At 70.5% G+C, this 42,068-nt stretch carries 59 protein-coding genes; 4 read left to right on the forward strand and 55 right to left on the reverse strand.

Annotation, left to right across the window (positions count from 1 at the left end; genetic code table 11):
* Positions 1–591: 591 nt before the first annotated feature.
* A complete protein-coding gene (locus AB0D99_RS31840; protein ID WP_362370224.1) occupies positions 592–822 on the forward strand; it encodes a helix-turn-helix transcriptional regulator in 231 nt (76 codons plus the stop codon).
* Positions 823–1,098: 276 nt separating this feature from the next.
* On the opposite strand, the gene AB0D99_RS31845 is transcribed toward AB0D99_RS31840, so the two are convergent.
* The 34 genes from AB0D99_RS31845 to AB0D99_RS32010 all read right to left on the reverse strand — a co-directional run bounded on the left by AB0D99_RS31845 (position 1,099) and on the right by AB0D99_RS32010 (position 27,453).
* Positions 1,099–1,647: a hypothetical protein gene (locus AB0D99_RS31845; protein WP_362370227.1), complete on the reverse strand. Its 549-nt coding sequence runs from the start codon at positions 1,645–1,647 to the stop codon at positions 1,099–1,101.
* A gap of 134 nt (positions 1,648–1,781) precedes the next feature.
* Complete coding sequence (locus AB0D99_RS31850; RefSeq protein WP_362370230.1) at positions 1,782–2,231, reverse strand: hypothetical protein; 450 nt, start codon at positions 2,229–2,231, stop codon at positions 1,782–1,784.
* Positions 2,232–2,320: 89 nt separating this feature from the next.
* Positions 2,321–3,574, reverse strand: coding sequence for a helix-turn-helix transcriptional regulator (locus tag AB0D99_RS31855; RefSeq protein WP_362370233.1), 1,254 nt, complete (start codon positions 3,572–3,574; stop codon positions 2,321–2,323).
* 131 nt (positions 3,575–3,705) lie between these two features.
* Positions 3,706–4,698, reverse strand: a complete 993-nt coding sequence (locus AB0D99_RS31860) for a hypothetical protein (protein ID WP_362370236.1) — start codon at positions 4,696–4,698, stop codon at positions 3,706–3,708.
* Between the two features lie 10 nt (positions 4,699–4,708).
* Positions 4,709–5,398, reverse strand: a complete 690-nt coding sequence (locus tag AB0D99_RS31865) for a collagen-like protein (RefSeq protein ID WP_362370239.1) — start codon at positions 5,396–5,398, stop codon at positions 4,709–4,711.
* Positions 5,395–5,748 carry a hypothetical protein gene (locus AB0D99_RS31870; protein ID WP_362370242.1) on the reverse strand — a complete coding sequence of 118 codons (354 nt, stop codon included), beginning with the start codon at positions 5,746–5,748 and terminating at the stop codon, positions 5,395–5,397. The genes AB0D99_RS31865 and AB0D99_RS31870 overlap by 4 nt, the downstream gene beginning before the upstream one ends.
* Positions 5,749–5,787: 39 nt before the next feature.
* Positions 5,788–6,135, reverse strand: a complete 348-nt coding sequence (locus tag AB0D99_RS31875) for a hypothetical protein (protein ID WP_362370245.1) — start codon at positions 6,133–6,135, stop codon at positions 5,788–5,790.
* A gap of 11 nt (positions 6,136–6,146) precedes the next feature.
* The gene (locus AB0D99_RS31880; RefSeq protein ID WP_362370248.1) at positions 6,147–7,097 is read right to left on the reverse strand and encodes an N-acetylmuramoyl-L-alanine amidase; all 951 of its coding nucleotides are present in this window, start codon (positions 7,095–7,097) and stop codon (positions 6,147–6,149) included.
* A gap of 68 nt (positions 7,098–7,165) precedes the next feature.
* Entirely contained in the window at positions 7,166–7,402 is a 237-nt protein-coding gene (locus AB0D99_RS31885; RefSeq protein ID WP_362370251.1) for a hypothetical protein, read from the reverse strand.
* A 9-nt stretch (positions 7,403–7,411) separates the two neighbouring features.
* On the reverse strand, positions 7,412–7,891 hold the full coding sequence (locus AB0D99_RS31890; protein WP_362370253.1) for a hypothetical protein: 480 nt from the start codon (positions 7,889–7,891) through the stop codon (positions 7,412–7,414).
* A 10-nt stretch (positions 7,892–7,901) separates the two neighbouring features.
* Positions 7,902–11,210, reverse strand: coding sequence for a hypothetical protein (locus tag AB0D99_RS31895; RefSeq protein ID WP_362370256.1), 3,309 nt, complete (start codon positions 11,208–11,210; stop codon positions 7,902–7,904).
* A 10-nt stretch (positions 11,211–11,220) separates the two neighbouring features.
* Complete coding sequence (locus tag AB0D99_RS31900; protein WP_362370259.1) at positions 11,221–13,719, reverse strand: hypothetical protein; 2,499 nt, start codon at positions 13,717–13,719, stop codon at positions 11,221–11,223.
* A gap of 149 nt (positions 13,720–13,868) precedes the next feature.
* Positions 13,869–14,333, reverse strand: coding sequence for a hypothetical protein (locus AB0D99_RS31905; RefSeq protein ID WP_362370262.1), 465 nt, complete (start codon positions 14,331–14,333; stop codon positions 13,869–13,871).
* The gene (locus AB0D99_RS31910; protein WP_362370265.1) at positions 14,333–14,809 is read right to left on the reverse strand and encodes a hypothetical protein; all 477 of its coding nucleotides are present in this window, start codon (positions 14,807–14,809) and stop codon (positions 14,333–14,335) included. Before AB0D99_RS31910 ends, AB0D99_RS31905 begins: the two co-directional genes overlap by 1 nt.
* A 66-nt stretch (positions 14,810–14,875) precedes the next feature.
* Complete coding sequence (locus AB0D99_RS31915) at positions 14,876–15,310, reverse strand: minor capsid protein (protein ID WP_362370268.1); 435 nt, start codon at positions 15,308–15,310, stop codon at positions 14,876–14,878.
* Positions 15,300–15,656: a minor capsid protein gene (locus AB0D99_RS31920; protein WP_362370271.1), complete on the reverse strand. Its 357-nt coding sequence runs from the start codon at positions 15,654–15,656 to the stop codon at positions 15,300–15,302. The genes AB0D99_RS31915 and AB0D99_RS31920 overlap by 11 nt, the downstream gene beginning before the upstream one ends.
* Positions 15,653–15,973: a hypothetical protein gene (locus AB0D99_RS31925; RefSeq protein WP_362370274.1), complete on the reverse strand. Its 321-nt coding sequence runs from the start codon at positions 15,971–15,973 to the stop codon at positions 15,653–15,655. Before AB0D99_RS31925 ends, AB0D99_RS31920 begins: the two co-directional genes overlap by 4 nt.
* Positions 15,967–16,389 (reverse strand): hypothetical protein, encoded by a 423-nt coding sequence (locus AB0D99_RS31930; protein ID WP_362370277.1) that lies wholly within the window; start codon positions 16,387–16,389, stop codon positions 15,967–15,969. The genes AB0D99_RS31925 and AB0D99_RS31930 overlap by 7 nt, the downstream gene beginning before the upstream one ends.
* Positions 16,390–16,403: 14 nt before the next feature.
* Entirely contained in the window at positions 16,404–16,907 is a 504-nt protein-coding gene (locus AB0D99_RS31935; RefSeq protein ID WP_362370280.1) for a hypothetical protein, read from the reverse strand.
* Between the two features lie 5 nt (positions 16,908–16,912).
* Positions 16,913–17,212, reverse strand: a complete 300-nt coding sequence (locus AB0D99_RS31940; protein ID WP_362370283.1) for a hypothetical protein — start codon at positions 17,210–17,212, stop codon at positions 16,913–16,915.
* A 1-nt stretch (position 17,213) separates the two neighbouring features.
* A complete protein-coding gene (locus AB0D99_RS31945) occupies positions 17,214–17,585 on the reverse strand; it encodes a hypothetical protein (RefSeq protein ID WP_362370285.1) in 372 nt (123 codons plus the stop codon).
* Positions 17,586–17,598: 13 nt separating this feature from the next.
* Entirely contained in the window at positions 17,599–18,441 is an 843-nt protein-coding gene (locus tag AB0D99_RS31950) for a P22 coat protein - protein 5 domain protein (protein WP_362370288.1), read from the reverse strand.
* Positions 18,442–18,459: 18 nt separating this feature from the next.
* On the reverse strand, positions 18,460–19,197 hold the full coding sequence (locus AB0D99_RS31955; RefSeq protein WP_362370291.1) for a hypothetical protein: 738 nt from the start codon (positions 19,195–19,197) through the stop codon (positions 18,460–18,462).
* 49 nt (positions 19,198–19,246) lie between these two features.
* Positions 19,247–20,371 (reverse strand): phage minor capsid protein, encoded by a 1,125-nt coding sequence (locus tag AB0D99_RS31960; protein ID WP_362370294.1) that lies wholly within the window; start codon positions 20,369–20,371, stop codon positions 19,247–19,249.
* Positions 20,331–21,911: a phage portal protein gene (locus tag AB0D99_RS31965; protein ID WP_362370297.1), complete on the reverse strand. Its 1,581-nt coding sequence runs from the start codon at positions 21,909–21,911 to the stop codon at positions 20,331–20,333. The genes AB0D99_RS31960 and AB0D99_RS31965 overlap by 41 nt, the downstream gene beginning before the upstream one ends.
* On the reverse strand, positions 21,911–22,060 hold the full coding sequence (locus AB0D99_RS31970; protein WP_362370300.1) for a hypothetical protein: 150 nt from the start codon (positions 22,058–22,060) through the stop codon (positions 21,911–21,913). The genes AB0D99_RS31965 and AB0D99_RS31970 overlap by 1 nt, the downstream gene beginning before the upstream one ends.
* The gene (locus tag AB0D99_RS31975; protein WP_362370394.1) at positions 22,057–23,331 is read right to left on the reverse strand and encodes a PBSX family phage terminase large subunit; all 1,275 of its coding nucleotides are present in this window, start codon (positions 23,329–23,331) and stop codon (positions 22,057–22,059) included. Before AB0D99_RS31975 ends, AB0D99_RS31970 begins: the two co-directional genes overlap by 4 nt.
* Positions 23,331–23,849 carry a helix-turn-helix domain-containing protein gene (locus AB0D99_RS31980; protein ID WP_362370303.1) on the reverse strand — a complete coding sequence of 173 codons (519 nt, stop codon included), beginning with the start codon at positions 23,847–23,849 and terminating at the stop codon, positions 23,331–23,333. Before AB0D99_RS31980 ends, AB0D99_RS31975 begins: the two co-directional genes overlap by 1 nt.
* Before the next feature lie 78 nt (positions 23,850–23,927).
* Positions 23,928–24,317 (reverse strand): SHOCT domain-containing protein, encoded by a 390-nt coding sequence (locus AB0D99_RS31985; RefSeq protein ID WP_362370306.1) that lies wholly within the window; start codon positions 24,315–24,317, stop codon positions 23,928–23,930.
* A 636-nt stretch (positions 24,318–24,953) separates the two neighbouring features.
* Entirely contained in the window at positions 24,954–25,577 is a 624-nt protein-coding gene (locus AB0D99_RS31990; protein ID WP_362370309.1) for a hypothetical protein, read from the reverse strand.
* Positions 25,577–26,083, reverse strand: a complete 507-nt coding sequence (locus AB0D99_RS31995; protein WP_362370312.1) for a hypothetical protein — start codon at positions 26,081–26,083, stop codon at positions 25,577–25,579. Before AB0D99_RS31995 ends, AB0D99_RS31990 begins: the two co-directional genes overlap by 1 nt.
* Positions 26,083–26,913 carry a hypothetical protein gene (locus AB0D99_RS32000; RefSeq protein ID WP_362370315.1) on the reverse strand — a complete coding sequence of 277 codons (831 nt, stop codon included), beginning with the start codon at positions 26,911–26,913 and terminating at the stop codon, positions 26,083–26,085. The genes AB0D99_RS31995 and AB0D99_RS32000 overlap by 1 nt, the downstream gene beginning before the upstream one ends.
* Entirely contained in the window at positions 26,913–27,167 is a 255-nt protein-coding gene (locus AB0D99_RS32005; protein WP_362370318.1) for a hypothetical protein, read from the reverse strand. The genes AB0D99_RS32000 and AB0D99_RS32005 overlap by 1 nt, the downstream gene beginning before the upstream one ends.
* Positions 27,160–27,453 carry a hypothetical protein gene (locus AB0D99_RS32010; protein WP_362370321.1) on the reverse strand — a complete coding sequence of 98 codons (294 nt, stop codon included), beginning with the start codon at positions 27,451–27,453 and terminating at the stop codon, positions 27,160–27,162. The genes AB0D99_RS32005 and AB0D99_RS32010 overlap by 8 nt, the downstream gene beginning before the upstream one ends.
* Positions 27,454–27,639: 186 nt before the next feature.
* On the opposite strand from AB0D99_RS32010, the gene AB0D99_RS32015 reads away from it, so the two are divergent.
* Positions 27,640–27,903, forward strand: a complete 264-nt coding sequence (locus tag AB0D99_RS32015) for a sigma factor-like helix-turn-helix DNA-binding protein (protein WP_362370324.1) — start codon at positions 27,640–27,642, stop codon at positions 27,901–27,903.
* 61 nt (positions 27,904–27,964) lie between these two features.
* Here AB0D99_RS32015 and AB0D99_RS32020 read toward each other — a convergent pair whose 3' ends face one another.
* The 21 genes from AB0D99_RS32020 to AB0D99_RS32120 form a co-directional block, all read right to left on the reverse strand.
* A complete protein-coding gene (locus AB0D99_RS32020; protein WP_362370327.1) occupies positions 27,965–28,690 on the reverse strand; it encodes a hypothetical protein in 726 nt (241 codons plus the stop codon).
* Positions 28,691–28,787: 97 nt separating this feature from the next.
* Entirely contained in the window at positions 28,788–28,916 is a 129-nt protein-coding gene (locus AB0D99_RS32025) for a hypothetical protein (RefSeq protein WP_362370330.1), read from the reverse strand.
* The gene (locus AB0D99_RS32030) at positions 28,913–29,521 is read right to left on the reverse strand and encodes a hypothetical protein (RefSeq protein WP_362370333.1); all 609 of its coding nucleotides are present in this window, start codon (positions 29,519–29,521) and stop codon (positions 28,913–28,915) included. The genes AB0D99_RS32025 and AB0D99_RS32030 overlap by 4 nt, the downstream gene beginning before the upstream one ends.
* 85 nt (positions 29,522–29,606) lie before the next feature.
* Positions 29,607–29,783 (reverse strand): hypothetical protein, encoded by a 177-nt coding sequence (locus tag AB0D99_RS32035; protein ID WP_362370336.1) that lies wholly within the window; start codon positions 29,781–29,783, stop codon positions 29,607–29,609.
* On the reverse strand, positions 29,780–29,902 hold the full coding sequence (locus AB0D99_RS32040; protein ID WP_362370339.1) for a hypothetical protein: 123 nt from the start codon (positions 29,900–29,902) through the stop codon (positions 29,780–29,782). The genes AB0D99_RS32035 and AB0D99_RS32040 overlap by 4 nt, the downstream gene beginning before the upstream one ends.
* Entirely contained in the window at positions 29,899–30,525 is a 627-nt protein-coding gene (locus tag AB0D99_RS32045) for a hypothetical protein (RefSeq protein ID WP_362370342.1), read from the reverse strand. The genes AB0D99_RS32040 and AB0D99_RS32045 overlap by 4 nt, the downstream gene beginning before the upstream one ends.
* An 81-nt stretch (positions 30,526–30,606) precedes the next feature.
* Positions 30,607–31,017 (reverse strand): hypothetical protein, encoded by a 411-nt coding sequence (locus AB0D99_RS32050; RefSeq protein WP_362370345.1) that lies wholly within the window; start codon positions 31,015–31,017, stop codon positions 30,607–30,609.
* A 44-nt stretch (positions 31,018–31,061) separates the two neighbouring features.
* Positions 31,062–31,340: a hypothetical protein gene (locus tag AB0D99_RS32055; RefSeq protein ID WP_362370348.1), complete on the reverse strand. Its 279-nt coding sequence runs from the start codon at positions 31,338–31,340 to the stop codon at positions 31,062–31,064.
* A gap of 14 nt (positions 31,341–31,354) precedes the next feature.
* Positions 31,355–33,097: an AAA family ATPase gene (locus AB0D99_RS32060; RefSeq protein ID WP_362370351.1), complete on the reverse strand. Its 1,743-nt coding sequence runs from the start codon at positions 33,095–33,097 to the stop codon at positions 31,355–31,357.
* Between the two features lie 9 nt (positions 33,098–33,106).
* Entirely contained in the window at positions 33,107–33,406 is a 300-nt protein-coding gene (locus tag AB0D99_RS32065; RefSeq protein WP_362370354.1) for a hypothetical protein, read from the reverse strand.
* Entirely contained in the window at positions 33,406–33,726 is a 321-nt protein-coding gene (locus AB0D99_RS32070) for a hypothetical protein (protein ID WP_362370357.1), read from the reverse strand. Before AB0D99_RS32070 ends, AB0D99_RS32065 begins: the two co-directional genes overlap by 1 nt.
* Entirely contained in the window at positions 33,723–33,974 is a 252-nt protein-coding gene (locus tag AB0D99_RS32075; RefSeq protein ID WP_362370360.1) for a hypothetical protein, read from the reverse strand. The genes AB0D99_RS32070 and AB0D99_RS32075 overlap by 4 nt, the downstream gene beginning before the upstream one ends.
* Positions 33,971–34,435 carry a WhiB family transcriptional regulator gene (locus tag AB0D99_RS32080; protein ID WP_362370362.1) on the reverse strand — a complete coding sequence of 155 codons (465 nt, stop codon included), beginning with the start codon at positions 34,433–34,435 and terminating at the stop codon, positions 33,971–33,973. Before AB0D99_RS32080 ends, AB0D99_RS32075 begins: the two co-directional genes overlap by 4 nt.
* Positions 34,432–35,013 (reverse strand): hypothetical protein, encoded by a 582-nt coding sequence (locus tag AB0D99_RS32085; protein WP_362370365.1) that lies wholly within the window; start codon positions 35,011–35,013, stop codon positions 34,432–34,434. The genes AB0D99_RS32080 and AB0D99_RS32085 overlap by 4 nt, the downstream gene beginning before the upstream one ends.
* Positions 35,010–35,714: a 3'-5' exonuclease gene (locus AB0D99_RS32090; protein ID WP_362370368.1), complete on the reverse strand. Its 705-nt coding sequence runs from the start codon at positions 35,712–35,714 to the stop codon at positions 35,010–35,012. The genes AB0D99_RS32085 and AB0D99_RS32090 overlap by 4 nt, the downstream gene beginning before the upstream one ends.
* Positions 35,711–36,748 carry a hypothetical protein gene (locus tag AB0D99_RS32095; RefSeq protein ID WP_362370371.1) on the reverse strand — a complete coding sequence of 346 codons (1,038 nt, stop codon included), beginning with the start codon at positions 36,746–36,748 and terminating at the stop codon, positions 35,711–35,713. Before AB0D99_RS32095 ends, AB0D99_RS32090 begins: the two co-directional genes overlap by 4 nt.
* Before the next feature lie 2 nt (positions 36,749–36,750).
* On the reverse strand, positions 36,751–37,578 hold the full coding sequence (locus AB0D99_RS32100; protein WP_362370374.1) for a hypothetical protein: 828 nt from the start codon (positions 37,576–37,578) through the stop codon (positions 36,751–36,753).
* Positions 37,575–37,955 carry a hypothetical protein gene (locus tag AB0D99_RS32105; RefSeq protein WP_362370377.1) on the reverse strand — a complete coding sequence of 127 codons (381 nt, stop codon included), beginning with the start codon at positions 37,953–37,955 and terminating at the stop codon, positions 37,575–37,577. Before AB0D99_RS32105 ends, AB0D99_RS32100 begins: the two co-directional genes overlap by 4 nt.
* A complete protein-coding gene (locus AB0D99_RS32110; protein ID WP_362370380.1) occupies positions 37,952–38,638 on the reverse strand; it encodes a hypothetical protein in 687 nt (228 codons plus the stop codon). The genes AB0D99_RS32105 and AB0D99_RS32110 overlap by 4 nt, the downstream gene beginning before the upstream one ends.
* Entirely contained in the window at positions 38,635–38,922 is a 288-nt protein-coding gene (locus AB0D99_RS32115; protein WP_362370383.1) for a hypothetical protein, read from the reverse strand. Before AB0D99_RS32115 ends, AB0D99_RS32110 begins: the two co-directional genes overlap by 4 nt.
* Positions 38,923–39,002: 80 nt before the next feature.
* On the reverse strand, positions 39,003–39,239 hold the full coding sequence (locus tag AB0D99_RS32120) for a helix-turn-helix domain-containing protein (protein ID WP_362370386.1): 237 nt from the start codon (positions 39,237–39,239) through the stop codon (positions 39,003–39,005).
* Positions 39,240–39,794: 555 nt separating this feature from the next.
* On the opposite strand from AB0D99_RS32120, the gene AB0D99_RS32125 reads away from it, so the two are divergent.
* Together AB0D99_RS32125 and AB0D99_RS32130 are read left to right on the forward strand one after the other, a co-directional pair.
* Entirely contained in the window at positions 39,795–40,163 is a 369-nt protein-coding gene (locus AB0D99_RS32125; protein ID WP_362370389.1) for a helix-turn-helix transcriptional regulator, read from the forward strand.
* 434 nt (positions 40,164–40,597) lie between these two features.
* Entirely contained in the window at positions 40,598–41,866 is a 1,269-nt protein-coding gene (locus tag AB0D99_RS32130; RefSeq protein ID WP_362370392.1) for a tyrosine-type recombinase/integrase, read from the forward strand.
* Positions 41,867–42,068 lie beyond the last annotated feature (202 nt).

A 42,068-nucleotide genomic window follows, 5' to 3' on the forward strand; every position in this document is an offset into this window, starting at 1 on the left:
TCTTACAAAGCAGATGTCGGCGGTTCGAAACCGTCCGCGCCCACAGTGAGAAACCGCAGGTAGAGTGCGGTAACGGCCCCTCAGTCGGCAACGGCTGAGGGGCCGTTCTCGTCCCGGATGCCACATGGATGCCACATCCCCACCAGCAGGCGTGCAGGACCGTCCCTCGAAAGAGTGATGTACAGATCGTCGACAGTGCGTAGAGTGCTGACTACTGAGCAGGCCGACGCGTCTCCCCGCGCGCGTCAGACGCATGCTGCTCGCCATCCTGTGGCCGCTGTGCGGGGAGGCCAGCGCCACAGGCAGGGACCCCCGCCGTACTCGTCGGCGGGGGTCTTCTCGTACACGGTAGGCGACATGGCACCGCCCCGTCCCACGATGGGACGGGGCGGCTCAGCTCTGACCGAATCAGAGCGCTGGGCGACCAGCGGCGGACGCATGTACACCGCTAGCGCCCGGTCCGCTCCGCTCAGCGAGCCGAGGGAGCGGACGCGGGTGGGGTCTGAGGCGAGTACCCAGCCCCGGCCAAGGTCACACGTTTTACCTGGCCAGGTAAAGACAGGATGATCATGGTCGGATGTCGTAGGGAGAGTGCCAGCCGACCAACCCGCCTGGGTCCTCACCCGCCGCGAGATGATCGGCGCCCGCATCCGGGACGCCCGACTTCACGCCAACCTCTCGCAGATCGAACTAGGGACCCGCGTCGGCGTCGATCACAAAACGATCCATCGCATCGAGTACGGCACATCCGACCCCGGTCTCGGGCTGCTGCTCCAACTCGCTCACGCACTCGGCGTCCCGCTACACGACCTCGTGAAGTAGCCCCGGCCGGGGGACGGTCCGGCCGGGGCAGTCTTCGACCGGCTACGCGATGACGAACCCGCGCGCAGGCCGGCGGAGCGCAGCCACAGCCACAGCAGCGCGAGTCTCCTCCGTGATGTCACGGCCAGCGCCGTCGACCACCCGCCACAGGCCCGCCGGGTGCTCCGGGTCTACCGGCACGAGGTCCCCAGGGATCCCGTGCCGGCGCATCGAGTCGTGCAGTGCAGAGACGTCGCGCGCTTCCATGGCTGTCCTTCCGTCGGCGGGCCGCCGAGCCTAGTCCCCGCCGCCGGTCGTCGCGCAGCCTCCGGGGTTGATCGGGCCACAGCCGCCCGGCATCGGGGTGTGATTGCAGTTCGCGGCCACCGTGACCAACGACTTCCGTGGCCCGCCCCAGAGTTCAGCGTCCGGGGTGTACCCGGCCTGCTCGATCAGGGCCACGGTGCGGGTGAGGACGTCCGGGTCGAACCGGGACTCGTCGGGCCGCTCCGGGTAGTGGTGGACGGTCCGGCCGAGGCGGCTGCACAGGGTGGCGTACAGGTGCGTGTGGAGAATGAGCGCGTGCCAGCCCTCGTCGACCTCGCGGGTGGGGGAGATCCGCACCGTCGGGAACAGCGCCGCCGCGTGCACGAACTTCAGGGCCTCAACGACGATCCGGCCGGCCATGTCCGGCGCCATGCCGGGGTTGTTGTCGAGGACCGTGTGCATCACGCCGTTGAACGCCGCGTCGCTCAGCAGGGCGCGGGCGACGTTCGGGGTGCGGGGCCCTTCGGGGTTGGCCGAGCAGGGCGGCGGGACGGGATTCGGGCCAGTGGAGCAAGCCATTGCGTTCCTCCTGGTGGATTCCGATGGTGCAGGGACCCGCCTCACGGGCGGGAGTCACGGGGCGGTGCCGTACACGATGGCGGCGAGGGCACCGAGGCAGATCAGCCAGTACAGGGCCTGCTTCTGCCAGTCGGTCACCGGGCATCCGGGGCGAGCGGCAGCGCGTCGGGGCGGCCGACGAACGCGCGGTGCTGCTCCGTACGGTGCTGCCGCAGGACACGCACCATGTCGCGGGTCACGTGGGCAAGATCGCGCAGATACGACCAGTTGCCGAGCGGGTCCGGCGCAGGGCCCTTCGCCTGGAGGGCCTTCCACTGGCCGAGGGCGCCGACACCGAGGGCGCCGCGGCGGCACGCGGGGATGAGTTCGATACCGGCGGCCAAGCCCTCGACACGGGTCAGCAGGCGGTCGGTCGCGGACGCGATGGCAACAGAGCCGTGCGTGTGCGGGATGTCGAGCGCGGCGGTAGCGTCGCGCTCCGCCTCCGCCTCGGCGGCCTCCTCGGCGGCCGTGCACGCCGCGTGAAAGGCAGCGACGTCGAGCACGGGCTCGGCCGGTCTGTCGTGCTGGACGTTCTCGCGCATGGTCGCTCCCTACCGTCGCCGTGACCTGCGGTACGAACGACGGTAGGGCTGGTTCAGCCAGACAGAGGACACAGATTGTGTCCCCTCGGTCACGCAGCCAGTAGCCCGACCCGCACGGCGAGTTCGGAGGCGCGGCGCCGCCGGTCAGCGCCCTTCGACTCGACCTCTTCCAGGATGATCGCGCGGGCGTAGCCGTTGTACCGGATCGTCTCTGGTGCGGCCTCGTACGCCTGGTCCAGCGTCGCGATGGCGACGTCGGGCTGCCCGTCGAGCTGGTAGCCGCGGGCCTGCTCAATCCGGTGCCGGGCCCGCCGCGGGCGCGAGGGGATCGTGTCGGCGTCAGCGCGGGCAGCCTGCCGCACGGACTCCCGCCCCGCGTGCAGTTCTACCGCCACCGTCACAGCGTGGGCGCCCATGATGGCCTGCGAAAACGACGTGACGGGGTGGTAGTACGGGGCGGGAAGCTGCGCCGCCATGTCCTTCGCCGTGTCCCAGTACCGCCACGCCGTCGCGGTCTCGCCGCGTCGGGCCGCGGTGTAGCCGGCCTCGAACGTCAGCGCCCCGGCCACCGCGAGCACGTCGTCGGCGGCGTCGGGCAGCAGCGGGGTGAGGTAGTCGAGGGTCTGCTGCGTGATGTCGTCGGCGGCGTCGTAGTGGTCCGGGCCGGTGTCGCGGTGCGCCTGGGCGAGGAGCCACGCAGAGACGCCGATGGTGTGCGGGTCGGTGGACTGCTGGGCGGCGACCATACTCCGCTCCGCAACCCGCCACAGAAGTGAGGAGTCGGGCTGGTAGGCGAGAAAAAACTGCGACAGTGAGTACACCTCGGCGAGAACGGCCTGCGCGGCGCGCCAGTCGGCTGGGGCCTCGGCGTACTGCACGGCGAGTTGGGCGTCCCGGATGAGGTCCGGGAGCAGTGCGCCGATCTTCTCGCGGTGGTCCGGGGCGGAGTGCCGGGCGGCCCACGCGGCAGCGAGCCGCGCAGCCAGATGCTCGGCGCGGGGCGGCGCCGCGACGGGGGCGCCGAGCGGCAGTGCATCGACCGCGGCCCGGACGGCGGCGAGGCGGGGGTGGCCGGGGCCGATGAACAGGTCAGCGGACATGTCGGGGCGTCCTGTGAGTTCGGAGAGGTCCCGGATGCGTAGGGCCTGCGCGAGGCGCATGAGCATGTCGAGGCCGGGGGCTTGGAGCTGGCCGAGCTCGACGCGCTTCACCCACGAGCCGGACATGCCCACGAGGCCGGCCAGGACTTCGCGAGTCATGCCGCGGCGCTCGCGGAGGATCTTCAAACGCTGCCCGAAAGCAACCGGGTGGTCGTACGGGTCGGGGGTAGCATCAGATGACACGGCCTTGCCCCTCTCTGAACAGACTCGACACCTGTCAGGGTATGGGGCAGGGCCACTTTCATGTGAGCCCGAACGCACGAAAGCGCCCCCTGCCCGGCCCGAAGGCCAGACAGGGGGCGTTGCTGTTCAGCTCAGGCGCTGCGCATCAGTCGAATCCAGCTGCCGCCCTTCAGGACGGTCGGGGTGGTCGAGGACACCGACTGTGCCCACCGGAGCCGCAGGAACCCGGCCGTGCCGCCTACACGCAGGACACCGGCCGGCCGGACCACCGACCCCGTGGCGACGATGCCGATGGCCGACGAGGTGGCCACGTCGAGGCGGCTCTGCTTGATCGAGCCGATGTTCCCGGTGTTGCCGGCGGAGATGCCGGTCTCCGTCCACGACAGCGTCGCCCCGGCCGGGGCGGACCAGCCGAGGAGGATGTCGGCCGCCGGATCCGCCTCGACGTCGAGGAACGCATCGAGGGCGTACACGCCGCCAGCGACAACGGGGAGAGTGAGGTGGTCGTCGTCCTGGAGCGTGATGCTGCTGGCGACCGACTCGTCCGCCGCCTTGTGCACGAGGAGCACATCGGTGGAGCGGAGCGCGACCGCGTCCCCCGCGCCCTGCCCACCGAGGGGTGGCTGAGGGCCGGTTGCTCCGGTCGCGCCCGTCGGGCCCTGGATTCCCTGCGGGCCCTGCGCACCGTCCGCCCCCGTGGCGCCGGTCGGCCCGGCCGGTCCGATGGGACCCTGCGCGCCAGCCGGGCCCGCGGGCCCCTCCACGGGCGTGTACCCGGCCGCTCCCGGGTCGGCTGCGACGAGGTCCGTCACATCGATCGGGGACCCGTCGCCGAGCGGCAGGGCGAACACGCGGGTCCGGTGCGGGACCCCGTCGAGGCGCTCCTCCAGCCGCCAGTACCGGCCCGACGCCGGCTCCACCCCGTCAGCGTCCGTCGTCACCAGCGGCTGAGAGAACTCGCCGCCCACCAGGGGGATCGTGTCGCCGCCCGCGAGCACCTGCTCCCCGCTGGTGTCCGTCCACACCACGGGAATCGGGGTCAGGATGACCGTTCCGTTTGCGGGCTCGCCGTTGGCGGGGTTGGTGTACGTCCCGGTCACGGTCCGGGTCGCGGGCAGCGGCACAGCGGCCTCCCTACGGGTAGATGCGGCGGGCGGGGTCCAGCCCGAGGAGGACGCTTCGGAGCGGGCCCGGAGCCGGGGCGGGGTCGCGCTGGCAGACGAGGATGTCGGGGTCGCCCTTGTACGGCTGCAGGCTGAACCCGCTGGGGCAGTTCTGTCCGTTGGTGCCGTTGGCTCCGTCCCGGCCATCGGTCCCATCACGCCCCGGTATCCCCTGCTCGCCTCGCTCGCCCTGTACCCCCTGGGCGCCTGGTGGGCCGCTGGGCCCCATCGGGCCGACGGCTCCGGCCTGGCCCTGCTCGCCGGGCTGACCGCTCGCTCCAGGGGTACCGGGCTCGCCCGGCTTCCCCTGCTCGCCAGCGGGCCCCGTCGCGCCCGTCGGGCCGGGGATCGGTACGGGAACGGTGGTGCGCTGCGGCAGGTCCTCAACGGCCTGCTCCGGCTCGGGGGCCGCGGGCGCCTCACCGAGCGCCTCGACCTGGGCGCGCAGGACGCGAACATCACCCGCAAGGGTCGATGCCGCGTCCCCGCGTAGGTTCGCCTCGGCGACGGCCTGCTCACGCGCCGCCGTCTCATGACCGATCCGCAGCCACACCAGCACCACCGCGCCAGACAGCACGAGCAGCACAGCGGCCAGAGCGAACGACCGCCACCGAGGGGCGAGGGTGCGCGCGAGGGCGCCGGGCTGTCGATGCGACTTCACGCAGGGCGTCCTTCCAACTCGTCCAGGCGACGACGCAACTCGTCGCGCTCATTGGTCAGGTCGGCGATCTGCCGCTGGAGCGCAGCCGTTCCAGCGCGTTCGCCGGCGAGCTCGGCGTAGGCGGCAGCGAGGGCAGAATCCTTCTCGGCGAGCTGGGCGCGAAGCTGGTCGCGGTCTTCGCGGACCTTGTCGCGTTCCTCTTGCAGGTTGTCGACGAGAGTGGAATAGCCGCCGAGGACCGCGCCGGATTGCGAGGCGCGGTTCTCGCCGCGCTTCCCGACGACCGCACCGAGGGCCGCAGCGAGTCCGACGACGATGGTTCCGACGGCGCCGAGAGTCGCAACGTCCACGCGGTCCTCCAGCCATGGTGCGATAAGCGGCAGTTCGGGTCAGACACCAGTCGGCTTGACGGGCGCCGGGGCCGGGGACACCTGCCCGCGGGTCACCAGGGCCAGGACAGCGAGGACGACGGCGTTCAGGCCGCCGACGGTCTCCGGGGCCACCTCGAAGCCGTACGCGGCCAGCAGCGCCACCCCGGCCGCGACGAGACCGGTGAACGCGGACGGTGCGATCGGCCGGGTCATGGCCGCAGTGACCGCGGCAAGGACGCCGGAGATGACGGCGACGAGCGCGCCGGCCTGCTCGCCGGTGAGGCCCACGTTGAAGGTCACGAGGAGGGACAGGGTGGCGCTGATGGTGGCGATGACGAGCGCGGGCTCGCGGCCGAAGATGCGCACAGGGTTCTCCTTCAGGGGGTGATGGTGAAGCCGCGCTTCGCGGCCAGTTTCTTGAGGGAATCGACGCCGGGCTTCCCGTCGGCGTCCTTGCCGGTGAAGCCGCACCGCCGCTGCCACAGGGCATACGCGCGCCACGTGGCCGTGCCGTAGTGGCCATCAGCCAACGACGGGGCGAGGAGCCCCTCACGGACGAGGGCCTGCTCCACGACCTTCACGCCGTAGTACGAGATCGGCGTCCCGCGCTTCGGCGGATCGGCGTCCGCGGCAGCCTGGAGCTTCGACAGGTCCACCACCGGCTTCGCCGGAGCAGGCTGAGCCGGCTTCGTCGGAGGCTTCGGGGGCGCCGGTTCCTTCACCGCGAGCCGGTCGGCCACACGGTCGCGCATCGACGTCATGGCGAACCCGCGCGGGTCGGACTTGTCGTCGGACCACTCCGCGTGCCCGATGACCGACTTCGGGCCCCACCGGTGCAGCCGGCACAGCGCCGCGGCGGCCTTCTCGATCGCTTCCAGCTGCGCCGCGGGCCAGGGGTCTTTGCCGTCGCCGAGGTTCTCGCATTCGAAGCCGTAGAAGTGCCGGTTGCCGTCCACGCCATCGGAGTTGCCGACGTTCGGGCGCGGCGGCCGCTCGTCGTACGACTCGGCCTTGACTGCGGCCAGGACATCGGGGTCTCCGCCGCCGGCGTGGTTTGTGCGGCCGTAGCCGACGAGGTGGATGACGCCGTCCTTGGCGATGACGCCGTGGCAGAGCGGGCCGGGGAGGGTGGAGTGCCCGTCCCGGCAGATGCGGACGGTGGTCGCGGTGCCCTTGGTGACGGTGTGGTGGATCATCACGCCGTGGACCTCGCCCCACGGCCCCTTGTGGTTGCGGTTGTGCTCCCACCAGCGGCCGACCTCGACCACGGTGAGGCCCTCGGCGCGTAGAGCCGCCACGAAGACGGCAGCGGTCGGTGGTACGGCCATGTGCGGCCTCCAGACATGAGAAGGGCCCCAGCCGGGACGGCGTGGGGCAGCAGAAGAAGCGGGGAAGGTCAGGGGGTGGGTTCGATCACGGTGCGGCTGGTCTGGTAGCGGGCGACGTCCGTCACCGTGCCCCCGATCGCCTCGGCGAGCGCGGTCGCGAAGTCGTGGATGACCGCCTCCACTGCTGGGGTGGCGATGTCCGGGTCGCCGGGCAGCCCCACCGTGACCGGTGTGCCACCGCCGGGCCCCCACAGCTGCACCAGATACGCAGTGCCGGCAGGGTCCGGCACAGGGAACGTAGCCACGGTCTCTCCTTACGCAGGTTCGTACGTGACGGTGAAGGACAAGTTGTCGGTGTTGGCCCACGTGAACGGACGCGTCGGGTTCCACTCGGTCGGCGTTCCGCCCCCTGCCGTCGTCGAGGAGATGCACTGGGCGTAGTTGGTGCCCGACGCGACACGGCACTGCCCGGGGAACCATGCCGCGCCCCGGTCGATCGACGTGGCTGATCCGACCCAGTGGTTGTCAGCGTGGCCGAGGGTGGCGGCCATGAACGGGATCGAGAACTGGAACTGACCGCTGCCGTAGGTGGTCGTGCTGCCCATGGTCACGTTGCCGCGCACGGTGCACAGGCCACCGACCAGGGCGTATTCGGCTTCGATGATGCCGTTGCCAATCGCCGGGTTGGTCGTGGTGCCGGTCCACGACATGGTGTACGGGATCCAGATACCCGAGATCTCGTTGAGCCGGGTCGTGGTGATCCGGGACCCGGCAGCCCATCCGGTGTAGGTCATGAGGCCCCTCTCAGAGCGCGACGATCGTGGGTGTGGCGAGCCGCAGATCCGCGCCCGCGCTGTGGCCCTTGACGATGCCGTTGGCGGAGCGGGTGACGGTCATCAACTGAGGGTTGTGGATCACGAATCCGTCGTAGCGGATGACCGGGTTCACGTTCGTGTTGCCGGCCAGCGACAGCGACCGGCACCCCACCGGGTTCGCTGTGGTGATCCCGGTGTCCGTCGCCTGCACCTGCCATACGGGCTCCGACAGCGTCGGTGACCACACCTTGGCCGCCAGCTCGTCGCCGAACACCTGGAACCGCAGCCGGACATCGGTGGACGCGGCGTGCGTCAGGCCGGTTGTGAACGTGCCGAGCTGCGTCTCAACCCCGCCCACACGGGACCGGATTGACAGGATCACCGCCTGTGCCGTCGTGAACTCCAGGCGGGCCGTGTACAGGTCGTCGACGCCCGCGTGCCGGGCCATCAGACCGGCCGTCAGTGACGCGCCCGTGGCGAGGACGCTGGTCTGGATGTCGACCTGCACATCGACGTCCGGCACGGTCCATGCCAGCGTCGTACGGCGGGATGTGCCGACGGTCGCCAGGGTGTGTGTGCCCCGGCCGCCGGTCACGTTGTAGTCGGCCGCTGTACCGCCGTGGAATGTCCACGGGCCGCCGACATCTGCCGTACCCCACCCGTTGCTCACCGCAGCGGAGAAATCGTCCACGGCTCCGGACGTGACCGCGGTGACCGTGACTTCCTCCCCGCCCAGGGCCACATCGAACGGGCAGTCGGCCGGGTCCAGCGTCCACGCGGCGCCTGCCGTGGTCTGCACCGTGAACGAGGTGGCAGACGACGACACCGCCGCCGCCAGCTCCGACCCGTCCGTATCCACCCGGCCCAACTCGGCGTCGTCGACTACGCCGACGTTCCACGGCCCGGCCGGAGAACACGTCAGCGTGACCACCCACGTGTGGGTGCGGATGTCGTCGTCGATGCGCTGCACCAGCAGGTCAACCGGCCCCGGCGGCATCCACGAGGGCGTGTTGACGACCTGGATACGGTCGCCGATCTGCAGGGCGGTGACGGCGGGGATGAGGTCGGGCCGGTGGTGCAGCATGATTCGCACCGTCGGGAACCGGGCCTCGTCCCACGCGCCGAGGTGCAGCCGCCATCCGGCGATGCGTTCGGCCTGGGTGTCGTTGGCCAGGGACAGGGTGATGGACGTGTCGTACAGGCCGACCGCGTCCACTCCCAGCGGCCCGTCCTCCTCGACCGCCCGCCCGAAACTGCCGCCCTCGCGGTTCACCGTGACGTCGTTGACGAGCTGGAGATCGCTCTCCGTCGGCTCGAACGGGGACGCCACGTCCCCGGCCGAGTAGTCGAGGACGAGCGCCGGAACCTGGTTCTCCAGGGTGACCCGGTCCCGGTAGATCAGCGCCAGGGCCTGCGAGTCCTCGTAGAGGATGCCGCCGTCGGTGTCGGCGCAGTCCTGCAGCAGGTCCAGGAGCGCCTTCGGGCGTTGCGGGCCCATGGCCTCCGTCGGGCTCGTCGGGTCGCCCTCGGACACCGCAACCCGGACCGTGGCGGATTCTTCGTTCGCGAGGCGGGCCAGGCGGGCGCTGGCCGTCTCGCCGGTGTAGCCGTGGTCAGCAGACGCGTAGGCCGCCGTCACGCTCAGCGCGGAGAAGACACCGAGGTGTCCGACCCGGATGTCTGGCAGCCCCGCCCCGAACGTCGTGTCGATCAGGCTGACGTTGCCGAGCGTTCCAGCGACTGACGCCCCGACCGAGGACGTATTGCCCCCTACCGCAGTCCAGAGGATGTCCCAGTCGATGTTGCCGCCGTTCTGCACGGCCGTGAATTCCAGGCGCCGCCAGCCGGTGAACAGGTTCGTGCCTGTGCCGACTGGGTGGTTGACGACCAGCGCGCCGAGCACGTCATAGCCCAGAATGCTGCTGCTGCTCGCGCCGCTCGTGATGCGCCAGCGCCGTACCGTGCCGGTGGTCTGCCAGCCGAGCAGTTCCTGTTCCGAGCCTGGCGCGGCCCCGTCGACACGGTAGATCAGGCACAGGTTCCACTGACCGGTAGACGACGCGGGCGCGGGGACCTGGCCGCGCATCTTGCCGCCCGGGTCGACCGTGGGCAGCGCCGCGGAGCCGTTGAGGGTGTCGTCCTGGCCGAACGTGAACCCGGTGCAGCGCATGGGGGTGACGCCCAGGATGGGCGAGGCGGCATCGGTGGCGCCGGCAGAGTCCTCGAACGGCCAGTACGCCTGCGGGCTGAAAACCGGCACGCGGCGGGCAAGCGCGGACGCCAACGGCTTCTTCCCCTGCCCGAGACGCCGGAGGACGCCGGCGGTCTGGATCGGGGCGCGCTGGTCGTGGCCGCTGGTGTGCCAGCGGGCCGGCCAGTGCGGGACGGAGTGGAGGCGGCGCACCCGCCGGTCGGTGATGGTGGCGTTGGCGACGGTCCAGGTGCGTCCGGCGCTGTCCGCGAAGCTCGTCGTACCGGCGGCCTGCGCGGAGAAGTCCGGCGCCGCGACCACACTTCCGCCGATGCCGTTGCGGACCTCGGCGGCGTGGATCCTGCGGGCAGTCCTGGTGAAGCCGAGGACGGCGACGTCACCGACTTCCAGCGGCGCGGAGGAGTTGAAAATGCTGGTCGTGCCGCTGGTGGTCACGGTCTGGGAGAGCTGCGTCCACGGGCCCGCGAGGGTGGGCGCGGTGTAGTACGTGAGCGTGTAGCCGCCGAGCCCGTTGTTGACGTCGAGGGTGGCGCGTACGGCGGCCCGGTGCATGGGGACGAACGGCAGTACGGCGGAGCGGTGTTGGATGAGGTCGGTGCCGTTCGGCGACCACGTGAACAGGATCTCGCCCTCGCCCGTGATCATGAGGAGCCATGCCAGCTGCCCGCCGGTGACGACGTATTTCCCCATCAGCTCGTAGCCGATGGCGCTGCCGCCCCACAGCGACGGGGAGACGTCGGCGCGGACGTCGATGTCTCCGGTGATGTCGAGGGAGGCGTGGTCCGGGGTGGAGGCGCGGCCGGCGATGTCGTGGGGGATGTCGAGGACGGTCTCCCCGGCCGTGGTGGACACCCTGATGGGGGTGTTGCGGCCGAGGAGCCCGTAATACGGGCTGTTGGGGTTGCGGTTGGAGAAGAGGCCGTCCGGGGACTTGAGCACGAGCGCACCCGAGCCGGGGTCGACGGTGCGGCCTTCGTCGGTGCGGCCCCAGGACAGTTGGATCCCGGGGCCGCTGAAGGTGTTGTTCGTGATGTCGGTCCACGTGCCGCCGACTTTCGCCTCCACGCGGGCATCGGGAACCGGCATCGGGTGTCTCCTATCGTCCGAAGGTGGTCTGGGCGTCGCCGCGGCCGTCGATGCGGACAACGTCGCGGATCAGGTCCCGCATGGCGTCCGGGCCGCGGAACTCGACGATCACGCGCTGCGGCTGAGCGCTGCCCGCGTAGGCGGCCGTCTGCGGGCCCAGGGCCATGCCGGGCATCCCCGCGCCCGCGAGACCCATCCCAAGGCCGCCGAGGGGCAGCTGAGCGCCGCCCATCAGGTTCCCGATCGCCGACTGCACCAGCCCGGCGCGGGCGTTAATGCCCTCGGCGAAGCCAGCCGCGAGGGACTGGCCGGAGTACAGCGTCCAGCCCCGACCTGAGAACGGGCCCTCCTTCGCAGGGGAGAAGGGGAAGAACGCCCTCGCCCGCGCAACGAGGCCGGAGGCTGCGGCCCCGACGTCCGGCACCATCGACCGGAGGCCGTTGATGAAACCGCGCACCAGCGCCCGGCCCGAGGCGTACAGCCGCGAGCCCAGATCACCCAGCGCCGCCTGTGCCTTGCCCGGGAGTCCACGGATCGTGGTGACCGCCTCTGCGACCCGCTGCGCGATGCTCTCCCGCAGCTTCCGGAAAGCTTCGCTGCCTCTGTCACGGAGGCGGCCGAACGAGCCGGCGAGGTCGGTGGCCACGTTCCGGCCGATGGTCTTCACGTGCGAGAGGGCACCGGAGAAGTCGCCGGAGAGCAGCGCCCCCAGGGTTTTGACCGCAGGGATGACGTACCGGTTGATGAAATCCGCCAGCACCGACAGGGCACCGGACGTCAGCCGCGTCATGATCCCGATGAGCGGGCCGATCGCAGGAAGCAGTTTGCCGAGGAACGCCGTCGCGAGTTCGAGCACCATGACGATCAGCGGCGCAGCCTCGACGAGGAGGTCGGCCAGCGCAAGCCCCAGCTCGGTCAGGCTCGGCGTGAGGTCGACGAGGACGTCGGTGAGAAGGGGGAAGATCCGGGTCGCCATCTCGGTGAACGGCGGCAGGATCTTCGGCAGCACCTCGCGCGCGAGGGCGTTGAGGATCGGCAGGAGCACCTCGCCCGCGGTCTTCGCGAGCTGCGCCAGGAACGGCGCCGCCGCCTTGACGACCTCGCCGAAGCTCTGGAAGAGCGGGACCAACGCGGGCAGGATCGCGGCGACGAGATCGGCCGCCAGGTCCACGAACGGCAGTGCCGCCTCGACGATCTCGCCGACCACCTTGGCCAGCTCAACGAGCACGGGGCCGAGCGCATCCGCGATCTTCAGCAGGCCGTCGCCGAGGTGCTTCACCAACTCCTCGACCGGCGGGCCGAGGACCTCGAAGACCTGCCCAAGGGTCTTCAGCAGCGACACGAGGACCGGGCCGACAGACTTCCCGATCTGCGCCATCACACCGAAGATCGCCTTCAGGCCGCCCTGCACCTCAGGAGACGCGAAAGCGTCGGCAAGTTGGCCGGTGATGTCCTTCAGGACCCCCAGGAATCCTCCGCCGGATACCTCGGCCGCACCGAAGACACTGCCGATGATCCGGAAGACGTTCCCGGCGACCTCCGCAAGCTCGCCGATCAGGGCGATGGCGCGCTCGATGGCGTCCTGCATGGCCCCGGAGTCGAACGCCTTCTGCATCTTCTCGGCGAACTTGTCGAACGCCCTGCCCGCCGCCGCCGTCAGCTTCCCGAAGCTCGGCGCGGCAGCCGCAGCGACCTGCGTGAGACCCTGCACGATCTGAGCAGGGATCCGCGACAGGTTGTAGAGCCCCGTGTTGGCCCCGGAGATCGCCTGCCCCAGGGCGCCGGACTTGCTCAGCCCGACGGCCGTGTTGCCGACGTTCTGTGCCATGAGGTTCATGGCGTGGGCGGCGTTGAAGAGCCCGTTCCGCAGCACGGGCAGGGTGTGCTTGCCCATGTCCTTCAGGACCGTGTCGAGACCCTTGAAGAGCCGCTCCTGGACTCCCTGCTGAAGCTTCTTGAACTCCGGCTGCAGGGCCTTGACCTGCTTCGCGAACGCCTGCGCGCTGGGGGAGAGCTTCTTCAGCGCCTCGTTGAACTCCTCGGCCTTCGAGGGGTCCATCGCGGCCGATACTGCGTCGGACACGCCGACCATGCCGAGCTTGAGCGCGTTCGATGCGAGAACGACCGCGAACATGCCCGTGGCCGCAAGGCCCGCCGCCGGCGCGATCTGGCCCACAGCGGCAGCCAGGCCCGCCGCGAGCGGCACAGCCGCGCCGAGCTTGGCCGCGATCCCGCCGATCGACGCCGCCAGCCCGCCGAGACGTCCCGCCATGCCCGCCAGGCCGCGCAGGGACAGACTGAACCGGCGGCCCTCGTCGGTGCCTTCGCGGAGCCCGGCGGCGATCTGCTCGCCGAGCGTGGCGAACCGGCCGTCGAGGTGCCGCAGCCGGCCCTCGACGTCCCGCTGAAAGCCACGCATCCGCAGGTCAGCATCGGACAGGCCGCGGCGCATCCCGTCATCGTCGGCGTTGATGAGCGCGGTCAGCTCGCCAACGTTGAGCGCAGGCATACGCCCCTCCCTTCCCGGTGGTCAGGCCCGGCCGAGCACGGCGGCGATCTGGGCGGGGTCGTCGACGATCGCGATCTCATCGCCCGCCACACGCCGGAACATGGCCTCAGGGCTGAGGCCGGAGAGGAGGGTGTGAACGCGCCGGCGGGTCAGGCGCGCGATCTCGTGCGGGCCGAGCTGGTACTCGCGCTGGAAGTCCGCTTCGATCGCCCACCAGTGCTCGCGGATGGCGACTTCGAGGCGGCTCGGCGGGCGGCGCGGTTGCTCGCCAGCGCTTTTCCCGGATCGTCGCTGGTGACAAGCTCGTACGCTTCCGTGAACGTGATGTCCCGGCCGGAGCCTTGGACCATGCCCCACATCAGCGCCGTCATCAGCCCGACAGGGCCGATACCTGCGTCGCACCACTGCTTGAACACCCCGTCGCCGTACAGCATGGTGACGACCTCGTCGAAGTCCTCTGCCTTGGAATCGGCGGACAGGCTTTCTGCCAGGTCCTGAAGGAGGAACGGCACGTCCGTCGGAACGCGGACGGTGACCCCCTCGATGTCCTCGGTGCGGCCGCCGAACTGCTCCCGCTTGAAGTCCTCCCAGGACTGGTTCTTGCGGGCGGTCATCAGATGGCCACCGTGGTCGACGGGCCGGAACGGGTGACGGTGACGGACCAGGACGCCTTGTCGTTGTTGCCGCCGCCCTGGTCGCCGAGCTGCCACGTCGACGCGGCCCACACGGTCCAGTTCGTGGCGCCCGGGGCAGCGAACCGGAAGCCGGTCAGGGAGTCGTCGCCGAGGCGCGCGGCCTGGAGCTCCGCAAGGCTCTGCGCCGGGTCGAGGGCGCCGGTGGACGGGTCGACGAGCCGGAACCCCTCCAGGCTCATCGACATGCCTTCCTGCATGTTCTGCGTCTCGGCGCGGCCGTTGCTGCCGAACGTGGTCGTGTCGGTCGCCTCGTACTCGTGGCTGAGGGAGAACGTGTTGATGCCGCCCTCCGTCGCACCGTTCAGCGCGGTACGAAACTCGGTCCAGGTACCAGGGTTGAGGAAGTCCTCGATCTGGAACCGGACATCCCTCGCGTTATATTTCGTGGCCGCCATTTCATCCTCCAGGCATGACGAAGGCCCGCCGCCGAAGGGGCTGCGGGCCAGTGGAATGGGGGTGGTTCAGGGACGATGGGCCGTCGGCTGACGGATCTCCATACGGAAGTTGCAGACATGCTCGAAGCGCTGGTTCCCGTCGACGCCGAGCGCCTCGGGAGCGCCCTGGAGGCTGACTGACAAGATCAGGTTCGTGCCGTCCGGCAGGATGACCGGGCCGAGGCCGTGCAGCGCCGAGTAGATCGCCGTACAGCGGCTGCGTGAGACCCGCGGATCGGGTGTCCCGCGGACGCGTACCTGTACGCGCGGCTCGCTGTAGGGGAGCAGGCTGTCAGGCTCTGCCCCGCCGTCGTAGACCGCGAGGACCACGGCCTCACCGGGAGTGGACGGCATCATCTCGATGAAGCAGTCCCCGGTGACGCCTGCGGAGTCGTAGGTGACGATCCCGCGCTCGGCAAGGTAGCGGGCGAGGCCGTCGAGGAGGTCGGGGTCATCGGCCACGGAACCACCTCCGGAGGTCGACGGCCATGAGCTGCAAAACAACGTCCCGGTTGCGGTTCATCGCCTTCTCCAGGTACTTGGCCTCTCTGCCCGGCAGGTGCTTCCAGGTCAGCTCCTCGTGCTGCCGGCGGGCGTACACCGTGTCGTAGCTGATGGCCCCGTTCAGCCCGTCGCGGATGACGCGGCCGGAGCGTTCGAGGGTGCCCTCGTCGAGGGGCACGATGCGGTTTGACTCGGTGAGGACGTGCTCTAGGCCGCGCTGCAGGCCCTCGCCCGCGAGGCGGCGGCCGCGGGCCGTCCACTGCTGGCGGGCGTTCCCCGGCCGGAACCGTGTGTACTGCGTCATGCGAGCTGCACCTCGACATGGTCCGGGGTCGGCATCCCCCCGCCCGACCGCTCCAGGCGGGCGATAACGGTGGTCTGCCGGCCGTCGGGGAGGGTGACTCGGGACTCCGGCGGGCAGACCAGGCTCGGCCGGGCGTAGAACGTCGACGACGACACGACCTCGCGGCCCGTCTTGTCCCGCACCGTGCGCGTCTGCTCGTCGAGGAAGCACTGCACGGCCACCGGGGCGCCGTACAGCGGGCTGTACGCGCTGGACCCTGCGTACGGCTCCACCGTGACCGTGTGCCCCAGCATCCACGCCGGGATCACGGTCAGCACGAGACCACCAGCCCCAACAGGAAGATGTCCCGGGTGAGGTCCGGGGAACGCAGCGCGTCCCAGACCCCCGGGGCGATCTGCCGGCCGGGCGCCTCGTCTCCGGAGGTCGCGGTCACGGACCGGCGGAGCTTCACCGTTCCGATCTCCACGTCGCCCCAGCCGACCGCGGCCGCGCCGGTGACGTCGCCGACATCGACACCCCACTCCACCTGCGCGCACGTGGCGTCCGCGAATGCAGCGGCCACGCGCGCGTTGGTGGGCAGGCCGTCGTCGTCGACGTCGTACCAGCACAGCCGCAGTACCTGAGCGTCGAGGAACGCGGAGGCGCGCCGGAGACGCACCTCGATGTCCGCCGGTGCTGGGGTGACCCCGGTGTACGTCTCGTACTGGGAGCTGGTCGCGTAGACCCTGGCCACGACGACCACCTCCCTCAGGCGCTGACGCCGACGATGACGACGTCGTACGTGACCGTGGTGGAGCCGGCCGAGTTGGCAACCTTGATCAGGTCGCCGGTTCCCGCCGTGACCACCATGCCCGTTGCATCGACCGGGCCGGACATCGCGCAGAACGACGCGCCCGGCCGGAGCGTGATCGTCCCGGCGGCGTTGAGGAGCCCCACCCAGTCGTTCGAGGCGTTCGCCCCCACGATCACGTTGTTCGTGTTCCCAGACGCGGCCGAGATCGCGATGAACTTGATCCGGGCGAACGTGATCGCAGCCCCGTACGCGTCCGTGAGGACGCCCGCGAGGTCGAGGGTCTCGTTCGCCGACGCGTTGAGCGTTCGCCGGTCGTGGAAGACGAGGTCCGCCTTCCCCGCGCCGGTCCCACTCTCCAGGTGCACGCCACGGCGGAAGTCGAGCGGATCCGCAGCGGTGGTGAGGTCCAGAGCCTTGGTGCTCCGAACGCTGGCGCTGATCCCAAAGTCAGAGGTCACGGGCATCAGCCCTCACCGCCGTACAGCTCGATGAGGTCGGCCTTGGTCGACCCCTCGGCATCCTCCGGGTCCGCGCCCTGGGCGACCGCCCAGCCGACCCAGTCGGCCTTCGGCGCGTTCTTCGCGGGCGCCTCGGTGGGAGGTGCGGGCACGCCGTCGTCAGCCTGCTCGACGTACGGCGTGCCGTCCTCGTTGACCCTGCGGAGCAGGCCCTTGGTGAGCCGGTCCGCGATCGATTCGGGGAGGGGAAGGTCCATCGGGTGGACGCCTCCGCCTTCCCCTCGCACGTAGATCGTCTCGGCCATGTCAGGTGTTCCTCGGGACCTTCAGGACAGCGATGGTGCCCGTCGTCGTGGACGACGTGATCATCAGGCTGCCGTCGTTCTGGAGGAACCGTCCGGACTCGAACGGGCCGATGAAGTGCGTCGTGCCGAACGCGACCGACACGGCGAGGTCGCCCTGCCCTGCGGCGAGCGCGGGCGGGTTGTCGCCGGCCTTGACCGTGATGGTCAGCGCGGTGTCGTCGTCGTTGTTGAGCACCCGCAGAATCGTCAGCTCGGGTACGGCGTTGGCGATCCGCATGTCGTTGGTCGGCGCAGCGACGAGGGTCGTGCCGGTCGGGTTCGCCACACCGCTGTTGGGCGGCAGGTTGGTGTACGTGAGTGCGGTGGTTGCCATGGGTCAGCTCCGATCAGGTCTTGGACGCGACGAGGGTGGCGAGGTGGTCGGGGCGGATGACCTTCGCGCCGTACAGGTGCAGGCCCTTGACCGCGTCCGAGAACGACGACTCCGGGCGGTACGCCTCGGTCTTGTTGATCTGCTCCGCGTAGGAGATCGCCTGCGGCACGCCCGCCTGCACGACGAAGTCGTCGCCGGTTGGGTTCGGAGCCTGGTTGGACTGGGCCAGGTTGAAGCCCAGCGCGCGGCCGATGAAGCCGTTGCGCAGCGGCTCCGTGCTGCCGGACGCGGACGCGTCGAGGAACTTGTTGTTCTCCAGGAGCAGGGAGAAGAACCACGGCGGGGCGATGAGGTACCGGCCCTCCTCGGGGATGTCCGCCTCGTCCATGCGCAGCTTCAGGAGCCGGATCTGGGTGTAGGCGAGGTCCGCGGAGGTGACCGCCACGGTGCCGAGCTGGTTCGCGGCCGCGGTCTGCGTGTACAGGCCGGCGACGTGCGAGTCGGCGACGCGGGCGAGCTGGTAGGCGGCCCGGTTCATGGCCTCGGGCATGACGTTGCCCTTGGCCTGGCGGGCGTCGACGTCGTCGACCTTGAACGCGAAGTACTTCGACTGGTCGACGGTCAGCGTGCGCTGTGCGTCGGTCAGCTCTTCGGGGGTGATCGTGGTCGAGTTCGGCGTGTAGGTGCCGATCGTCGGGTCGGAGATCGACGTGATCCGGACGGTGTCGCCGGCCTCGGCGATCTCGCCCTCGTAGTCGCGGTTCACGACGCCGGGCTGTGCGTAGACGAGCCGGGTCCGGAGCGCGACAAGCAGGCGCGCACTCCAGATTTCCGGCCGGAAGCGGGTGATGGCCACAGGGGCCTCCTTCTGGGGTTAGCCGCCGAGCAGGTTCCGCAGGAGCCCCTTGTCCTGGGCTTCCACGATCTGTTCGGGCGTCATGCGGGTCAGGTCGTCCTCGGTCAGCTGCCGAGGTTCGGAGCCGCCTCCACCAGAGAGGTCAGCGCCACCGCGTGCCGGGCCAGCCGGCGTGGCGGAGAGGGAAGGGTTGGCGGCCACAGCCGCCTTTGCCGCGGCCACCAGGGCGGCGGAGTCTGTGGGGTCGATGTCCTTGACCGAGTCGAGGAACGACACGGAGTCGCGGAGTGCGGCAGGGTTGGCGCCGTGCTCGGCCGCGGTCTCGTAGAGGGCGGCGCGCAGGAGCGCGGTCTGGCGCTCGGACTGCGCGGCGATGAGGCTGGCTTGCAGCTGCTCCGGGTCGGGCTTGTCGCCGAGCTTGATGCCGGCGGCCTTCAGCTGGTCGAGGAGCCCGTTGTACCGGGCGTCCTGCGCCTGCTCGGACTCGCGGAGCTTGGTGCGCCACCCGGCGTTCTCCTTGCGGAGGCTGTCGACGTAGGCGGCGTCGTACATCTTGGGGGTCTGCCCAGGCTGGTCTCCGGGCTGTCCGGAGGGCTGTCCGCCCTGGTCACCGGCGGGCGGTGTGCCGCCGTCCGGAGTGGATCCGGAGGCGCCGCCGTCCCCTCCGTCGGCATAGAAGACCGGGGAGAAAGGGGTACGGCCGTAGGGGTGGGCCCAGCCGGCCGTGTGCGTGCGGGCGAGGGTGCGGGTGTGCATGGGTGCCCTCCTGGGGCGGGTGGGGGCCCGCACCAGGCGGGCCGGGGTGTCAGCGCGCGGGGTGAATCTGCTCGCGCGCGGGCTTGCGACGAAGGTCCGGGTGGGCGGCCACGTGGTCGCGCTGGGCGGCCTGCCACTTGCGGACGAACGACCCGGCACGCCGGCGGGCTGTCTCGTCCATCGCAGCGGCCTGGACACGCTTCCAGCGGCGGATGTGTCGCTCGATCTCCCGCTGCCGCTGCGTGTCCTCGTAAGACGTGCCCGGGGTCGGGTGGTGCGGCGGCCGCGTGGTCACCCCGGGCAGGTACGCGCCGAGACTGTGACGGCAGTTGGGGTGGAAAAGGCCGGCGGCGCGGGCCTCGACGAGGCTGCCAGCGACGTGCACGGCGACCGTGGTGCGGCCGTGGTCGCGCTCGTTCGGCAGGCGCACCGTGTGCGGCCCGGGCTGGGCGCCGAGGGTGAGGATCTCGCCCTCCCACGGCCGGCACAGCGGGCATTCGAGAGGCGCGTCCGACACGATCACGAGCCCGACGCGGATTTCGGCGAGGGCGTCGATGTGGCCCTCGATAGCGGCCCGTGCGGTCACAGACCGGATGGCCATCTCCGCGTATGACGCCATGTCCCAGTTCCGGTCGGCGGAATCGACGAAGCCGGTGACGCCCGCGGCGGCGAAGTCGTTGAGCGCCCGTTGTGATGCCTGGCGGCGGGTGACGCCGGTCAGGAGCTGGGTTCCGGCCGCGCGGCCGATGATCCGCCGGTAGGTGTCGACGACGGCTCGGGTGATTCGCTGGTACAGCGGCCGGGTGTCTTCCGCCATCGACGCGGCGAGCCGGTCGACCGCAGGCGCGTTGGGGACGGTGTCGCGGGCGACGAGCTCGCGGCCGATGTCGAGCGCGCCCAGTTCGGCTACGGCGGCCTGGCGGCCGCGGTTGTACGCGGTCACCAGGGCGCGCCGTACGGCCCCGTCGGTGTCCTGCTGCAGCGCCTCGGCGACCTGCTCGACGGCCGCGCGGAGGTTGCCGATGGACGCGAGTTTCAGCTCGGCCCACCGCGGGCTGTCGATGTCCGCCTCCAGAGCCGCGGCAAGCAGCTCCAGCAGCGCACTCTCGGCGTCCTGGTAGAGCAGCCCTACCTCATGGGCGAGATCCTCCGCCATCGCTGGGGAAACCGGCATCGCTGGCCCCCTCTGCTCCGGTCAACGTGGGATCGGCGACCATGCGGCCGGACTCGGCGAGGATCGCGTCCGTCTCCTTCTGGACGTCTGCGTCTTCCCAGTCCGGGTGCTGCATTTTCACCAGCGTTTCGGTGGACGCAGCTTCCGCGCGGCGCAGCAGTTCGACCGTGGTCGCGATCGTCTGCGGGTCCTCGGATACGGAGTCGCCGAACTCGATGTCGGGCTTCTCCACCGTCACGCCCGTTTGGTACACGGCCTTATCGATCGCAAGAAGCGCCTCGACGGCTTCGGCGAGCGCCGGCCGCCAGTACACGATCTTCCGGTTGCGGGTCGTGAACGACTGCCGCTCGCGGGCCACAACCTCGGTCGCGGTGACTGCGGCCTGACCCTGCTCTCCGAACGACTGGGCGGAGTAGCCGGCGGTGCGAAGGATCTGCTCCACCAGGTCCTGGGCGGTGTCGCGGTGCTCGGCCACCCGGATCGCGAACTGAACGGGCGTGATCATCGCGGAGTCCCCGGAGCGGGGGAGCATGTTCAACTCCGAGTACACCTCGCGCTCCGCGTCGAACGACGCGGCCTGGCCGGGACCGTTGGACTGAAGGTACGAGCCGGGGACGATGATGCGGGCCTTGCCGAGGTGCACGTCCCGCATCCACGACGAGTACACCTCGTCGAGGGCGTCGAGGAGCGGCTCCGCCCCGGCGATGTCCGGGCGGCCGAGGTGCGCCGCTGCAGGGTTGCCGCGCCACAGCCGGTTGGGGCGCATGTTCGGCACGTACACGGCCGTCAGTTGGGTGATGCCTGTGGCGATGCCGTCACCGGACGGTCCGAGGACCGTCGCGAGGCCCGCGGTGGCAGGGTGGCGTGTGAGATCGACCTTCTGCCCGAGCTCGTCGCGGGTTCCCTCGTACAGGCCGTGGAGGATGAACCCCGGCTCGTGGCGCTCCAGGTGCCGCACCACATGGTCGCCGTCGGCCTCCAGGACCCGCCAGAACGTGACCGCCGCCAGCCGACCCCACTGCCATTCGGGGACGGCGTGCGAGGCGGGGTGCGCGTCGAGCCACGGAGCGGTGTACCGCTCGCGGTCCCACACGACCCGCAAGTACACCCCGCCCAAAGCGGCCGCGAGTTCGCCGGCTTCCAGGAGCGTGCCGTGGAGGCCGTCATCGACGAGCTCTTCCAGGCGCTTGTTCGTCGCGTCGTCCGGGCCCTTGACGGTCGGAGGCTCGGAGAACAGGAGCGCCGAGGAGGTCACCGCGATGTCGGACGCGAGCGGCACGTGAAGCTTCGCCCGGCGCTCACCAGCGGACGGCCGGGAGCCCCAGAACCAGCGCTCTACGGCGCGGCCGACGGCACCGCGCCAGCCACCGCGCTCGGAGGCGAAGAACCCGGTGCCGCCGGGGTCGTAGCCGGTCATGCCGCCGTACACGGAGGACAGGGCGTTGGGGTCGCCGCTGTACCAGGCGTCCCAGACGGTCATGCGGTCGCGGACGACGTCGAGTTCGGCCGGCGGCCAGGCGCCGCCTGTGGGCAGGGGCATCAGGCACGCTCCCTCTCCATCAGCAGGTTGGCGATGGCCAGCCACGAGCAGGCGAGTTGGTCGAGGCGCTCCATGAGGACCAGGTTCGTTTCGGTCTCGGCGGCCTGGAGCAGACGCGTGGCGCTCTGGAGCGCTTCGTCGACGGTCATGCGGCCACCTCCATCAGGGTCGGGATGTGCGGCCGCCACAGGGCCTCGGTCGTGCGCACCCCGTACCTGAGGGCGTCGCACGAGTGGTCTTCGAGCTTGATCGGCTTGTCCTCGCCCTTCTCGGCGGCCTCGTCGTCCCAGGAGTAGCCAGGAAGCTCGTCGATGAGGCCGGTACATGAGGCGTGGATGCGGAGCCGGTCGGCGGCGAGCAGGCCAGCGACGCCGCGGATGCCGTCGAGGACGGTGTTGTCGGCAGGCATGACGCTGGGCGTGTTGTCGCGGTGCAGCTGCTCGATGAACGACGCGGCCGAGGGGTCGACGATCGTCCACTCCGGGCGGACGCCGACCACGTTCCCGGCCTGCGGGTGCGGGACTGCGGCGAGCCAGCGGCGGCGGGCGGCGGAGTACTCGGCGTCGGTGAGCTGCTTGCGGGCGGCGCGGGAGTCGTGTCGGTACTCGCTGACGACGTAGAGGCGTTGGTCTGCGCCGAGGCCGATGAGGAGGTCGGCGAACGGGTTGACGGTGCCGTAGTCGATGGCGTCGCACAGCCAGCGGGTGATGTGCGGGATGTTCCGGACGACGTGCTGTTCGGCGTCGAACATCTCGTAGATGGCGCCCTCGGACTGGACCCAGTGTCCGAGGATGAACCTGCGGTACCAGAGGCCGACGTACTCGGCCTTCAGGGATGCGACGTACTTGGGGTCGAGGGCGGGGTTGTCGTCGAGCTGGAACTGCCACGACCTGAGGTCGAGGTCACCCTGCCGGTTGATGAACTCCTTGCGGAGCCAGTGCCCGGGGTTGTCGGGGTTGGTCGTGGCGAACAGGCGGGCCCCGGGGACGCTGAGGCGGCCGAGGAGTTGGTTCCAGAACCCGCGGGGTACGAGTGTGGCCTCGTCGACGTATGCGAGGCACGCGGTGAGGCCACGGAGGCGGCCTTCCGCGCGGGAGTCGGCGGCGCCGATGAGGTGCACGGTGCGGCCGAGGATGACGGCGGTGGTCGCTCCCCGGGTGTGCTGTACGAGGCGGGCGACGGGGCCGAACAGGGCTTCGTCCTGGAGGGGGTCGAGGACGTTGCGCTCGATGGTCTGGAGGGAGCGGCCAACGATGATGATGAGGCCGGACGACGGCGCGGCCGCGATCGCGATCAGGAACGCGATCAGGCTGGCGATCGTCTTCCCGGACCGGATCGCGCCGTGCCAGACGTTGATACGCGCGGTCGCGTGGGCGATCGAGCGGACCTGCTTGGGCGACAGGGGCAGGGAGTCGAGCATCATTCCTCCCCGGTGTCGTCCTCCGGGGGGCCTGCGGCTTCCAGGAAGGCGTTGCCGAGGGAGGTGAGCAGCGACGTGGCGGCGCTGATGCCGGGGTCGCCTGCTGCTGCTTCGAGCTTGTGGGCGGAGGTGATGGCGTTGCTGATGTTGCCCATCAGCGAGCGCCGGTCCTGCGCGGGCAGCCGATCGGCCCGGTACCGGACGGCCTTGCCGGCGGAGACTTCGACCATGTCGTACGAGCCGCTGCGGCGGAGGTAGTCGAGTTCGTCCTCGGCGACCTCGTACAGCCCTTCGAGGATGCGGGCCTTGCGGGCCTCGGCGTCGGCTTTGCGGGCTTCGGTGGCGACGGCGGTGGCGGTGCGGTCGAAGGACAGGCCCATTTCGTCGGCGAGGACGCTGACGGTGCGTTGTCCGCGGCCGATCTGGCGGGCGATTTCGTTGCGGCCGAGGCCCTGCGCGTGGAGTTCGCGGACGCGCTGGCGGTCTTCGTCGGTGACGGGGGGATGCTGTCCGCCCATTCGGTCACCTCCGGGCATGAGGAAGGCCCGTCCGCATCGGGGGGAGGTGCGGACGGGCCGGTCGGTGTGGGGCGGCGGCTACGGGCCGAGGAGGCGGGCTTTCTGCGTCTCGAACTCGGCCTCGGTGAGGACGCCTTGGTCGCGGAGCTGCGCGAGTCGTGCGAGTTCGCCGGCGATGAGGTGCTGTCCGTCGGGGGAGGGCTGCTGGCCGTGGGGCTGGGTCTGCTTGGCCCAGGACGGTGCGGCTGGCTGCGGCTGCTGGGGCGGTACGGGCGCGGCCTGCTGCGGTGGGGCGTACTGCTGCTGCGGGTACTGCTGCGGGTACGTCGGGATCCGCGTCACGGTCTTGCGCCCCATCATGGCGGCGATCGGCCATCCGGTGATGGCCCAGATCCCGCAGGTGCAGACGGTGAGGACGATGTGGAGCGTGTGGTTCGCGCTGCGCTTCTCGACGATGCGTTGAGTCATGTGCCACCCCTGGTTGCCGGTGAGGGGCATCGTGGCACGCGCGGTGTGGGGTTGTGGGGGAAATGCAAAGGCCCACCGGATTGGGGGGCCGTGGTGGCTTCTGGGCACGCCGGAAGCGCCTTCAGGATGGGGCATCGACGCGGGTTTTGCAACTAGGTGCAGGAAGAGGGGAGCCCCGCCGGGCCGGGCGCTGTTCCGGCGGGGCGGGGCTGGGGGCCCGAGTAGCGGCGGGCATCAGCTGCAATCGGATCTGAAGGCTGATAGGTCCACGGTACGGCGGGAGACTGACAGCGGCCTACAGGCGTCCTGTGCCGCCGTAGCGCGGGGACTTGCGCAGCTGCTCCATGGACTCGGCGAACGGGCGCATTGCCTCCGCTGCGACTTCCAGGGCGATAGTGGCCTGATCGGCGAGCTGCTGGCGCCACGGTGGGAGTGCGGGGCGTGTGGCGTGTCGGCCCAGCTGCCGTGTCGCGCGATCAACGGACGGGTACGGGCGATAGCTCATGGGGCTCATCATCCCTTCTTCGGAGGCGGCGGGGGAGGTGTCTGCGGCTTCTGCGCGGCCTTCGTGGCCTCGTTGCGGTCGCGGAGTTCGCCGATGGACATGGAGGTCTTGAACTTGCCCATGAGGGCCTCCTACTTGGTCACGGTGTGGCGGTGGTGGGTTTCGGAGAGGTCGTAGACGGTGGTCCCGGCCTGGCCGGTGTGCTCTACACGGAACCCCTTCTCGGGCCCCTCTCCGCCACCGTTGTTGGCGTTGGTGTTGGCTGCCTCTGAGCTGCACAAACAACGCCCAGAAGGGGTCGCCTCGCAGCCGGGGGAGGGGGCCGGGATGTCGTCCTGGTGCACGCCGGGCCCGTTCTTCCCGTCCGCACGCACCCCCGCCCGGACGGGTACGCCGGCTTCCTCCAGGAGCGCGCGGACGGCCTTCGTGTCGGGCAGTCCGGCGGCGTCCTTCAGGCTGGTGAGGAGGACGTGCTGCCCGCCGTTGCCGAGCTGTTGGAGGACCGGCACGATGTCCGGCTGCTCCTCGGCCTCCGGCTGCTCCTCACCGCCCGTACGGCGCCCGGCCACCCAGCCGTGCACCTTGCGGACAGCGGCGGAGGTGGCCAGGCCGGCGGCGTAGTAGGCGGTCTCGGGCACTGCGTAGGCGATGCACCCGCCGATGCCGACGGCGACGACGAGGAGGCAGCCGGCGGCGGCGCGCTCCTTACGCTGCTCCCCCATGTCCGGCTCTGGGGCGGCCTGCTGGTCGCTCATCAGAAGTAGCTCGTGAAGAAGGCGCCAGCAGCGTTCGTGGCGGAGCCGAGGGGAACGGCGGCGATGCCAGCGATGGTGCCGGAGAGGGCGAGCAGGGCGCCGGAGAGGGCTCCGAGGAGCAGCTTGCCGCGCGGGACGCGCTTCCCTGCCCACAGGAGGAGGCACACGAAGGCGACGGTGACGAGCAGCAGGACCACGTAGCCGCCGGATTCGAGAACGACCGGCGTGGCGCGGGTGACGTTGCGGTCCTCTCCCCCGACGCCCCAGACCAGGCCGACGAATCCGGCAGCGTTGCCCGCCCAGATGGCCAGCCACGTGACGACGCCGAGGGCGGAGACGGAGTTGTAGGCGGAGAGGGCGGCGAGCATCCCGTAGAGCAGGGCGAACACGAAGGGGACCAGGGCGAGCCAGCTGCGGCCCTGGCGGAACCACCAGTGAATGGCGAAGCCGACGATGATGGCGAAGCCGCAGGTAACTCCCCCGAGGCTGATCACGGTGTACGGCATTAGTTGTATCCCCCGGTCATCTTGCCGCGGGCGCGGCGGACGGCTGCTCCGACGGACGTCTCTTTGGCGTCGGGCCGGATCGCGAGGATCGCGCGTACGGCGATCTCGTTGTCGGGTGTGATCGCGACCTGCTCGCGTGCGAGGTCGGCGATGCTCGGCTGTTCGCGATCGGTGATCGGGCTGGTCGCGGGCGGTGCGAGGGGCGGCTGTTCGCCTGTGCTCGCGATCGTGATCGGGGGCTGCTCGGGCGTGATCGGGGCGATCGCGATCGGTGCTCGACGGGCGAGCTCGCGTCCCTTCTCCTGCCGGGCGAGCTCGATCTCGAAGTCGACGGACACGTCGGCGAGGAGGCGCTCGGCGGCCATCTCACGGCGCCGGAGCTCGTGCCGGTGCCGTTCCTCCTCGAAGGCCATGGCGCGTCGTTCGTCGGCGAGCTGGGCCCGGTCGGCGTCGGTGAGGGCGGCAGGGTCGCGCATGTCGGCGAGCGCGAGCAGCCATACGACCTTCGCGCCGAGGGGGAGGAACGGGCCGGCGGCGGCCATGGCGGGGGCGTGGCGGTCGATGCCGTGCCAGGCGAGGAGCGCGGCGACGGCGAGGAGCGTTACCCAGCCGATGGCGGGGACGAGGTTGCGGCCTCGGAGGGGGATGTGGACGCCTCGGGCTTCGGCGACGATGACGGCGGCCCAGATGATGTCGGCTCCGGCGGCGACGGTGACGCCGATCCATCCGGCGCCGAGGAGGTCGACGAGGCTCCATGTGGTCCAGGCGAGGCTGGCGGCGGAGAGCGCGACCGCGGGGACGAGGAGCGGGGTGGGGACGTGGGTGCGCATCAGGCGGTTGCTCCCTCGGCGATGAGGCGGAGGCGTGCGGCGTATACGTCGCGGGTGTCGCCGTGCCGGATGGGCGGGAGGGATTCGACGAGGGCGCGCTCGACGCGCTCGGCGTAGGCGGAGGAGCCGTAGGCCGCTTCGGTGACGACGAGGGCCTGCGCGAGGACGAGACGCTCGTCGACGACGTGGGTGGCGTGCTTGGCGGTGAGCCGGTCGGCGAGGGCGAGGAGCAGAAGGTAAGTGCGGTCAGCCACGGCGAGCACCGGCGGGGATGACGCAGATGGTGTCGAGGAAGCTCGGGTCGGCGATCCGGACGATGCGGGTCGGGTGGCCGTCGCGGTCGGTGACGGTCCACTCGTCGATGTGCTCGCCGTTCGCGCGGGCCTCGTCGATCGCCTTGGTGGTGGCGCTGACGGTGTCGACGCCCCAGCAGGTGCCGTGGTTGTCGAAGTTGACGACCAGGCGCTCGGGCATGGGGATGAAGGTGGGCGCGGCCGGGTGGCTGGTGGGCGTGGTCGCGGCGCGGGTACGGTGCTGCATGGCTGTTCCTCCTGGTAGGCAGGTGGGATGGCGGGCCCCGGCGGGAGGTGCGAACTCCAGCCGGGGCCGTTGTGCATACGGACGGAGATGGGCTCCGTGCCGTTGTGTAGTCACGCTACACGCGTGTAGTCTTCCTACACAAGACGGCTACGAGGATCCGCCTCCCGAATCACCGGAAGGACGGACGTGGAGGACCAGGCAGAGGAGGTGCAGCGCGTGCTCGACGCGATCGACGCCATCGCCGCAGGAGCGCCACCCGCGGTACGGGCCAAGCGGCTCACGGAGATGCTCAGTTCCGTTCAGGAGCGAGTCCGGCAGGAAAGGCAGCTGGCCGTTCGGGAGATGCACGAGGGCGGCATGACGTACCGGCAGATCGCGAAGGAGCTGGATATCAGCTTCGGGCGCGTCCGGCAGATCCTTGCCGAGGACACTGCACCGCCGGCCGAGTAGCCGCGCACGCGAAGGCCCCCGTCCGGATCGTGTCCGGCGGGGGCCTTCGTGCTGCCCGGGGTCAGGCCGCGACGACACCACGTTCGGACCAGATCGCCCCGCAGCCCTGGCACCGCGCGACCGGGAGCGCGCCTGCCCCGCCGTACACCTCGATCGTGCCCCCACACGGGCACGGATGGGCCGCGGTGAGTTCGCGCCGGATGTCAGCGAGGTCGAGCGCAGCCTCGATGCGTCCGAGGGCACCCGTGGCGACACGGTCGATGTGCCGCTGCTCTGCCTCGGAGAGGGGCCTGAACGGGCCGCCACAGCCCTCTACGCGCCCGGACAGCCACAGGGCAGCCCGGGCGGCTGTACGGCCTGTGTCGTGGCGCCAGCGGCGCGTGTCGTCGGCGTCCTTCCGTGCGGCCTCGGCGCGGCGGGCCCGGTCTTCCCAGTAGACGCGGTCGGCGCGCGTGCGGGCGTAGGCGGCGCGGGCTGGGGCCGGCGGCTGCATCGGGGTGCGCTGAACGGAGCGGGCGATGCGGTCGGCGGTGTCGACGAGGGCGGCCTCGACGGCGCGCATGGTGTCGAGCACGCGCAGGTTGACGGGGACGGGCCGGGCGCCGATCTGGTCCGGGTTCCGCTCCAGGGCGCGCAGGGCGGTCGCCTCGGCGGCGTCGTGCTGCTCCAGGGCGGCGAGGTAGTGGCGGAGGCCGGCGGGCGGCCATGTGGGGGCGGTGGGTGCGCCGAGGGCGTCGTTGAGTGCGGGCCAGAGTTCGGCGATGCGGTGGAGGGTGGTGGTGGTCATCGTGGCGCTCCGTGTGCTGGGTGGGGCGGTACGGTGTGGTCACCGTGTGGGGCGTGCTGGCCTGGGGAGGTCGTGGGCACGCCCCACTGCTGTGCGGTCAGTCGTCGGCGCCGCTGTGGCAGATGCAGTCGCAGGTGACGAGGTAGATGGTTTCGCCGTCGTCGGTCTGGTCCTGGTTCGGGTAGTCGCAGCAGGGGCCTGGGGTGAAGGCGGTCAGCTCGGTCATGTCTGTTCCTGGTGCTCGTCGAGGGCGTTGCGGATGCCCCGCGGCTTGGGATGGTCGACGAGGGCGTCCTCGATGCGGCTGCACGTGTTGGCGGCTGCGTCGCTCCAGGCCGCAGGTTCGTTCTCGGCTTCGTAGTCGGCGATCTCGGCGCGGCGTTCGGCGAGCACCTTGCGGACGCGTTCGATGGCGGCCTGGTCCTTCCCGGCCTGCCCGGCGAGGGCGACGTGTGCGCGCTTCAGGGCCGCGAGTTCGGCCTCGGCCTGCTTGGCGCGCTGCTCGGTGGTCTGCCATGCCTGCCCGTATGCCTCTGCTCGGCGTTCGTTGGCGTCGCGTTCGGCGTACAGCTGGTCGAGGGCGTCGCTGGTGATCGTGTCGACCGTGTACCGGACGGGCTGCTCCGTGGGTGTGGCGCCCCGGAGGGAGTGCCAGGCGCGGTTGATGACCTCGCGGCATTCGGTGGTGCACGCCTGGGTGCAGGAGTCGAGGACGCACTCTGGGGTGTTCGCCGTCCCGGGGCACTGGAATACCTTGCGGCCGACCATGACCTTGTGGGTGGGGTGGGGCCGGGTACGGCCGCAGTGCTCGGCGGTGCTGGGCTGGTTCATCGTGTTCTCCGGGGTGGGTGGGTCCAGGTGCCGCAGGGGAGGCCGGCGAGGGTGATGGTGAGGGCGACGAACGCGATGGTGGCGATCATCGGGTGTCTCTTCGCGGTGTGAGGCCGAGGACGATGGCCGAGGTGCAGGGCCACTGAACGGGGCAGCGGGCGCACTCCACTGTGCGGAGCTTGCCGTTCGTGTAGACGTCCATCGGCTCGTGGCCGAAGTCCTCGGTGCTGTTTGCGGGCTGGCGGTCGGCGTGGATGGTCATCGGGCGCGCTCGCGGATGCGGTTGCGGGTGTAGCCGACGAGGCCGAGGACGGCCCCGAAGGCGAGCGAGGCAGCGCAGTACCAGCCGATGCCTTCGAGGACGGTCAGGAAGGTGCTCACGGGGTCTCCTCGACGGCCCAGGTGGTCGTCTCCCGGACGAGGCGGAACGTCGCGTCAGGGCGCTGCTTCCGGCGCCCGGCCAGGTACTGGGCGACCAGCTCACGATCGGGGCGGACGAGGCCCGAAGACATCCATCCGTCGACGTCGAGGAGTTCGATGCGCCATCCCTCGCGCGGCGGGTGCGCCTCCTCGTCGGCGGGTTGTGCTTCGGCCGGCTGCCCGACAACAGGCGCGGGCTCGTCGGGCCCGAGGCAGATGTGGCCGACGGGGAAGGGTGATCCGCAGACGCCGCAGGTGTCGGGCTGCTCGGTGGTGGGGGTCTGTCCGGCGGCCTGACGGGCGGCGCTGCGCTTGGGCATCCACTCGCAGGCGCAGCCGTCCTCGCAGCCGTAGATGCTGTGCTCGTCGGCCGGGTGCTTGCAGCGGCACGCCTTGGCGGCCTGACGGGCGGCGTCCCGGACCGCGAGCACCGCATCCGCGGCGACCTCCGCCTCTTCCATGGTCAGCTTGATGGGCCGGCCAGCCCTCGCGAGGCGGAGGACGGTGGGCCCGAACCGGATGCGGAGCCGGTTGCGGATGGCGTGGGCGTATTGCTCGCGGAGATCGGCGGGCTGGTCGGTCACGGGTTGCTCCTGGTGTCGGTACGGTGGGGTCCAGGCCCGCCCCCTTCGCCGGGGCGGGCCGTTGTGCGTCACGAGACGGGATCAGGCGGTCTTGGGCTCGTGGAAGGTCCACCAGCCGTCGTAGCCGTCGGGGAGCGCCGGGTAGGCGGCGAGCATCGGCCGCAGGAGCGCAAGATGCTCCTCGATCGTCGTGGGGTGCTGTGCTCCCCAGTAGCGTTCGCCGTCCCAGCGGCCGTCGCAGTCGCCGCCGTACCGGCCGTCGGTGTGCCGCTCCACGAACTCGCGGCCACTGGTGGGCTGCTGCTCCTGGAAGTCCCAGAGGGTGCCGACGCAGGCGACAGTGACGCCCTGGCGGCGGCGGAACCAGGCGCCGTCGATGCGGCCGTCCCAGAAGTGGTGTCCGTTCGCGCCGTCGCGCCGGGTGGTGCGGAGGCTGTTGAGGTCGATGGCGTAGGGCTTCTGGGAGATCAGGAAGCGGTCGGTGCGGTGCACGGTGGTGGTCCTTTCGTGTGGGTGGGGTGGAACCGGATGGGCGGTCAGGCGTCTTCGAGGACGTGGTCGATGAACTCCTGCTCGTCGGTGGCTTCGCGGTCGTGGCAGCGGACGCAGAGGCGGGGCTGGTGGTGGCGGCCTTCGATGCGGGCGAGGCACCAGCGGTCGTCCATGTCTTCGAGTCCGGCGATGTGCATGGCGGCTTCGTCGAGGCGGACGCGGCCGATGAGTTCGATGCAGTCGTGGATGGGCTTGTAGGCGAAGAGGGGCCGGGTCTGCTTGCAGCGGGTGCAGCGGCCTTCGGGCGGGGTGGCGTCGGGCATGTGTGGCTCCTGGGTCAGGCGGCGGGGGTGCCGGTGGTGGGGTCGCAGCCGATGTGGGTGGTGTATCCGCGGGCGGCCCAGTCGGGGTTGATGGGGGTCTCGCAGACGTCGCAGAGGGGCTTGTTGGGGGACGTTCCCTCCCCGTCCCCCCTCCTAGAGGGGGGTGACGGGGGAACGGAGGGCGTTCCTGGTGTTCCCTCGGTGTTACCGGGGAACGTTTGACCTGCGTCTTTACCGTCCCTTGACCCGTTCCGGGGAACGTTCCCCGGGAACGTCTCCTGGAACGCGTCGGGGGAACGTTCCGGGGAACGCTGTGCAGCCTGTGCCTGGCGGGCCTTGACGATGCGCGCGACCTTCTCGGATCCGGCCGGGATCTGAAGCTCGGCGAGCTTGCCTTTGACGATGCGGTTGCCTGCGTCGAGGGGCACGTTGTGCTGTGCGAGGACGGCGATGATGTGCTCGTCGGAGCCCGGGGTGGCTGCGGGGGCGTCGGTGGTGTCCCATTCCATGACGATGTGGCGGGTGCCGCCGTGGGCCCAGTTGTCGCCGTCGCGGCGGGCCTGGCGGACGAGGGAGAACTGGTCGGGGCCGATGCCGGTGCGGGTGTGGGTGCGCTTCAACGTGAGGGCGCCGCCGCCGAGAGCGGACAGTTCCCACACGTGGTCGACGTCCTGGGTCTTGGCGGAGGAGCCGCGGGCGCCGCGCTCGGAGTCCTTGCCGCGGTGGTCGAGGCGGACGGAGCCGATGCGGTCGCGCTTCAGCGGCAACAGGGTGTGGCGGTAGAGGGACAGCCAGGTGTCGGCGTCGTTCTCGGGCCCGCTGATGAAGCGGGACACGGTGTCGATGACGACGAGTTCGGCGTGGGTGGCCTTGACGAGGGACAGGAGGTCCGCGCCGCCGCCGGCGGTGTCGAGGGGGCGGACGGGCGGGAAGCTGGCGTAGGCGAGCTGGCCCATGTTTCGCGGTCCGGCGCCGAACGACAGGAACCGTTCCTGGACCTGCTCCTGACCGTTCTCGGCGTCGAGGTAGAGGATGCGGACGGGGTCCTGCGGCTTGTCGCCGAGAAAGCTCTGTCCGGTGGCCATGCGCCACATCCACTCCTGCGCAAACAGGGACTTGCCGGCCTTACCGTCGCCGACGACGGTGATCTGCTGGCCGGGCGCCATGAGCTTCCCGGGCAGGAGCTGAACGCTGCCGAAGTCGGTGGCGAAGAAGACGCCCCAGTCGAGGAGGGCGGCGGTGAGGTGGGACGGGCCGCGGCCGGTGGACTCGCGGAGCTGCTCGCCCTGGTGGAAGTCGGCGAGGAGCGCGTCGAGTTCGTCGCCGGACGCTCCGCGGCCGATGGCGGCCTTCAGGGCGTTGGCGTGGGCGTCGTAGCGGCGCTCGCGGGCCTTCTCGTAGATCTGCTGGGCGAAGTGGGGGGCGTTGCTGGCGGGGAGGTATTCGGCGCCGAGGCGGTAGATGAGCTGCCCGTTGTCGACCTCGTTGAGGCGGCCGGTGCGCTCGATTTCGGCGCGGATGAGGGCGGGGTGGGGTGGGGTGCCTGCGGCGATGAGGCCGGCGACGGTGTCCCAGACGAGGCGGAGAGCGGGGCTGTAGATGTCGTCGCGGTCGATGATGGCGGCGCACGCGTTGTAGGCGTCGGCGTCGTGCATGACGGCGCTGATGACCAGTGCTTCGGCCTCGGCGTCGTGGGGGGCGCGCAGGTTGAGGCCGTCGGGGTCCGCCTGGTGCGGGAAGTGGCGGACGTTCTCCACGGGCTCTCCTCAGAAAAGGGTGGTTGGCTCGGCGGTGCAGCGGTGTTCGGCGAGGTGTGGGTGGCCGCAGTCGGGCGGGTGCGGTGGTGTCGCCCAGCGGAGGCGGGGCGGGGAGTGCGGCCCGGCCTGGAAGCGGCACCACACGAGCCGGTTGGGTTCCCGGGCGGCGGTCTGCTGGGCGGGGGTGAGCGGTGTGAGGTCCACGACTGCTTTGAGGGCGGCGGTGTGGCCGACCCACTGCACGAGGACCGGGGCCGCGCACGTCGGGCACCGGGTGGTGGCGGCGCCCGTCGCGCGCGGCCGGCTCATCAGGCCGCGTCGATCTCGTCGAGGGTTCCGGCGTCCGTGCGCCGCTGGTACATGTCCCGCTGGAGGCTGCGGAGCCGGTCTGTGGTGAACGCGTCGGCCGCGACCTCGATCGCGGTGACGCGGACCTTGACCGACGGGTTCTTGTCCTCCTCCGGGCCGGGCTCGGTGCGCTCGCTGTGGGACAGCTCGACGACGGCCATCCACCGGCCGGCGCGCTGCTTGAACATGGCGTCGGCGAACGGTTCGAGGGCTTCGGCGACGTCGGTGAGAACCTTCGAGTCGATCTTCACGTCGGCGTCGATGCGGATCGGGGTGCTCATGCTGCTCGTGCTCCTTCGGTTGTGGCCGCCGGGCAGACGGCCTGGTGGGTGGCGCGGATGTGGGCGACGAACGCCTTGACGGCGTCTGGGCCGGTGACGGTCTCGGATCGGTAGTTGCAGGCGGCGCACTCGTAGCGGGCGCGGGGCTGGCGGGTGTAGCGGATCTGTCCGGCGCGGTCGCCGTGGCGGATCTCGCGGCCTTCGCCGCAGTCGATGAACAGGGCCGCGGTGACCCGCTGGCCGGTCACGCTGCGGCCTTGTTGCGGGCCTTGGCCTTCTGGCGGGCCTCGCGCCGCTCGGCGTTGTGGGCCAGGCGGCAGGACTCGTCCACCGGCTCGTGGTTCCTGACATGCCGCTCGTACGCGGCGGGCGTTCCGCAGGGTGCGAGGGGCCTGGTTGATGCCCGCTTGGGCTTGGCAACCAGGCCGGGGACGGCCTTGTTACGGCCGCGGAGGTAGTACCGCTGCCCGCCTGTGAGGCCGCCCCGGATCCCGAAGCGGGATTCCTTGGACTTGCCGCCTTCCTCCGCCATGGCCTCGGCGAGACACTCCTGAATGACAGGGCACGTGCCGCAGATGCCTTTCGCGTGCTTGGTGCCTTTCTCGTCGCTGGGGTCCGGGAACATGGCGTCGGGGTCGGCTGCCAAGCAGGCGGCGGACGCTCGCCAGTTGGGGATGTAGGGGAGGCTGATCCCACGAGTGCTGGTCACTGGGCCACCGCCGGCACCTGCTCGGGCCACTGCACCTTCACCAGGGCGGCCGCCGCGCGCTCGGGGACATCGGCCAGGCGGTAGCCGAGCCAGTCCATTCCGGCGGCCATCGCCACGTAGGCGTCTGCCTCGTCGTACCGGGCGGATCCTTCGGTGTGGACGCCGTACCGGTCAGCGACCGCCGAACGGATCTCGCCCTTGCTGGCCTTGCCGTAGCCGGTGCCGTACAGCTTCAGCGACGACGGCGGAATGACGGCGTACGGGATGGAACGGCGGTAGCAGATCTGGCGGACGAGGACGCGGAGCCCGGCGAGGTCTTCGTGGCCGGCGAGCGCAGCGTGTCCGTACGACGGGCCTTCCATGACGACGAGGTCCGCGGCCTTGATGTAGCCGGTGATCTGGGCCGTGAGGTAGTGGAGCCGGTGGTCGCCGCGGGTCTTGGTGCGGACGTGGGCGGTCCAGCCGTGTCCCGCGATGCCGGTGGACGTGAGGGACAGGTCGAGTCCGATGACGAGGGGCTTGGTGCCCGCGGCCGGGCGGGCGATCAGCCCGGCCGCGGGGGTCTCGATGAGCGTCACAGGACGGCTCCGTTCTCGTGGCGGGGGATCAGCGGCCACTCCGGCGGGCAGTACGCGGCCGGGTCGCTCTTGCGGAGGTACTGCTGCAGGCTGGCGGCCTGCTCGGCAGCCCACTCGACCTGCGCGGCGTGCAGCTCGGCGAGCGACATCGCGGCCAGACGCGGGACGCGGGAGCCCTGCCGCCAGGCGACACGGCACGCGGCGATCGCGTCGGCGTCCGCGGTGTGCGCCTCGCCGATGGAGACCTCGTAGTGGGCGCACAGGTCGGTGAGGCGCCGCTTGCCCTTGCGGTACTTGTCGGTGGCCTTGTCGATGACGAACGGGTCCACCACAGGGCCGGCGGGCAGCGGGGCGAGGCCGTAGCGGGCGGCCTCGCGGTCGAGCATGGTGAGGTCGAAGCGGGCGTTCATCGCGACGACCGGGATGCCGGCGGTGATGATCTGGCCGAGCGCGGCGAGGACTTCGGCGACAACTTCCGCGGCCGGGCGACCCTCCGTGCGGGCCTTCTCGGTGCTGATGCCGTGGACTGCGGCGGCCTGCTCCGGGATGTCGATGCCGGGGTTGGCGAGCCACGTTGCCGAGGCGGTGGGCTGTCCGCCGCCGCACTGGACGACGCAGGCGGTGACGATGCGGTCGTTGTCGACGTCGATGCCGGTGGTTTCCAGGTCGAAGCCGCACAGGCGGCCGAGGTACCAACTCATGCGCGGGCCCCCGATCCGGGAGCAGCGACCGCCGGCCAGGCAGCGGCCTCACTGTCCTCGACGACCTCGACCGGGTACGCGCCGTCCTCGTCGGGCCCCTGCTCGTCGTCTGTCGTACCGCTGTTCTCGGTGTCCTTCTCCGCAGCGATCGCCATGAGCTGCTTCGACAGCGGGTCGGTGCCCTTCGGGTGCACGGCGCCCGCGGTCTGGGCCTCCATCCACAGGTCGCGGACGTCGTCCGATGTGAGCGAGCCCTTGGCCTCCGCGATCCAGTCCCGCCCGGGCGCGGCCTCGATCGCGGCGACCGCCCGGGACCCGGTCGGGTCCAGCGCGAGCGCGGTCGACAGCGGGCCGGACAGTGCCTGCCGCGGGGTGATCCCTCGGACCTCGACGACCACGACCGGGAAGTGCTTCGTTTTACCGCCCGCTACCCGAGACCGCGGCTCGATCCGCAGCGTCACCGGGACGAGGCCCTGTCCGTTCGTGCCGGACAGCACCATGTCGACGGTTCCGGCCATCTCGTTCGCGGCGTAGAAGCTGTGCGTCTCGGCCCGCCACACGCCCAGGTCGGGCATGTCGGGGAGCATCACGTTCAGGCGGGTGGTGGCGGAGCAGACGCTTCCCTTGGGCTGCTGGTGCCACTCCTCGCCGAACTGCCGCAGGCAGATGCATGACTGGCGGGAGAGCTGCTCCGTCTCGCCATCGCAGCGACGCATACAGCCGCCCTTGTTCCACATCTCGTTGTGCTGAGACAGCGGGTCACCCGGCGGCAGGAGCGCGTCGAGCTGCTCGGCCTCTGTGATGACGCGGAACTGTGGGGCCCCGGCGCCCTGCGGCTGCCAGCGCTCGACGGTCCCGCCCCACGCTGCGGCGGCCGCCTCGACGTAGTGCTCGGCGTGGGAGGTGACCACCCACGTCTTGGACTTGACCGGTCGGGGCCGGCCGTTGGGCTTGTCGCTGGGGACGGACCAGCCGGTGCGCAGGCGGCCGAGCTCGCGGGCCTGTCGCTGCATGGTGATGATGCGGCCACCCATGGTCAGGCTGCCTTTCGGTTTTGGGGCGCGGCCGGAGCCACGAGCGCGGGGTACGAGGAGGGTGCGGCGTGCAGCCAGCGGGTGCCTTCGATCAGGCCCCGGAACGCGCGGTGCGCGGTCCGGTCGGCGGGCATCGGCACCAGGGCGTGAGACTTCGCGCGGAGGTTGAGGACGCCGGCGCGCTCGATGCGCGGCATGGGGGCGTCGGTGTCGTCGGGGAGGAGGACCGTCTCGCAGAAGCGGAGCGCGGCGAGCTGGAGAGTGTTCTCCGGGTACACCGACTTCGCCGGGCGGGTGGCCGACGACTTGTAGTCGATCAGCCACAGCTCCAGGCGCCCGCCGGGGCCGGTCGGCAGCCAGATCAGGAGATCGGCAGTACCGGCGTAGCCGAGGCGCCGGTGGAAGCAGGTGATCTCGGTGGCCTCGACGTGCTTGTCGAGGTCGACGCCCCACGACGCGAGCCACAGTTTCAGTTGCTCGGTGTACGGGGCGACCTCCGGGTCGTCCGCGACGGGGGCGCCGAGGACGTGTGCCTCAGCGGCAGCGTGGACGCGGTCGCCGAGGTCGGCAGCCCGCTCCTTGGCGTCGCGGTGGATCGCCTTCAGCTCGCGGGTGAGGGCGGGCCGGTCGACGAGGACGCGGCGCACGATCGGCTTCCAGTTGTCGAGGAAGTGCTCGACGGTGAGCTTCACGCCCCATGGCACGAGGGCCATGGACTTGTTGACGGCGGTGTCGATGATGTTGGTGACGGAGACGAGGTCGGGGCCCCCGGCGGGGTCGCTGTAGTAGCGACCCCGCTCGGTGTCCCGCGCGTGGCGCGGCTGAGTCACGCGGCAGCACCACCTTGGCGCGGCGCCGGGACCGCCTTCGGTGCGGCGATCGTCCGCAGTCGCTCCGCGAGCCGGAGAACCTGCTGCCCGTACACCGGGACCCGGCCCTCGTCCGCGACCTCGGCCAGCAGGTCGGCAACCCGCTCGTCCCGCTCGTGTGCGGCGTGGGAGTCCTGGCCCTGGTGCGCGGCCTGCCGGGCGCACTCGGCGATGTGGACGAGCTCGGAGAGCAGCCCCTCGCCGTCCTCCTCGGCCGCGGAGGCCAGGTTGAGCAGCACCGACGAGAGGTAGTGCGTCATGTCGAGGGTGGCGCCAGTGGGGAGCGGCTCGACGTGGATGCGGAACGGCCCGTCGACGGGCGTGCGGTCGGTGCTCACAGGACGCTCCCGAGGGTCTCGATCGTGGTCGTGGTGCGCGGGGCGAGGGCTTCGAGGGCGTGATCGAGCTCGTCGACGAGGTGCCGCTGCTCGGCCAGCTCGCCCTCGTGCTGCCGGGCGGCCAGCTCGGCGGCCATGCGGGCCTGGAACTGGCAGTTGCTGCACGGCTGGCCGTAGGTGTAGCCCGCGCCGCAGGTCCGGCACGTCTGGATCGGCGCGGGCTCCAGCGCCTCCAGCTCGGCGATCCGGTCGCGGTTGGCCCTCAGCTGCTCGGCCGCGTCGGACAGGGCCTCGTTCGTGGTGTGCCGCTCGGCCTCCAGCTCGGCCACCCGAGCCCGCAGCCGGTCCACCTCGTCTGCGGCCTGCTCCGCCAGCTCCGCGCACTCCCCATCGGGGCGAACCGCTCCACGGCTGAGCTTGTCGGCCATGCGCCATACGGCCTCGGCCTTCGCCCGCTTCTCGCGGTTCGACGTCCCGTACTCGTGCGACTTCTTGAGGAGCCACGCGACGATCTGCGCGTCGCGCTCGGCCTGCACCTCAGCACGGTGGTTGGCGGCGCTCTCCGGAGACTGGAGCAGCTGAGCCGACTCCAGGGCGTACGCCCACGACACCGGCAGCGTCTTGCCCTGCTTCAGGGCGGCGAGGATCACCTCAGCCGCGGCGTTCACCGCGCGGGAGTTCATGCCGCACCGCCCAGCGTGCGCACCGGCGAGAGCCAGGCACGGATCGCCGTCGGCGTCCACGGGTACGACGGGCCGTCGCCCTGGTCGGCCGGGTCCTGCGGGGAGTCGCACACCATCAGCGGCTCGCCCTCGGCGGTGAGACCGGCCTGCCGCCACACGTCGCCGTCACGGTCCACCAGGACCAGCGCGACCGGGACGGCCGGGATGGGGGCGGTGAACTCGACGCGGATCGTGCGCCGTTCACCGCTCGGGATGTTGGTGGGGTGGGTGATACTGGTACTCACGGTGTCCTCTTCTCTTGGGGTTGAGGTGCCGAGGGGCTGTTGCGGACCGGCCAGGGTCCTGACGGCCCCGTTCTTTTGGGTCAGGCGGACGCGGCGAGCGCGGTGGCCTGCTCGGCCATCCATGCGCGGACCCGGTCCGGGTCGAAGCGCCGACCGCGGAACGCGGTGGGCTCCAGGGGGCAGCCGTTCTTGACCCACTCGTTGACGGTCCAGTTGGAGACGCCGTAGAGGGCCATGAGCTGCGCGGTGGTCAGGAGGGGGCTGATGCCGGCGGGTCGGAGGATCTCCGCGCGTTCAGCGAGGGTCTGAGTCGCCATCGGGGCTAGACCTTTCTACCGTTGCGGTTGAAACTGAGGGCATGTCGAAGAGGTCCTGGAGGGGCTCATGCACCACCGTGGCGATGAGCCATGCGGTGCGGAGCCGGCAGTGGTCGGCGGCTGTCTCGCCGCTTCCGGTGATCTTCGAGACTGTCGCCAGGCTGATTCCCTGCCCTGCTACATCGACGGCCTTCGTGGCCTTCGCGAGCTTCGCCCCGGTGAGCCCGCGGCGCTTCATTGCGCTGCGGATTGGCTTGCCGTGGTCCTTGCGGAGCAGGTGGGTCATGTATGCCTCGCGCTGGTCGTTGGCGACGAGCGGTTGTCCCGTCGTCGTTGATACTTTTCTACCGTATCGGTTTCGATGAGGTCAAGCATGTTGGCGTGAGTTTCAGTGAGTTGCGATTCGCTGTGGCGCGCGTCGAATGACTGTTCTAATCTGTCTGCATATGACAAGCGCAACGGCGCGCGACGGGGAGGTCACGCGCTGCTGTGTGATCCCGCCATGCTTCTACTTTTACTTGCAAAAGTAGAAGATCCGCAGGGATAGTTACCCACGTGGATAGCCATGGGGAGCGCGCCGAAAACCTTGCGCAGCTGATCAAGCGCATTCGTGACACGTACAACGTCAACGAGTCGCAGATCGCGCGCGCCATCGGTGTCACCCCCGCCACCGTCAACTCGTGGACCCAAGGCCGGCGCGGCACCAAGCGCGGCCCTAACCCGGAGAAGCTGCGCGCCCTCGCGCGCGAGTACCCGAAGTTCACCGAGGTCGAGATCTTTGCCGCCGCCAACCGTGCGGCCCCCGGCCCCCTCAGCCAGGACGCCGAGGAGCAGCTCCTTGACCTGTTCCGTGGGCTGACCGAAGAGCAGCAGCGGATGAAGCTCATCGAGCTGAAGGCGCTGAACGACTCCAACAAGCGCTAGCCCGCCGTACAACCATCTGCCGCGGTCGCGGGTCTAACCGAAATGGACTCCGCCACTCCCTGTGAGACTAGGGCGACTTGGCGTACGCAGAGTGGTCGCATATTCACCTACAAGGGGGTACGGTCGGACGAGCGGCCTGCCCTCCCCCTGGCCGACGGTCAAACGTCGCCTGCCTGCCCGGGGGGTTCCCATGTGCCTTCGCGTCCGATTCGCACCGCTCGACCCGCTCAACTTCCAGCCGTACGACGCCGACGGGAACACGGTCACCCTCCCCGACACGCTGCCACCATGCGCGTGCTTCGTAGCCCTTCGGGCCGTCCTTGAAGAACTGGCCATCGCGCAGCCCCTCAACGGTGCAATCTGCTGGTGCGGGGCGCCCGTTGTGATGCTGCCCCGCGTTCCCAACCAGCGGAGGAGTGGCCAGGTGACCAACCGTGGCGCGTAAAACAGCGAACAACCCCAGGCAGCTGCGAGAGAAGGGCTGCGGCTGCGCCCTGTGCAAGGAGAAGTACCCCGAGGCGACATACGGCGCCCGCAACAGCCGGCGCGACTGCACTGGCTCATGGCAGGCCCGGTACCGGGACCCCGACGGCGCGCAGAAGCAGAAGTGCTTCGCGATCAAGGACGGCGGGCGTAAGGCCGCCGAGGCGTTCCTCGACAACGTCCGGACGAAGGTCCGTGAGGGCACGTACCAGGACCCGAAGCGCGGCGCCATCACGGTCGACGAGTGGTGGGCAATTTGGTGGCCGACAGTCAAGGTCAAGTCGGTGACGACGAAGAACCGCAAGCTGTCGGCCTGGACGGTCCACGTGCAGCCGAAGTGGGGAAAGCGGAAGCTCAACACCATCACGTGGATTCAGGTGCAGGACTGGATCACGAACGAGGTGAAGGGGCACGCCACCCAGAAGAAGGCGCTGGAACTGCTGCGGCACATGATGGTCGCCGCGCTCCGCGACCGGCGGATCACCCTCAACCCCACCCTCGACATCGAGGTGTCCGCAGCGCCCGCCAAGCACCCGGACGACCTCATCCCGCCGACGGCCGCGCAGTGCGAGCTGATCCGCCAGCAGCTCACCGACTACTACCTGCCGTTGGTAGTGTTCGCCGAGGAGACCGGTATGCGCTGGGGTGAGTACACGGGCCTGAGGGCCTGCAACGTGGACCTCGGCAGCGCCACGGTGAAGGTGAAGGAAGTTCTCATCGACGACCGGGGCCGGATCCGGCGGAAGCCAGCGCCGAAGAGCCGGGCCGGGTTCCGAACCGTGCCGCTGACGCCGAAGGCCGTCGAGGCCGTCGAGTCCATGATGGCGACGTGGGACCCTGCAGCCACGGAGTCGCCGATCGGCGACGGCGAGGATCTGCACGAGGAAGAGCTCATCTTCCGGGGCCCGAGGGGCGGCGCGCTGACCCGACCGAACTTCCGAAGGCACTGGATCCCCGCAATTCAGGCCGCTGGCCTGGCCCGTGAGGTCACCAGCCCGGAGACCGGGCGCAAGGAGATCTGGCCCCGGGTCCACGACCTGAGGCACACGTTCGCGACGAGGCTGAAGGACGCGGGTGTTCCGGAGAAGGATGTCCAGGTCATCATGGGGCACGAGCGGGGCGGCCGGGTGACGTGGCTGTACCAGCACGCCGGCCCGGATCTGGTTGAGGAGGTGCGGTCCGCGCTGGTCAGCGGCCGTCACCTGCGGGCGGTGTCTTGAGGTGCGGATGCCACAAGATGCCACGCGGATGCCACATGACCCCCTCACGGAGTCTCGTTGTCCCTCACTGGGGCTCACTCTTGGGGGCGCCGGGGCACCGCACCGCCCCTCACCTGCGCTCATCCCGCCTCACGGAGCCTCATGATCGCCTTACGGTTTCTTACAAAGCAGATGTCGGCGGTTCGAAACCGTCCGCGCCCAC

The organism is Streptomyces sp. NPDC047971 (assembly GCF_040653355.1).
In the GTDB taxonomy this organism is placed as follows: Bacteria; Actinomycetota; Actinomycetes; order Streptomycetales; family Streptomycetaceae; genus Streptomyces.

Excerpts from the sequence above, each read along its gene's own strand:
- AB0D99_RS31845 (WP_362370227.1), bottom strand. The coding sequence starts at position 1,647 with ATGGCTTGCTCCACTGGCCCGAATCCCGTCCCGCCGCCCTGCTCGGCC.
- AB0D99_RS31850 (WP_362370230.1), bottom strand. The coding sequence starts at position 2,231 with ATGCGCGAGAACGTCCAGCACGACAGACCGGCCGAGCCCGTGCTCGAC.
- AB0D99_RS31880 (WP_362370248.1), bottom strand. The coding sequence starts at position 7,097 with ATGGCCGTACCACCGACCGCTGCCGTCTTCGTGGCGGCTCTACGCGCC.
- AB0D99_RS31890 (WP_362370253.1), bottom strand. The coding sequence starts at position 7,891 with ATGACCTACACCGGATGGGCTGCCGGGTCCCGGATCACCACGACCCGG.
- AB0D99_RS31895 (WP_362370256.1), bottom strand. The coding sequence starts at position 11,210 with ATGCCGGTTCCCGATGCCCGCGTGGAGGCGAAAGTCGGCGGCACGTGG.
- AB0D99_RS31900 (WP_362370259.1), bottom strand. The coding sequence starts at position 13,719 with ATGCCTGCGCTCAACGTTGGCGAGCTGACCGCGCTCATCAACGCCGAC.
- AB0D99_RS31905 (WP_362370262.1), bottom strand. The coding sequence starts at position 14,333 with ATGACCGCCCGCAAGAACCAGTCCTGGGAGGACTTCAAGCGGGAGCAG.
- AB0D99_RS31910 (WP_362370265.1), bottom strand. The coding sequence starts at position 14,809 with ATGGCGGCCACGAAATATAACGCGAGGGATGTCCGGTTCCAGATCGAG.
- AB0D99_RS31920 (WP_362370271.1), bottom strand. The coding sequence starts at position 15,656 with ATGACGCAGTACACACGGTTCCGGCCGGGGAACGCCCGCCAGCAGTGG.
- AB0D99_RS31940 (WP_362370283.1), bottom strand. The coding sequence starts at position 17,212 with ATGGCCGAGACGATCTACGTGCGAGGGGAAGGCGGAGGCGTCCACCCG.
- AB0D99_RS31945 (WP_362370285.1), bottom strand. The coding sequence starts at position 17,585 with ATGGCAACCACCGCACTCACGTACACCAACCTGCCGCCCAACAGCGGT.
- AB0D99_RS31955 (WP_362370291.1), bottom strand. The coding sequence starts at position 19,197 with ATGCACACCCGCACCCTCGCCCGCACGCACACGGCCGGCTGGGCCCAC.
- AB0D99_RS31960 (WP_362370294.1), bottom strand. The coding sequence starts at position 20,371 with ATGCCGGTTTCCCCAGCGATGGCGGAGGATCTCGCCCATGAGGTAGGG.
- AB0D99_RS31965 (WP_362370297.1), bottom strand. The coding sequence starts at position 21,911 with ATGCCCCTGCCCACAGGCGGCGCCTGGCCGCCGGCCGAACTCGACGTC.
- AB0D99_RS31970 (WP_362370300.1), bottom strand. The coding sequence starts at position 22,060 with ATGACCGTCGACGAAGCGCTCCAGAGCGCCACGCGTCTGCTCCAGGCC.
- AB0D99_RS31975 (WP_362370394.1), bottom strand. The coding sequence starts at position 23,331 with ATGCTCGACTCCCTGCCCCTGTCGCCCAAGCAGGTCCGCTCGATCGCC.
- AB0D99_RS31980 (WP_362370303.1), bottom strand. The coding sequence starts at position 23,849 with ATGGGCGGACAGCATCCCCCCGTCACCGACGAAGACCGCCAGCGCGTC.
- AB0D99_RS31985 (WP_362370306.1), bottom strand. The coding sequence starts at position 24,317 with ATGACTCAACGCATCGTCGAGAAGCGCAGCGCGAACCACACGCTCCAC.
- AB0D99_RS31990 (WP_362370309.1), bottom strand. The coding sequence starts at position 25,577 with ATGAGCGACCAGCAGGCCGCCCCAGAGCCGGACATGGGGGAGCAGCGT.
- AB0D99_RS31995 (WP_362370312.1), bottom strand. The coding sequence starts at position 26,083 with ATGCCGTACACCGTGATCAGCCTCGGGGGAGTTACCTGCGGCTTCGCC.
- AB0D99_RS32000 (WP_362370315.1), bottom strand. The coding sequence starts at position 26,913 with ATGCGCACCCACGTCCCCACCCCGCTCCTCGTCCCCGCGGTCGCGCTC.
- AB0D99_RS32010 (WP_362370321.1), bottom strand. The coding sequence starts at position 27,453 with ATGCAGCACCGTACCCGCGCCGCGACCACGCCCACCAGCCACCCGGCC.
- AB0D99_RS32020 (WP_362370327.1), bottom strand. The coding sequence starts at position 28,690 with ATGACCACCACCACCCTCCACCGCATCGCCGAACTCTGGCCCGCACTC.
- AB0D99_RS32025 (WP_362370330.1), bottom strand. The coding sequence starts at position 28,916 with ATGACCGAGCTGACCGCCTTCACCCCAGGCCCCTGCTGCGACTACCCG.
- AB0D99_RS32030 (WP_362370333.1), bottom strand. The coding sequence starts at position 29,521 with ATGAACCAGCCCAGCACCGCCGAGCACTGCGGCCGTACCCGGCCCCAC.
- AB0D99_RS32035 (WP_362370336.1), bottom strand. The coding sequence starts at position 29,783 with ATGACCATCCACGCCGACCGCCAGCCCGCAAACAGCACCGAGGACTTC.
- AB0D99_RS32055 (WP_362370348.1), bottom strand. The coding sequence starts at position 31,340 with ATGCCCGACGCCACCCCGCCCGAAGGCCGCTGCACCCGCTGCAAGCAG.
- AB0D99_RS32065 (WP_362370354.1), bottom strand. The coding sequence starts at position 33,406 with ATGAGCCGGCCGCGCGCGACGGGCGCCGCCACCACCCGGTGCCCGACG.
- AB0D99_RS32070 (WP_362370357.1), bottom strand. The coding sequence starts at position 33,726 with ATGAGCACCCCGATCCGCATCGACGCCGACGTGAAGATCGACTCGAAG.
- AB0D99_RS32090 (WP_362370368.1), bottom strand. The coding sequence starts at position 35,714 with ATGAGTTGGTACCTCGGCCGCCTGTGCGGCTTCGACCTGGAAACCACC.
- AB0D99_RS32095 (WP_362370371.1), bottom strand. The coding sequence starts at position 36,748 with ATGGGTGGCCGCATCATCACCATGCAGCGACAGGCCCGCGAGCTCGGC.
- AB0D99_RS32110 (WP_362370380.1), bottom strand. The coding sequence starts at position 38,638 with ATGAACTCCCGCGCGGTGAACGCCGCGGCTGAGGTGATCCTCGCCGCC.
- AB0D99_RS32120 (WP_362370386.1), bottom strand. The coding sequence starts at position 39,239 with ATGGCGACTCAGACCCTCGCTGAACGCGCGGAGATCCTCCGACCCGCC.